This window comes from Pedobacter sp. KBW06, assembly GCF_003852525.1.
Classification (GTDB): domain Bacteria; phylum Bacteroidota; class Bacteroidia; order Sphingobacteriales; family Sphingobacteriaceae; genus Pedobacter.
Genome location: NZ_QAJL01000009.1, coordinates 1 through 57,671, shown reverse-complemented (window position 1 = coordinate 57,671; position 57,671 = coordinate 1). Strand labels below are relative to the sequence as shown.

Below are 57,671 nucleotides of genomic sequence, written 5' to 3'. Positions count from 1 at the left end.
AATTTTGGGAGTCATTGGCGTGATTACTCTGGGTATTGTCATTCTAAGAGGTAAATAGTTGGGGCAGGTTAATAAAAGTATTGGTGGTAAGTTAGTTAAAAAAGTATAATCAAATTTTCAGATATGAAAATGATATTGAATTGATGTAAATGTTAACTGTTGTTAAAATATTGAAGTTGATCTGTTAAAACAATAGATTAGTGGGAAATAAAATAATATGACCCGAATTTTTACTTTCATTTTAGTCTCGTTCAGTATCGCTCTTGCTCAGGCGCAAAGCACACTTCCTGCAAGTCAGAAGCCCGACGAATTTAACCTGGGTTTTGAACTTACGGAGAATGGTAACCTGCCTTATTTCTGGCTGGGACACCAACAAAGGAAAGGGTATAAGATCGTCACAGATACCGCGGAAAAACATAGCGGAAAGCGTTCCTTACTAATCGAAAAAACAGATGCACTGGATCCTTCATCTATGGGGCAATCACTGGGAACAATCCCTGCAAAATATGAGGGTAAGGAAATGGAGATCAAAGCCTTTATGAAGTTTGAATCGGTTTCTGGTTTTGCATCCCTGGGAGTAGCGGTTGATGATGCGGATTATGACAGGATAAAGTATGCCGGACTGGATTCCAGAAAGCTTAAAGGAACTGCAGACTGGAAAGAATATAGTGTTAAAATCCCTTTGCCAAAAGATGGACAGTATATTAGAATATGGCCTGGACTGGCTGGTACAGGTAAATTATGGGTAGACGATGTCCGGATTCTTATCGATGGAAAGGACATCAGTCAGGCTAAATTAAAGCCTGATTTTAATGCTGTTCCCAAAGCGTATGTTCCATACGGAAATAACCCGGCTGCGGGAGCCTATGTTAAGGTGAATGATGCGAATATTTATTACGAAACTTATGGACAAGGAGCACCGTTGTTGTTGCTGCATGGAAACAGTCAGTCTATCTATGCCCTAAAGAAACAGATCCTGGAGTTTTCTAAATATTATAAAGTTATTGCAGTAGATACCCGTGGCCAGGGTAAAAGTACAGATCTGAGTACTGATCCTCTTAACTACGATTTGTTTGCGGAAGATATGAAAACACTTCTTGACTCGCTGTACATTCCAAAAGCCAGTATCTATGGTTGGAGTGATGGAGGGAATACGGGATTAATCATGGCCTATAAATACCCCTCATATGTGAACAAGCTGGCGGTGATGGGAGCTGTGATGTTTGCAACAGAAGAAGCGATACCAAGAAGTATCCTGACTGAAGTTAAGAAGTCTATCCACGGTCTGGAAGCAAAATCAGATGTTCAGTCAAAAAAACAGGCCAGATTGTTTAGCATGCTCCTGAATGAACCTCATATCACTGTTGAAAATCTAAAGCAGATCAAGGCCCCGGTATTGGTGATGGCGGGAGAAAAGGATATGGTACTGGAAAAACATACCAAATATATTGCAGCAAATATTCCTTCTTCTCAATTGGTCATCTTTAAGGGAGCAACGCACTACGCTCCGGTGGAGATCGTTGCTGAATTTAACAGCCGGCTAAAGGTATTTTTGGAATAAGCTTTATCCCTTAATAATTTCTATTCAAGGTCATCTCATCGAAATGATCAGGGATTTGGAGTCTCATGCAAATAGTTGAAATGGATTACCTGGCAGAAAGAGCAGTTTTTTATGAGCATTTGAATACAAGATGTTTTTTTAGAATTAGTTGCCCCATTATAGGTAAAGAATAAGATGATTTTCTTTTATTTGCTTTCAGATCATATGAAAAGAAAAATTATTTGCCCGATTCTTATATTGCTGGGTTTGCAAAGCTGCCAAAACAGTAATCATCAGGAGAAAAACGCTGTTGCAGTGGAAGTGCCTTCAACTCCTGTACTCAGTTATTATGTGACGAACAATTTCCCTCATGATACCACTTTATTCATCGAAGGATTTTTATTTCATCAGGGAAAACTTTTTGAAAGCACAGGTTCCCCGCTTGATATGACAAGCACGCGTTCCTTAATTGGCATTCAGGATTTGAAAACCGGTAAGCTTGATGTCAAGGTAGAGCTGGACCGATCAAAATACTTTGGAGAGGGCATAGTGATCCTGAAAAATAAGCTTTACCAGCTTACTTATAAAAATCAGCTGGGATTCGTCTATGATGCGACAACCTTTAAAAAGCTCAAAGAATTTAAATATGCCAATGCAGAAGGCTGGGGACTAACAACGGATAGCATTTCCCTGATCATGAGTGATGGTACGGATCAATTAACTTTTCTTGATCCCGAAAAATTGTCGCCGGTGAAGACCATTTCTGTGACAGAAAACGGGCAGCCTTTAGCTAAACTGAATGAACTGGAGTTTATTAAAGGGTTTATCTACGCCAATGTCTGGGGAACCAATGACATCGTTAAAATTGATCCGGCTACGGCTAAAGTGGTAGGTAAACTGGATTTTAATGCTTTGGCAGTTAAGGAGAAAAACAACAATCCAGGCGCATTAGAAATGAATGGAATTGCTTACGACCCTGCTTCTGATAAAATATATATTACCGGGAAGCTATGGGCCAATATTTACCAGATTGAACTGAATAAGTAACCAAATATCATATGAAATTCTATACCCCGCTGTTTGCCGTTCTGATGCTGTTGGTAATTTCAGGACTGAGCGCTTTTAAGTCAACAGATCCTGCTGAAACCAGGGACCTTAAAAAGTTTTACGATCGGTACAAAGTGAATGGTTCTTTTATCCTTTACGATCAGAAGAACAATAAGTATCTCTATTACAATAAGGAACAGTCAAAGATGCCTTTTACACCAGCTTCCACTTTTAAAATTTGTAACTCACTGATTTCATTGGAGACAGGAGCGGTAGCAGGTGAAAATGTGGTGTTTAAATGGGATGGGAAGGCACGGCCAATGCCTGCCTGGAATGCCGATACGGATATGAAGGCTGCCTTCAAAAATTCCACCGTGTGGTTTTATCAGGAGCTGGCGAGAAAGGTCGGTGAGAAAAAAATGAAATTCTGGCTGGAGAAGCTGAATTACGGTAATGCGGATATCTCAGGAGGAATAGATGGCTTTTGGCTCCGTGGCGGATTGAGGGTAACGCCGGAGGGGCAGATTGATTTTTTAAGGAGACTGCAGGGCGATAAACTTCCTGTCTCGCAACGTACTATAGATCTGGTAAAAAAGATAATGATTGTTAAAGATAGTGCCGGTGTAGTGATCAGGGCAAAAACAGGTTCAGGAAAACAGGGGCAGCAAACGATTGGATGGTATGTGGGGTATGTGACGACTAAAGACAATGTGTATTATTTCTCTAACTGCATGCAGACTGAAAACCGTGGTGCCGATTTTGCCGATGCACGTCTGAATATCGTCTATGATATTCTTGATGAACTGAATATTCTGAAGAAATAAATAGAAAAAGCGCTTAATTAAGCGCTTTTTCTATTTGAAGGGAAAAGTTTGAGTTTCTGTTGCGTTCATCAAACTCAAGGGCATATTGCTGCGCCTCTGTGTAATAATAGTCGTATAGATCCTTTACTGTATAGGTGTTTGATGTGGTATATAGCGGATGCTCATGCGGTAATTCTATATTGACCTCTTTCTCCTGATCTTCCTGTTTTAAGGCTTCTGCCATATTTAGAGAGAAGAAGAAACGGCGGCTTGTTTTTGTAGAGTCGGCCCATGGAAGGTATTTCCCGATATATTGCCAGCCTTTATCTTTATCGGTATGAAACAGATAAACGATCAGCGCACCAATAGAAGTGATCAGGGAGCTGTCGTCTTCCACTTCCTGCAATCCTTCTTCCGCCTGATGGAACAATTCTGCTGCCTTTTCCAGTTCATTGTTTCTGATGGCCATGTAGCATAGCTGACAGAAAGTGATCACCGGTACATGGGCACAGGTAAACTGTTTTTGAAGTAGGGGAAGGGCTTTGGTATAAGCCTTGCTAAATTCACCTTCATTGATGAGATAGGTTACTTCTGTATCCATTTCACAAGCGTTGCAATCGCTCAATTCATCCCTGGGTACCGCATTAACGAGGTCAAGAAAGATGGTGCTTTTAGCAGCATCCTGCTGATACAAGGCTTCGTTCAGTTGTTTGGAATAGTAAGAACGAATGCCCAGACCTTTTTCTTCCAGCCTGCGCTTATAATCCTCAAGAACGAGCTCGATTTGTTCCAATGGAACATCAGGATTGGAATACAATTCATTGATAATCCATTTGTATTTCCAAAGCAGGTCTTCTATCTCGTAGTTTTCAGGATCGGCATCATATGCATTTAACATCCAGCTGAAAATGCTTACAAACTCCGTTCTGTCGGATAGCCCCCATTCTTTATCCATTAAATCCGACCGCAGTTCGTAGCCCAACTCTACATCTTCGTTCGCATCTGCAATCTGGATCGCCTGAACCAGTAGTTTTCCTGCATCCTTTGGATGGATGTTTTCCTGGTTTGCACGGTTTAATAATTTCTGTACTTCTAATGTATACCTCATGGTGTAATTAAATATTAATAAAATGCTCCATTCCCATAATGATCAGGCTATGGAGTGCCTCGTTAAATAAATTCATTTCTGTATCACTTACAGGATACTTTCCCAGGAGCAGGGATTGCACGTATAAAATGTGAACAATGGAAGGAAAAACATAAGGGTCTTTAATTCCAATCATACTTTTAACCAGTTTATTGTCTGCATTGAAACACAGCACCGGTTGTACCGCTTTCTTTTTGGGTGCAAAGGCACTCAGCGTGGCTGTGAGCGGATTGCTCGGGGACACCGGTTGTTTTGCATTGATTTCGTCCTGTGGGGCAACATATATTGCAGGGGTATCTTCAGGGCTAAATATCTTCAGGCTACAGCTGCAGTTTAATTTTTTTAATACTTCAGCAGCGCGGATTTCAAAATCAGCCAGTGCAGGGTCCAGGGAAGTGTCAACGGCATGAAAGCTATTCAATAAGCTGCCCGGAGAGATTTGTTCGATCTTGAGACTGCTGTCCAGACGTTGAATTTTTTTCAGCAGCTCCTCTTCAAAAGTGTAAGCGGCATTGATGATCAGGGTTCCCTGAGCACCGGCAATCCGGCGGACCTGTTTGAAATCGTCAATATTTGGGGTGTAGAAAATGGTATGCTCCAATTCTCTGATGTTTCTAAAGCTCCGGATTCCTTTGTTCGTCTCAAATGGAAGGTCATCGATAAACACCTGTAAAAGCTCGTTGTCTTCCGCTGCAATTGCTTTCAGGTGGAGGTAGTGGGTACTGATCAGCTTCTGATAAATGTTATGGTCAATCAGGCCGATAGATTTAAGGTAGTCCTTAATGATGTTTCCGATTTCTTTTTTCGCTCCTTTTAAAGCGTCATTGTAAACCAGTGCCTCTCTGGAAGCGATGGCATCCAATCCATCTGCATTGAGGATACAACGGATAAAAAACGCCCATTTCGGAAGTAAGCGGCAATCATCATCGCTCAGAAACATCCTTTTTAAAAACAATTTATGGGTTTGTTTTCCGCTAAATTGTGTTTTATAAGGCAGGATATAGGCAACGCCTTTAACTTCGCCATCGGAAGTTGAAATTGGAAAGGCATCTAAAAACCCGGTATTAAAGGCTTTCCTGCCAATGGCCAGCAGCGCTTCCTTAGTCGTCGATGATTCCAGCCAAAGTGCACCGGCTTCATTTATCCAATGAACAGTTTCTTCGTAATGGAGGTAGATCGGCATAGGCAATGCCTCTCCGTAATACTCGAGGTTCTTGCGGAACACGTCGGCCTTGAACAGGTATTTAAACTCTTCTTTAGGATAAAGGATCACCTTTGATCCGATGGGGCGTTCCTCTTCGATGGGGCTGATGTGGTAAGTGCCGTCAGATTTTCCGGTCCATCTTACGGCAGTCTCACTAAGCGCTGATCTGGATTCCACAATGATCTCATTGCTCACCACAAAACAGGAAAGCAGGCCAATGCCAAATTTGCCGATATAATCTTTCGCTTCAAAGGCCTCGCGTTTGGAGCTCTCGCCGATAACGGCCAGAAATTTATGAATCTCATTTTCTTTAAGTCCGATGCCATTGTCTTCGAAGATCAGTTCGGCCCGCTTGCTGTCCGGCAGGTGAATTCTGATGCAGCCTTCATGGTGTTCATCCATCGTTCTTAAAGCGGTGATCGCATCGACACCATTCTGAAGAAGCTCTCTTACAAACGTGTTCGGATTGCTATACAAATGTTCGGATAACAGGGAGATCATCCCTTTTAGGTTTACCTGAAACAAGTATTGCTGATTTTCATCCATGTTATTTTCCTTTTTTTCTACCTGTTAATTTCATTGCTCTTTCATGGCCATTGTCTGCCGCTTTTTCAAACCAGTACATGGCGGTATCTTCACTCTCCTCTACACCATCTCCCATAAGGTAGCAATTGCCAAGGTCAAATTGTGCAGTAGCATGTTCCTCCGCAGCAGCTTTATTGAGCCATTCAATGCCTTGTTCCTTGTTCATCGTTACGCCTTTACCGTTCAGCAATAAGGAGCCTGCATAGTATTGTGCGGATGTATTATCACTCTGTGCTGCTTCATTGAACCAACGGAAAGCTTCTTCATGGTTTTCTTTTACACCAATGCCATTCAGGTAACAACGTCCGGTATGGTACATCGCAACAACATAATTGTTGTTTGCAGCCATCTCATAATATTTAAATGCTTCCGAATTATTGACCTCTATGCCAATTCCGTATTCATAACATAGACCCAGGCCCTCATGAACAGTTTCTCCCTCCAGTGCTTTCTGATAATAACCAAAAGCTTTATCAGCCTGATCGATCTGATCGTAATCATACATATAATAATCGCCGATTTCAAGCATGGCATGAGGATATCCTGCTTCAGTAGCTTTTTCAAGCCATTGAAGGGCTTTCTCTGTGTCCTTTTCTATTAAACCGTGCATGTAATAATAGCCTAGTTTGTAGGCACCATAATAATAGCCCAGATCTGCCGCCTGCTGCATGTAGTCGAAAGCTTTCTGTGCATCAAAAGCAACCGCATATTCATGTTCATAACATAAACCCAGCTCTACCATTGCTTTTGCATTGCCGCCTTCAGCTGCCAGCAGGTAATACTCCAGTGCTTTATCGGGGTTTTCTGCTATTCCTGTTCCAAAACGGTAGCAGCGGCCAACTTCAAACTGGCAGTTGGGATAATTCAGCTCCGCAGCTCTCAGGTAATAAGAAAAAGCGGTTTCCGGATCAGGCTTCTGGTTGTGGTAACCATTCTCGAGGTAAGTTCCTGCGGTGTGAATGGCAAAAGGATAGTCCAAATCGGCGGCCTGATTAAACAGGTCAAATGCTTTTTGGTAATTCTCTTCAATGGTACCATCCTCATACATGAAGCCGAGTTCAGTCATGGAATAGGGAGAATTCAGGGCTACTCCTTTTTCAAAGTATTCCTGTGCTTTTTTTTGATCCGGTTCTGTGGAGATGCCATAACGGTAGAAACGGGCGGCATTATTTATTGCGGTAGGAAAATTCAATGCTGCCGCCTGTTCATAGTGAGCCAGGGCTGCGGCCAGGTCTGGAGTATCGGTTACCACAATACCAGTCTCATAAAGATACCCTAGTCTGTTTAAAGCATAAGGCAGTTTCTTTTCTGCCGCTTTTTTTAACAGTTCTGCCGCTTCCTGTTCATTCTTTTCCGCAAGTGCACCTTCGATCAGGATTTCGGCCTTTTCGATCATGGCATCTAAAGATCCGTTTCTGATGGCTTCATCCAGGTAATAAATGCCTTTTTGGGCATCAAGAACTGATGGGGCATATAGGTAAAGCAATGCCAGGCGATAAGCCGAAAAATTACTATGGTATAAATTTCCAAGTTCAAACCAATAAATCGCCTGCCCTACCGCATCAGGATCTTCCTCTCCGGGAAGGGAATGGTAACCTAAGTGGTTGGCTGCTTCTATTGTTCCACGCTCAAACGCTCCTTTCCACAATTCAAAAGCGGCTTCTTTTGCCGCAGGCTCCTCAGATTGAGAAAAAATAATGGTCCCGAGTCTGAACATTGCAAAATCAGCTTCATCGGTGTCAACAAGCTGCTGGTAGAGGGTCTTTGCTGCTTCTATCTGCTCTGTATGGTCTAAATAATTTCCTTCAAACAGCAATACATTTTTCTTCAATAAAGGATCGTTGGTTTCTTTCAGCTCCGTAATTAACGCCGGAATGCCATCCATCTCACCTTTGTTTATGGAAATATAACCCCGGTATAGTTTATTCCATATTGCTTCTGAACTGTTCAGCAGGCGAAGTCCGGTCTCTTCATCTTTTTCTAAAATGACACCGTAATAAAGGAGGTAACCTTTTACTGCTACTGCAAGTTCCACCTTATTTTCAATTGCCTTATCTAAATAGAAAGCTATCTTTTCTGCATCTCTACGTGTGCCTCTTGCTTCGCGGTATTGAAAAGCAATTTGTGAATAAGCAATGGGAAAATGAGTTGCCACCTGTTCAAGGACGCTGATTACGGTGTCCAGATGAAAATTATAATCGGCTTCGTCCAGATAGACACTCGCTTTGAAATCAAGGCCGCCCATAAAAAGCATTTCATAAAGCGTAAACACCTGCTGGCTGTTTGCGGGAAGAAGCCCTGTGGCATGCTCCAGAACAGCAAATGCCTGGTGCCAGACTTCCGGTTTTTTTAGGTCATTTTTTGTATATTTTTGCAGGTTCTGAAGTATCGGGAGATCGCTATGCTGTGCGTTTTGCTGGAAAGTAGTGTAAGTGGTTTTAAGGCTCATTATCTTATATGGTTATTATGAAAACAATATTTATACCGGATCGCTTTTTTTGTTAAACAACGCTGGTTAATTTGAATAAATTATTTCACATTGGAAAATAAAAATTCTTTATTCCTTTTTTTGATTGCAGCTCCTTCACAGAGCAACAATTAGTCCAGTTGAGAGCAATCCTAAAGCCTGTTCAGTGTTTTTAGTAAAAACACCAGGTAATTGTGGAAAATAAATCTTCATGAAGCAACCTAAGCCATTCTGATCGAGTAGGGTAAGCAATTGAATAACAAAAGTCAGGACTGGTAAAAAAAAACGTGAATATGACGGTTGTTGTTGTACTGACTACAGGTGTATTTGTATTGCAGACCGGACATAAGTTCGCTAAAATGTGCCTTCATTTCTATAAAATCGCCTGTTTTACTAATTTTCTTAAAAAAACAATAAGTACTTGTGTATTAGTTACACTATGCTTATATTGTATATCAGATAAGTTACAAATAACCAAAATTATAAACCTTAATCCCCATGCCTATGTAACGTAAGCCTAACTAACCGAAACTATTAACTATCCTAACCAAATATCTTATGTTTAAAATCATCCCAAATCTCAGAAGGAGGTCTCTCCTTTTGCTGGCCTGTCTATTCCTATATTTTGGAGTCAGTGCCCAGGTCAAAATCTCTGGTAAAGTAACCAGCAGTGACGACAAACTACCCATTATCGGTGCTTCAGTAAAAGTCAAGAACACGAAGGTTGGCACGCTAACCGACCCTAACGGCGTTTTTGCCATCATCGCAAAATCCGGCGATGTGCTTTCCATTTCCTTTGTAGGCTATGGAACACGGGAAATTACAGTTGGAACACAGAGCAGCATTGATGTGGTGCTTCAGCCTGATGCCAACAGTTTAAGTGAAATTGTGGTGACCGGTTATACCAGTCAGCGGAAAAAAGACCTCACCGGTTCCGTTGCAGTTGTTAACATCACCCAGCTCAAGTCGCAACCCGCGGCAAGTGCGGTAGAAGCACTTCAGGGAAAAGCCCCGGGGGTGCAGATCGTAAATGATGGTGCTCCGGGATCTACTCCCCAAATCCGGGTCCGGGGGGTAACGACCATCAATAATAATGATCCTTTATATGTGATCGATGGAGTACCCTATGAAGGAAAGCTCAGTTGGTTCAATCAAAACGATATTGAGAGCATGCAGGTGTTAAAAGATGCTTCTTCTGCTTCTATTTACGGGGCCAGAGCCAATAACGGGGTGGTGATCATTACGACAAAAAAGGGGACCCTTGGTGCGCCAAAGGTGACGTTTGATACCTATTATGGTACCCAGCGGCCAAGGAAGGGTACTTTCCCAAAAATGCTAAATCCGCTGCAGTATGCCGAATACCTCTTCTCTGCTTACAGAAATGCAAATGAAGCTCCCGCCACAGGCGATAATTATGGAAACGGACCTACGCCAACACTTCCGGAATACCTCGTGGCAGGAAAGATCGCCGGACAGAAAATTACTGCCGCAGATGCAGATCCTTCAAAATATAATTATAGCCGTGACCCGGCCACATTCTATCAGATTACAAAGGCCAACCAGGAGGGAACCAACTGGTTTGATGAAATTACAAAAAATGCCCCCGTACAAAATTATCAGCTAGCGGCTTCAGGTGGCGGTGAAAATGCCACCTATAGCTTTGCCCTCGGACATTTGAATCAAAAAGGTACGATTGACTACACAGGCTTTAAACGATATAACGTCAGGGCAAACACCACTTTTTCTGCCCTGAATAAAAAACTTCGTTTCGGAGAAAATATACAGTACAGTTATTCCGAAGGCTTTGGTTTTGGGGTTAATCCAAACGTTTCAGGGGAGTACCAGGATGAAGGGAGCGCCATTAGCTGGGCTTACCGCATGAACACGATTATTCCTGTTTATGACATCAAAGGTAATTTTGCAGGTAGCCGGGGAAGTCAGCTGGGAAATTCGGAAAATCCCCTGGCCTTTCTCTTCCGGGCGAAGGATAACCTGAATAAAAGCAATTTCTTCTTTGGGAATGTTTTCAGTGAGCTTGATATTGTTGATGGTCTTACCGCCAGAACAAGCTTTGGAATGCGCTATGAAAATTTTAATGGATTGAGCATGCGTTATCCGAATCTGGAGTTTTCTGAAGGTAACAATTCAAATAACCTGAATGAATATCAGGGATACAATACGGAGTGGACCTGGACAAATACGCTGACCTATGCCAAGGTCTTTGCCGACAAACACCGCTTAAACCTCCTGGCTGGTACCGAGGCGATCCGCTCTAATACACGCCGCTTAGATGCAGGAAGAAATGAGTTCTTTCTTTTGGGCGATCCCGATTACTATTACCTTGGGGGAGGTTCTAAAAATATCAGCAACATGAGTATCGGAACGCTTGGTTCATTGTTCTCCCTGTTTGGCCGTGCTGATTATTCTTATAATGATCGCTATCTGGCCAGTGTAACCGTTCGTCGTGACGGCTCTTCTAACTTCGGACCGGAGAATAAATACGGTTATTTCCCTGCTGCAAGTGTGGCCTGGAGACTTTCCGAAGAAAGCTTTATTAAGGATAATGCCAAATGGATTGATGATGTTAAACTGCGCGTAGGCTATGGTGAAACTGGAAATCAAAGGATCCCAGGCTTTCAATACGCCAACAGGTTCCAGTCTTCCATCATCAATTCTGCCTATAGCTTTGATGGAAATAACAATGTTACGCCCGGAGTATGGCAAAATAACTATGCAAACCCTGCCATTAAATGGGAGTCTTTAAGTTCCATCAATGTGGGGATTGATTTTACCCTTTTCAAATCAACAATTGACGGCTCATTCGACTGGTACAATAAAAAGACGAGTGATATGCTTTACCCGATTCCCTTACCTGCAACAGGAGTAGGGCTGGGTGCCCCGCCTTTTGTGAACGTGGGCGATATGAGCAATAAAGGGGTTGAGCTGACACTGGCTTATCATTATGGAAAGAATGACGATAAACCATTCAAATTTGATGTAGGCGTTAACTTCTCTAAAAATGTGAACAAGATTGTTAAGCTGGCCCCGGGAATTACAAAACAGCCTTATGGTACCTTCCGGACTTTACAAACGAGTATCCTGCAGGAGGGCCAACCTTTCGGTTCCTTCTATGGTTACGACATCCTGGGGATTTACCAGAATGCGGCAGAGATTGCCGGAAGTGCTTCTTATACCGGAGCGCGCGTTGGCGGCTTTAAATTCAGAGATGTTAACGGCGACAATAAAATAGATCCGGGAGATCGCACGATTATCGGAAATCCAAATCCTGATTTTTTATATTCCCTGAATTTCAATGCTTCTTATAAGAATTTTGATATTTCCATGTTTTTCAATGGGGTCCAGGGCATCGATTTGTATGAGGCAACACGGTATTTTACAGATTTTTCTACTTTTAACGGAGCCAAAAGTACCCGGCTTCTGAATGCCTGGAGTCCAACAAATACAGGCAGTAAAATTCCTTCGGCAAATATCCGGGCTTCGGATCTGGAGTATGCATCTTCCAGTTATTATGTTCAGGACGGAAGCTTTTTACGCATGAAAAACTTACAGATTGGTTATTCACTGCCCACAGAAAAGGTCTTCGGACCTAAATGGGGAGTGAGTAAACTGAGGATTTATGCGAGTGCTACCAATATTTTTACACTAACCAACTATACAGGACTGGATCCTGAAGTGAGCCAGGAAACGGAAACGTTTTCTGCCCTTGGTGTAGATCGTGGTATTTACCCAAGTCCGCGTCAGTTTCTATTGGGATTAAGTGTAGGTTTTTAACGATTAAAATAAGAAAAGATGAAAAAGATTAATTATATATTATATAGCATATTGCTGCTTACCGCAATGGGTTGCAGTAAGTCCTTTCTGGAAAAAAATCCCCAGGGAGAATTGATTGGTGGACAGTTGGACACCCAGGAAGGAGTCGATGGATTTCTAACAGGTGCCTATTCTCTTTTGAATGGAAATGTGAACGGTACTTTCGGAAATTATGGCGCGGCACCAAGTCAGTGGCTGTTGGGAGAGGTGACCTCCGATAATGCACATAAAGGAAGTGATAATGGTGATCAGCCAAATATGAATTTACTGGAAAGACATTCGCCAACAAGTACCAATGATAACCTGGAGAACGTTTGGGTCCGCTGTTTCGAAGGAATCCTGCGTTGTAACAATACCTTGAAATTTTTAAGTATAGTGCAGGCCGGAGATAAAAAGTTTCCGGAAGCAAGGGCCATTGAAATTCAGGCAGAAGCAAGGGTTCTAAGGGCGCACTATTATTTCTTTCTGGCCAGGATTTTTAAAAATGTACCGCTGATTACGGAAACAACGACGACCGTAGCAGTAGACAATACGCCTGACATTTACCCGGCCATTGTGAACGACCTGAAGTTTGGAGTAGATAACCTGGGAATGGTAACCTCAAAAGATCCGGTCACAAGGGTCAACAAAGTGGTCGCACAGGCGTATTTAGGAAAGGTTTATTTGTATCAAAAGAAATATCTGGATGCTTTGCCATTGCTGAAAGCTGTAATCGCTGCAAGACCACAGCTCGAAACTTTACCTTACACCGATAATTTCGACATCACTAAAGAGAATGGACCGGAGTCGATCTTTGCTGTCCAGCATTCGGTTGGTGCAGATGGTACAGGGGGCGACAATGGTAATGTTGGCGACATCCTGAACTTTCCTTACGGGAATGGCCTGCCCATTACCTGCTGTGGATTTTTCCAGCCCTCTATTGACCTGGCCAATGCCTTTAAGGTAAATCCGGATGGATTACCTTACCTTCTGGAGGGAGACTACAGAGCTCAGCCCTATAAGTCTGATTTCGGTCTTAGCGATGCAGAGAAAAAAGCATATGAGCTGGATAAAACCCTGAGGATCGATCCCCGCATGGACTATACCATGGGAAGAAGGGGTGTTCCTTTCCATGACTGGGGAGTGATGCAAGGCGATTCCTGGATCCGTGAACCTTCTAATGGAGGACCTTTTGTCGCTTATAAGAATGTAATAGATGCTTCGCAGGTTTCCAGTGGAACAGGTCCCGGAAATACAAATGTGACAGGCTTGAATGTAAATATCATCCGTTTGGCGGATGTTTACCTGATGGCTGCTGAATGTGAAGTCGAAGCAGGAAGTATACCAAATGCCTTAGTTCTGGTGAACCAGGTGCGTGCCAGAGCTGCAAAGTTACCGGCAAAACAGGTAGGAGGAGTAAACGTAGCGGTCTATCAGGTGAGCCCATACCTTTCATTCCCGGGTCAGGATTATGCGCGGAATGCCGTGCGCATGGAACGCAGGCTGGAGCTCGCTCTGGAAGGACATCGTTTCTATGACCTGGTGCGCTGGGGAATTGCGAAACGAACACTGGATAGTTACTTCCAGTTTGAAGGAGATTATTTTCCTTACCTGAAGCCAGTGGTGATGGAAGACCGGGACGAATATTTCCCGATTCCGCAAAATCAGATTGATCGTAGCCAGGGAATACTAAAGCAAAACTCCGGATACAATTAAGCGGGTGGTATGATATTGAAAAAGGGTCTTTATGACCCTTTTTTTGTTGCAGCGAAATCTCCGAAAGGGAACCAAATAATGCTAACTTTGGTGTATTAGCAACCATAATAATCTATAATTACGACCGCAATTACATGAAGAAAGTTATTTTATTGTTTTTTGCCCTGTTTCTCAGCATAACAGGGTTTTCTCAAGGCGTACTGTCCTTGTTTAACCGCTCAGACGATTTCTTTAAACTGATGGAAGAGGAGAAGTTTACTGAAGCACAGGCTTTTTTTGACGAAAGTGTCCAGTCTAAAATTACGCCTGAAAATCTGGAGACGATTTGGAAATCCCTGCATACAAATTATGGAAAGGTATTGAGTACTGATGTCATTCAAAGTAAAGCGGAAGGCGAGTTTTTTGCCGTTTCTGTGGATGTTAAATTCGAAAAAGAAACTCAGGGTTTTTTGCTGGTCTTTAATAAAAGTGAAAAATTGGTTGGGCTTTTCCCAAGACAGAAGTCTAATCAGCAGTCCTATTTGAGACCCGCTTACGCCGATACAAATGCTTACAAAGAAAAAGAGATTTATATTAAGACCGCTGGTCATAGCCTGGTAGGCTTATTAACTATTCCTGCAAAAGGGGCCAACTTCCCGATTGTTGTTTTGCTGCATGGTTCCGGTCCAAGTGATATGGATGAAACTGTAGGGCCAAATAAACCCTTCAAAGATCTTGCTGCAGGTTTGGCAACAAAAGGTATCGCGAGCATTCGCTATGTGAAAAGAACGCTTGCCTATTCAGGGGAGTTTACTAAAGCATTTACTGTTAAGGAAGAAGTAGTAGATGATGCCCTGGCGGCAATCGCTTTGGCGAGGACAATTCCCGGAGCAGATAAAAAGAAAATTTACCTGTTTGGACACAGCATGGGAGGCATGCTTGCGCCAAAGCTGGCTACACTGGCTCCGGACCTCAATGGCCTGATCCTGGCAGCAGCTCCGGCAAGAAAACTGACGGATGTGATTGATGATCAAAACAGGTATTCGGTATCGCAGGTAAAGGATACTACAGGTGCAATAAAGAAGCAGCTGGAAGAAGCCTTAAAGGAAACGGCAAAAACCAGAATTACTAAACTTGGTTTGGTTAAACCTGATTCCTTGCTGTTGGGCATACCGGCGGCTTATTGGGTTGACTTAAACCTTTATGATCAGGTGGCAACAGCAAAAAAGCTGATCAAACAAAACATTATGATTGTTCAGGGCGGATTCGATTTCCAGGTATCTCCGCAGGATTATCAAATCTGGAATGCGGCTTTAGGTAAGAAAAAGAACGTAACACTGAAACTATATCCGGACCTGAACCATTTATTGAGCCCTCAAAAAGAAAAGGGAAATATGACGCAGTATGGAATACCAGTCAGTGTCTCAGGAATATTGGTAAATGATATTGCCACCTGGATAAAGGCAAAATAAATGAAGAGCTCTGGTGATCTGATGAGTCATCAGGGCTTTTTTGCAGTAGTGAAATTAATTGGACGCTTTATCCAGGCTTAAAAGAATGCTTTGTTTTAGCGGCTCATTTTTAACCTGGGGAAGGAGGCTTAATTCGTCAAAATTGATCGCTTGACTGCGAAGAACTTTGTCGAGTAATATGCTTTGCTGCTGATAAATGGTGCAGCCATCACAGACATTGGTATGAAGCCGAAGTTGCAGCCTTTCTATCCAGGATAAACCAAACAGGGATTTTTTCTCTATCAGTTCTGTTGCCCTTGTGCAGGACAGTAAGATCAGGTGAATGATTTTTTTCTTCATTTTCGTTATCCGTTAAACCAATTGATCTGTAAACATTTTCTGAGTTGTAATTTTGCCCTGTGGATGATTTGCCAGTAATTAGTCGGCGTAACGCCCAATTCCTGACACACCTGTTCCGGTTTTTTTTCTTCCATAAATTTTAACTGAATTGCAGAAAACCAGTTTAGGGGTAATTTTCCCAGGCAGTCCTGAAGTGTTTTATTGAAATCCGGATTGTCTAAAAGATGACTCCGCTCTTCCTGCCATGGCTGAGGGCTTTCCGCTACATTCCATTCTCCGTGGACATTGAATAGCGTACCGAAGAGTGCATCCGCACTATTTTCGCTTTGTTGTTGCATCGCAATGCCGGGATTCCTATATTTTTGACGGTGATGATCTGCGATTTTATTTCTTAAAATTCCGAATAGCCATGATTTTGGCGTTGATTTTCCTTCAAATTGATCAAATGATTTCAAGGCCACCAAGAAAGTTTCCTGAACAAGGTCTTCCGCAGATTCTTTGCTTGAGGTTTTGTAAAAAGCCCAGGAATATAAACTGTCAAAGTATAAGAGTACCCAGGACCTGATTGTTTTTGCGCTTCCTGAATTTTGAGTTGAAGGCTCCATTGTACAAATCTAGCATAATTATAAAGCCTGGAAGCAACAATTGTTTCCCGTCATCCCGGGATTAAAGCAGGAAGACGGGAAATGTTATTTCTTTCTTTCGGCTAAGATGTGTTTGTGCCATTTCTTCATGACTTTTCTCCCGGCAACCTCTGCTTTTTCTACGTTTTTGTTCCCACCATCGAGGTATTTAAAGACCACTTCTGCAAGTGCGTCCATAAAAGGTTCATGGAGGGGAAGCTCTGCCTGAATCTGGGGGCTGCCCTCCATGATCTCGTTCAGAAAGAATAACGTTGCCCAGCGTTCATTGCCATCCGGCCTGCTGTAGTAAAAAGGGAAGGAGACCCTGTTGATGAATTTCTGAATGATTACTTCAGGGGCAACCTGAAACAAGTCGCACAGCATACTGAAGTCTTGCGGGAGACTGACTTTTAAATTAAGGTCCATAATTTCTGATTTATTTTAAACGGAGTGAATAAGCTTGTGGTAATAATTGTCATATAATTCGTAGTACTTTTCGCGTCTTTTCTCCAGGTTACGAACAATAAATAAGCGGAGGTGCAGTTCCTGGATCCGGTCAATAAATTCGACCTGTAAAGCTTTATGGGAAGGGGGACTAAGGAGGGCATTACATTTGCTAATGGCCTGGTAAAAAAATGCCATGGCATGGTTTTCCAACAGATGATGTAATCCAATCCGTGCATGCGTCTCCGGCAGGGAAACCTGATCCATAAAATGTTGAATGTATACTTCGGGCCGGCAATTGTGTGTTTCGCACATAATGGAAAAGTCAATCCCCAGCTGCAGGGTATTTGCTTCGTCAAGCTGCAGGGTCCGGGAGGTGGTTACTTTAGGTTCCATGAGGTTGAAAATCTTTTTTACAATGGGAATGCACATCTTTCTTCTTTTAATTTCGGGGGTCCGGGGCCTTACACTCATTTGAACAATCTCCCTTACATATTTTATAATGGCATCCCTGTTGGTTTGAAAAGCAGGGCTGATGCCTTCGATCGGTGGATGAGGATGACTTAGCAGGGTATTTGTGGCAAAGCGGTAACAGTCCTTAGATTTATGACTTAGGGAATCGTAAAAGGAAATGTGATCTATAAACAGCTGTAATACTTCAGGAATTGCTAAATGATAGGTGGCACAGGCAATTTTAAATTCCAGGGGAATGGTTAGTTCTGGTTTATCTTTTTTCATGAGTGATGCGTTATGGTTATTCAAATACTTTTTCATACCTGCAACCGTATTCGTTTGATCTTGTTCTTTTAAGTTTTGGGAAACCGCTTTTTTTTGTGAGTTCTAAAAGTGCTGCCTGTACATACCGCGGTTCAATACTTTCATTGCCAATCACACTGCGACAACGCTGATAGATCACCAAAGGAGTTTGAGGGCTGAAAAACAGGCGGCCTTCAAAAAGAACATTTAAGATGGCCTTCACTTCTGCTGCATTTTCCTTCTCTGCAGTCTGATACCTGATGTAGCCGGGGTTCTCTTCCATGAGCTGGAAAATGAGCCGCTCAGACTGGTCCTCTTCTATACGGAACATCTGATGTTCGATCCTGGTCCCTTCAATATGCTTTTTCAGGAGGTAATCCCTTGTGTAATTCTGGCGTTCAAATCCGGGTGTCATCGCTCTTAAAGAAATCTCTTCCATCGCATACCTGAAACAATGCATGTCTTCAAAAGAGAAGCCTATACTTTTAAGCTCTTCCTTTTGTTTGATGAAATCTATGTGATAGCCCATTAAAAAGGATACCTCTGCTGTGGAATAGCCTTTGGCGATTCTCTTAATCATAAAGCTATACAGCATGGCCAGGTGTAAAGCGGACATGCGTGCACTAAAGGTCAGACTGACCGGTTTTTTGTTTTCTTCTTTCATATTTAAGGGTTAAGAATTGAGGGTTGTATGTATTATCTATACAAACGTATAGATAATGCGTCAATTTAACCAATTATAGTATAGATTATCTTTGTCATTTATATATTTATCTGTATTAGTGTTAAAAAAATCTATACATTTTATGACTAAACTGGGATATTATTTAGGACAGCGTTCTGTAAATAAGGCGGAGGTGGCAAGAAGGACAGGGCTAACCAGGGCAAGAATGAATGAGCTTACCCTGACGGAGACTTCGAAGCTCAGGGCGGAAGAACTTTATTTGATTGCGCTGGCAATTAATGTAAAGCCGGCAGAGATGCTGGAAGAAATGTATCATGACCTGACCTTGATCGAAAGAAGTTAAGCGGAATTCAACATGCGGAAAAAATCAGCCCTTATTACAATCATCTACATTGCCCTGGGGGCGGCCTGGCTAAATCTGGGCAGTAACTGGATAGAAAGACTGGATGAGCGTACTCCAGGGGAGGACATGAGCTTTTTGTATGATTATAAGAACATCATTTTTCTGGTTGTTTCCGGCCTGATCCTGTTTTTGCTGATCGAAATGCACCGCCGAAATCTTTCCAGTGTAGAGAGAAGCTATAAGCAGCTTTTTGAAGGCTCTATCGCAGCTATTTATGTCCTGGACCGGAGCAGTTACCGGCTTGTGGAGGTGAACGAGGTGATGGTCAGAAAATATGGATATAGCAGAAGAGAGCTTTTAGAAATGACCGTACTTGACCTGCGGCCAACAGAAGAACGCACTAAACTGGAAGAATACCTGAATTCCGAACATCCGGAAGGGCGGGCATCGGGCGTTTGGCTCCACAAAAAGAAAAACGGAGATGTTTTTCATATGTTGATCTCCCACCACAAAACCGTGTTCCGGGGTAAGCCGGCTTATACCGTAATTGCGGTTGACATAGAAAGACATGTTAAAGCAGAAGAACGCATTAAAGAGCTGTTGGATGTCTATGAGACCGTAACGAGTGTCACAAATGATGTGATCTGGGAATATTCCCCCGGGAAAGATCAGATCGACTGGATGAATGGTTTTACAGAAATTTTTGGATATGCGGCCGAAGCCCGTGAAAATACAATAGAATGGATCCTGAGTAAAATCCATCCCGACGACAGAGCGAGGGTGGAGCAGAGCATGGAAGACTCCCTGGCGGAGCTCAGCAATTCCTGGCGCTGTGAGTATCAGCTGAAGTGTGCTGATGGAACTTATAAGTATGTTTCCAATCAGGCGTTTATTTTATTGGACAAAAACGGACAGGCAGAAAAAATGGTGGGAGCATTAAGGGACATCACCCTGCGGAAGAATTATGAGCAACGTTTGCTGCGTAAAAATCAGATGCTTAAAGATATTGCCTGGAACAATTCACATGAACTTCGAAGGCCGGTAAGTAACATTGTTGGTATTCTTAATTTGCTGAAAGCTGATGCTGAACGCAATCAGACAGATGTCTCCCTTCTGGAAGTGCTGGAACAGTCTGCGATAGAACTGGATGAAATCATCACTAAGATAAATGTTTCAACAAAGAATGTTGACTTGAAAAACTAATCTTGTTTTTTATGTTAATGAGATTATCGTAACAATTACACTCCCTTTTGCAATCTATGGCAAAATTGTTGCTAGTACTCCGTTGAAGTTCCATTTAAAAACAATTAAAAATGATCAAAAGAATACATGTACTTGAAGATGATGAAGATATCCGATATATAATTGGTGTTTTACTTAAAGATGAGGGATATGAATTACAGCTTTCGTCTACTTTTACAGAATTAAAAGAGAAATTGAAAGATTCTGTGCCTGATCTTTTCATTTTAGATGTTATGTTGCCGGATGGTGATGGTGCAGAGATTTGTAAGGATCTGAAATCAGACCTTTTTACCAAACATATTCCAATTATTGTGATGTCTGCAAATGACCAGAATAAAGAAATCAGTATTACTGCGGGAGCCGATGATTACATCAGCAAACCATTCGATATTGATTATATTGTTAAAAGAATTAAAAAGCTGCTGGAAAAATAATCAGCTTTCACGAATGGAAAAAGACCCTTTTTGAGCAGACTTAAATGTATGCCCGGAAAGGGCTTTTTTATTTACAAAAGCTGTAAAAAGGAAACAGGGATAAACCTTGGAGAGGTATCCCTGTTAATTGATGGTTGGCCCACCACAGACCAACCTAAACCAAACAAACTATGACTATAACGGACTTCATTATAAGAAAGTTTTAATGAATTGAAATTAAACATTACTATGACAATTGAGGTCCTGTATTTCGTAATAAAATCTATTTGTCATATCGGGATCTTCTTTTAGCTCATATTGATAATATAGATCGAGGTGCGTAATTAAACAATCTGCTACGGGATGTGGGAGGCCTGTCTCTACTTTATAATAAATCCGATCTCCAATATTCAGAAAAGGGTTGAACTGATTTCTGATGTAGATGATTACAATATCTGAGATTTCATATTCCATGATTAAAGGTATCATGAAAAAATTAATTCTTCTCATTTCTGTTTTGTTATGACGTTAGATTTTTTAGCTTTAAAAACTTAAATATTCGAAAGGGGGGAATTTTGGAAGATGCAATTAAAGGGATCGTACCGCATGTACTGAGCTTTGCGATCAATGAGTTTTGTAAAAATGGTTTTCTTCTTGCTCATGAGAAAGAGCTTTCGGACCTGAAAGGATTGGTAGACGCAGATTCGAATTCTGATACTGATTATGAATTGCTCAGGTCAGTAGATGATGAGGTCGTGAAGCTGTTGCTTGCCTCCGTGGATAAGACTCTTCAGTGCTTAAGCACCTATTTTCTGATCAATAACCTGGATGAAATAGAGGTCCTGGGCAATGAGGAATACAACTTACTCGCCTCCGATAATTATTATTGCTACCTGATGGACTGGGGCAGCCAGACTTACGCTGATCTGCTGGATAACCTGCCAGGCGTTTATCTGTCCATGGCACAGATGCTGTACCACACAAGTTGTCAGCTTGAACTGATGGTGATTGATGTTCCTGATGAAACTTATGAGGAGTTTCATGAACGTTATTATGAGATTCTCGATCAAAAAATAAATAGTGCGGATAAGAATGTCGCACTGCTCTATGACCTGATCGTAGATCTGAACGAAGACCTGCTGGAAATCAGCCGGCTGTCTTAATCCCCTGACCGGAGTTTCATTTTACAGCGATATTATTATATTTGGCGTGTAAAATATCAGAACAAAATGTCAGATCAGAAAAAAGAAATATTCGATGGCGTAGCTCAACGCTTAAAAATTGAAGGATTTAATGTGGTTAATCGTGATGAAACCCGCCCATGGGGAGGATTTTTTGTGATCGATGAAGACCAGGCGCAGCAGTTTGCCAATGTTTATTTTGATGGATTAAATGTTGATGAACTAAAGATCTCAGGTAAACTGAGTCCTAAAATATTAATTGTAGCTCCTAAAACACGTCTTTCGTGGCAATATCACCACCGTCGTGCAGAAATATGGAGAGTGGTAAATGGTACAGTAGGCGTGAGCACCAGCGAAACTGATGAACAAGGTGATGTTCAGCAATTGGCACCAGCACAAACAATCAGGTTAAAACAAGGCGAAAGACACCGTCTGATCGGTCTGGATGATTGGGGAATCGTTTCTGAAATCTGGCAACATACTGATCCTTCAAATCCTTCTGATGAAAGTGATATCGTAAGGGTTCAGGACGACTTTGGCAGATAAAACCAGGTTATCTAAGATATAATCCCGTATTGGTAAAACTTTTACGGGATTTTTTTTGCTATTTTTACAGCCCAAACATCCGTATAAATCTAATAGCCGTACGTATAATAACAAATATGATCATTTTAGTTTTCTTTCTTTTACACTGGTTCCTCTCTCTATTTTCACAAACTTTCTTTTTGCACCGATATGCTTCTCATAAGATGTTCAAAATGAATGGTTTTTGGGAGAAGTTTTTCTATGCCATTACTTTCTTGTCGCAGGGCTCCTCTTTTTTAAATCCAAGGGCCTATGCCATTTTACACCGCATGCACCATGCATTTAGTGATACCGAAAAAGATCCGCACTCTCCGCATTTCGTGAAAGATGTATGGGGAATGATGATCAAAACGAAAAACATCTACCTCAATTACTCAAAATATAATGTAGAACCTGAGGAGCAGTTCAGAGATAAATACCCATCATGGCCATTCATTGACAAGATTGGCGATTCCTGGATCACCAGAATTGTATTCATCTCTTTCTATATCTGGTTTTATGTCACTTTCGCTACCGTATGGTGGATGTTCCTATTGTTACCAATCCATTTCTTAATGGGGCCGCTTCATGGTGCTATCGTGAACTGGTGCGGACATAAATATGGCTATTCCAACCATGATAATGATGACCATAGTAAAAATTCGTTACCATTGGATTTCCTGATGCTGGGCGAATTGTTTCAGAACAACCACCATAAAAAACCCAATAATCCAAACTTCGCTTCGCGATGGTTTGAATTTGATCCAACCTATCCGATCATGAAGGTAATGCATTGGCTTCACATTATCCGGATAAGAAAAGTTTAAAACAAAAAGACGATGGCAACACCCTATCTATTCCTTGTTTGTTTAGTTGCGTGTTGCCTGCTGATGACTGCAGCCTGGTGCTGGGCGGTTAAGATTAAAAACGCAGGGGTGGTTGATGTCTTTTGGGCTTTCAATTTTCCTTTAATAGCGGTACTGCTATTTTTCCTTGCGGATGGACTCGAACTGCGAAAACAGCTGATCTGCGGCATGGTCCTGATTGCAGGATCAAGGTTAGGGATTCACCTGTGGCAGCGTGTGATCGGTTACCTGAAGGAAGAAGAAGGGCGTTATCAGCAGCTTCGGAAAGAATGGGCACCTCAGGAGAACAAAAAGTTTTTCTGGTTTTTTCAATTTCAGGCCTTCTCTAATGTATTCCTGGCCATTCCTTTTTTTGTAATTGCAGTGAATAAAGACCCGGAAATTAGTCCGCCGGAATACCTGGGGCTTATACTTTGGGCCATCGCCGTTTTCGGCGAAGCAATTGCCGATTGGCAGCTGACTCAGTTTAAAAAAGATCCGGCAAACAAAGGCGAGGTTTGTCAGTCCGGATTATGGAACTATTCCCGCCATCCCAACTATTTTTTTCAGCTCCTGATGTGGACAGCTTATTTTGTGTTTGCACTCGGTTCTCCAATGGGCTGGATTGCCATAATCAGTCCGCTTATCATTGGTTATTTGTTGTTTAAAGTTACCGGGATTCCTGCAACCGAAGAGCAGGCATTGAGATCCAAAGGCGATAAATACCGTAACTATCAGAAAACGACCAGTGTATTTATTCCCTGGTTTAAAAATAGAAGTTCTTAGAAAAAAAACAATCTAAACTTTCCTGAATAACGTATAGTTAAACTATTGGGCGTTACAATTGTTTGTAAATGAAACCGATCCTGTTTGAGGATTTTCAGGTCTGATCACCTGTCGGAACAAAACAGCACTAAATGTAATGCCCCTGAGAATACCAGAGACCTTAATCAACAAATTAATGTGGTACGATAGTTTAACAGAACAGGATAAATTACCCGACTTTTTATTAAGAACGGGCATCAGGAGACTGATCAGACAGCGGTTGAGAGAAGAAAATACCGGCAATGCAGAATCGCAGCAACAACGCTTAAACGAGCTGATCAGCGAATTAAAAACCAATCCCATTGCCATTCATACCGCGGAGGCAAACGAGCAGCATTATGAGGTTCCTACTGAGTTTTATCAGTATTGCCTGGGCAAACATTTAAAATATTCCAGCGGATATTGGAATCCCTGGGTAAAGGATCTCGATACTTCAGAGAAAGATATGCTGGAACTGACCTGCCTGCGCGCCAAATTGCAGGATGGACAGGAGGTGCTGGAACTTGGTTGCGGCTGGGGTTCTTTGTCGTTATACATGGCTGAAAAATATCCTGAAAGTAACTTTACGGTGGTGTCGAACTCTGCTACGCAAAAGGAATTTATAGACCAGACCGCAAAAGACCGTCAGCTTTCCAATCTTGAGGTAATTACCGCAGACATCAACAGTTTTGACACCCTTCGGCGTTTTGACCGGGTAGTGTCAGTAGAGATGTTTGAGCATATGAGGAATTATCAGTTGCTGCTGCATAAAATCTCTTCCTTTATGAAGGAAGACGGGAGACTCTTCGTTCATATTTTTACCCATCAGCAGATCGCCTATAAGTTTGAAGTCAAAGATGAATCTGATTGGATGAGCAAATATTTTTTTACGGGTGGCCTAATGCCTTCAAACCACCTCTTGTTTTATTTTAATGATGACCTGGTTGCAGAAGAACATTGGGTGGTCAACGGAACGCATTATGCTAAAACGTCGGAAGCATGGCTGCAACGTATGGATGCCCACAAAGCAGAAATTATCCCTTTGTTTGTCCGCACTTATGGCCAGGAGCAGGCTTTGAAGTGGTGGGTCTACTGGCGACTGTTTTACATGGCATGTGCAGAATTGTTTGGTTATAAAAATGGTAACGAATGGATGGTTTGCCACTACCTGTTTAAAAAAAATACTTAATGGAGAAAGTTGCAATTATAGGAACCGGAATAGCAGGAATGGCCTGTGGTCATTTCCTTCATGAACAATATGACCTTACCTTTTATGAAGAACAGGACTATATCGGGGGGCACACCAATACGGTGACGGTACAGGAGGACGGAAAACCGGTCTATATCGATACCGGATTTATGGTGTTCAATTATGAAACCTATCCTCTGCTGAGCCAGTTGTTTAAAGAGATCAATGCGCCGGTAAAAAAGACAGATATGTCTTTTAGTGTGCAGTACATGCCGGATAGACTGGAATATTGCGGATCCGGATTGAACCACCTGTTTGCACAGCGAAGAAACCTGTTCAAACCCTCTTTTATAAAGATGCTGATGGAGATCAACCGCTTTAATAAGGAAAGTGTGGACATCCTTGACCAAAAGAAGTATGAAGATTATACGCTTGCCCGCTACATCACTGAGTTTGGCTATAGTCAGGATATGCTGCATAAATACCTGATCCCGATGAGTTCGGCAGTATGGTCGAGTCCTATGGATCAGATTCTTGATTTTCCTGTGGTCGCATTGATCCGGTTTTTTAAGAACCATGGGTTCCTGGGTTTGGATACGCAGCACCAATGGTTTACGCTGCAGAATGGGAGTCAATCGTATCGGGAGTTATTGATTAAGCCCTTTAAAGATCGGATTCTGGTGAATAAGAAGGTGGGTAAAGTGGAGCGTCTGGAGGAAGGAAAAGTAAAAGTTCTGGCAACGGACGGGACAAAAGGGCTATATGACCGGGTGATCATGGCCTGTCATGCAGATCAGGCTTACCGGATAGTGAAGCATAAAAGTCCGGATGAAGAACGGCTGCTTTCGAAGTTTAAATACCATCAGAATAAAGCAGTCTTACATACAGACAGCGGCCAGATGCCGAATAAGAGACTGGCCTGGAGCAGCTGGAATTATCGGGTCGAACAGCAGGGATCACAGTTGCAGGCGAGTACCATCTACTGGATGAACAAGCTGCAGCAGGTATCTGAAAAACAAAACTATTTTGTTTCAATTAATCCCCCGGCCTCACTGGACAAAAAGAAGGTCATTATGGAAATAGATTATGAACATCCTCTGTTTGACGTTGCGGCAATGCAGGCGCAGGAGGAACTACACCTGTTAAATCAGAATGGACCGCTTTATTATTGCGGAAGTTATTTTAAATATGGTTTTCATGAAGATGCTTACGCGAGTGCAGTCGGCCTTTGTGAATCCTGGCAAAAGAAAAAATGATGGAATCTTCCTTATATATCTGCAAGGTAATGCACCATCGGCTGGCGCCTAAAAAGCACCGGTTTTGGTATAGGGTGTATTTGTTTTACCTGGATATTGATGTGCTTCCTGCACTTTCCAAAAAGTTATACTGGTTGAGTTTTAACCGGTTTAATCTTTTTAATTTCCGGAATAAAGACCACATGCAGTTGCCGAAGGATCAGCCGGACGAAACGAAGAGCCTCAGGCAGCATTTAAGTCAATATCTTTCTGAAAATGATCTTGAACTCGGAAATGGCAGGGTAATGCTGCTCACTAACCTCGCAGTATTGGGCTATAATTTTAATCCTGTCTCCTTTTACTTCTGTGAGGATGAGGCAGGAAAACCCTTGTGTACAGTGGTGGAAATCAGCAATACTTTCCGGGAAATGAAACTTTTTCTGCTGAAGAGCGATACATTGGAAGGTAATACTTTCCGGCAGCGTGCAGAGAAATATTTTTATGTCTCGCCATTCATCGATCTGGATACCCTCTTTGACTTCAACCTGAGCATTCCGGATGAAGAACTGGATATTCGTATCGATGATTATGATAAAGAAGGCAAGCGCTTCTTCCTGAGTACACTCCGGGGCAAGCGGAAAGTGTTAAACAACATAAATCTGCTCAAATACTTCTTCAGCATCCCCCTGATCCCCCTGAGGGTAATGGGACTTATCCATTGGCAGGCCTTCCTGTTGTGGAAGAAAAAGTTTGCCTTTCACCAAAAATCTGCAAACCAGAGTTTGCAAAAGGACGTATATAAACCATATAAGAATAATTGAAACCTATATGCCATCGCTTTCTGTTGTAAAAAATAAATCCGGATTCTATGAGAAAATGGTGCTGAATGCCCTTTCTAAAATGAGAAAAGGATGCCTGACCATCTCCCTTCCCAGCGGGGAGGAAGTTGAGATTGGTGATGCTGAGGAGGGAATTAGCGCAAATATTCAGATTAAGTATGACGAGTTTTTCAGAAGCCTGTTTTGGTATGGCGATATCGGTTTTGGAGAGGCTTACTCAGATGGGTTATGGGAAACAGATAATATTACCAATGTCATTAAATGGGTGTTGCTCAACATAGACAATGCACCATCTGTATCGGGGAGCGGACGTAAAAAAATCGCGTTAAATCTTTTGAAATGGCTCAACAGGCTTTACCACAATAGCCGTGCAAACAGCATTTCCGGATCGCAAAAAAACATCTCCGCACATTATGACCTGAACAACGATTTCTTTGCAGCCTTTCTCGACCCCTCTATGACTTATTCCAGCGGTTATTTTTATAAAGAAGGGCTGAGCCTCGCTGAAGCTCAGGATGCCAAGTATCAGCGCCTTTGTGATCAGCTCCGGTTGCAGTCTACGGATCATGTATTGGAAATTGGTAGCGGATGGGGCGCAAATGCCATTTTTATGGCAAAGAACTACGGTTGTAAGGTCACCTCAATCACGATCTCTAAAGAGCAGCAGCAGTTCGCAATGCAGCGGGTGATGGAAGAGGGACTTTCTGAGCAGGTGGAGGTGATTATTATGGACTACAGGGACCTCAAAGGAACGTTTGATAAGATTGTGTCGATCGAGATGCTGGAGGCGGTAGGACATCATTATTATGAGGAATACTTTCGTAAGTGTCACGAGGTGCTGAAGAAAGATGGAATCTTTGCTTTGCAAGTCATCACTAGCCCGGATTCAAGGTATGATAGCCTGCGTAAAGGCGTCGACTGGATTCAGAAACATATCTTTCCAGGCTCTTTACTCCCTTCGGTTGCTAAGATTAATCAGTCTGTTAACCGGACAGGTGATTTGACAATGGTAGAGCTTAAAGACTTAGGCCTGGATTATGCCCGTACACTACAGATCTGGTTTGAACAGTTTAACCACAATATCGAGGTGGTAAAAGCATTGGGATTTGATGAGCAATTTATACGGAAATGGAATTATTACTTTAGTTATTGTGAGGCTGCTTTTGCCATGAGGAATATTAATGTGATGCAAATGGTGTATGTGAGGCCAAACAATACCCAGAGGAAGTAGTTCTTATCGGAAAAAAGAAAAAACTGCATCACTCTTCGATGGCTGAAATCTTTTGCCTGAAGGGGCAAAATCTTTCTATGCCTTCTCTGAGGAAGCAGTTCTTATCCGGAGCAAAACCCAACGTTAATAGTAAGGCTGTTTTTTCCGGGTTTTATTTTCTTTTTTATTCAACAGGGGTAAGGTATTGTGTAAATGAGTAACCTTGTTCTCCCTGATCAGTTTTGATCAGCCACCATTGGTCGTTTTCTTTTCCTACCAGGGTAACCACTTCGTGTCTGGCTGCTTTGCCAACGATGTCATCATTGGTGCTTGGACCTTTACGGATGTTAAGGTTAGAACTGTTGGTTGTTACTTTTAGTTTACTGCCTTCTACTACGCCTGCAACGCTGTTGATGTTCATCACGACATCACCTGATGCGTAATTGGGATCAAGGCGTTCATATGTATCCCATAGCTGCTGTTTTACTGCGCCACTTGTGGCACCATCAATGTATAAAACACCATCTTGCTCACGTACGTTTAATTCGTTTACGCCTGCAGCTGTTGCAGCGTCTATCAGTTCTTTATATTTTTCTTGTAAAGCCATTTTTATGTTCCTCCTGAATTATTTAATCACCAATTGATTGTCAACTTTTTTAGGTTTCAATGCATTTAATGCCATCATCAGTTTCTGCAGATTGGCTTTTTGAAGTTCTCCTTTTAAAGTCACTACGCCATCGGCTACAGTTGCCGTAACGGTTGGGAAATCTTTTGTAGCATCTTTTACAGCGATAGCTAATGGACTGTCCGCAGCAATTTCAACGTTGGTAATCGCAATAGTCAGGTTGTTTACAACAGAAGTCACACCAGGGACTGCAGCAGCGGCTTTACCCAGTTCTTCTTTAGTTGCTTCATCAGGAACCTGCCCGGAAAGTGTAGCTACTCCCTTTTCAACAGTCACACCAGAAGCACTTAGTTTTGGATTGGCCTGTATTGCTGTTTCCACCGCAGTTTTAAGGTCTGCATCTTTCGGTTTGTTTTTGCATCCGGTAACTGTAGCTCCCATAAAGGCTACAACCATTACAAGAGCCATCATTTTGCTCATAAAGTTTTTCATTTTTTGATAGATTTTGTTTTTAACTATATACAAGATATAGAAAATACTTAACGTCTGATGTTAAAAAAAGTTTAACAAAAATGTTTTTTTAATGATTTTTTCAGAAATAAATTTTGAAAGAGTACAGGGAATTAGTCTTTTGCGGGAATAAGACTACGGGGTAATGTGATAAAAGCAAGAACGCGGCGGGATCAGGAAATCCAATTTTACTTAAATAGTCCCTGGCATTCGAACCAATGTTTAAAATATAATATGAGTTGTTGAACTGCCGGAAATGAACTTAACTGATCTTTGATGGCTACTTTTAATAAGTTAGCCCTGGTAAATTTTCCTGGGGTAGGGGTTGCTCTTAAATATTCTGCTTTGATAAATCAGCTTCTGATGGGTTACCCCTAATAATCTCTCTCCAATGACCCGGCAATGAATAGACCTTAATAGCCTCACGCTAATAAAACTGCCTTTAATAGATTTACTCCAGCCTTTCAGCTCCCTGTTTAGTTTGTCCCCTCGGGAAATTACCGCATTAAATAAAAAAATCAAGTATGCTAAGAGAAGATCTAGAAAATTTTGCCCTTTTTCAGGGCAAAAGATTTCAATCTTCGATTAGTATACTTGATTTTTAGATTGGAGCAGAATTCCGCCCCCTTTTATGCTTTGGGCTTGCTACCTTTAGAGCTCCACCTGCGGCTTCCGCTACTAGGAGTTCTTTTAGCACCGCTCAGGTTAGGTTCACGTTGACCGCCCCCTTGACCTCCACCTGAAGGCCTTCCATTCCCTCTGCTTCCCTGTCCGCGGGGATTTCCACCCTGACCTTTAGCTTTAGGTTTTTCAGCAGCAGCTGACATCAGGCTCTGCCAGCTCATGGCATAAGGATGATCTTCCGTTACCGGAATTTTCAGTGCAATCAGTTTCTCAATATCTTTAAGGAAATCTTTTTCTTCTGCATCGCAGAAAGAAAGGGCGGTTCCACTTAATCCCGCACGACCAGTACGACCGATCCTGTGTACATAAGTCTCAGGAATGTTCGGCAATTCATAATTGATCACATGGGCAAGCTCATCAACGTCAATTCCGCGGGCAGCGATATCGGTAGCCACAAGGATTCTTGTTGTTTTTGCTTTGAAGTTCGTTAATGCCCTTTGTCTGGCATTTTGCGATTTATTTCCGTGGATGGCTTCAGCTCTGATGCCTACTTTGATCAGGTCTTTTACGATACGGTCAGCACCATGTTTGGTCCTGGTAAACACCAATGCCGTTTCGATCGTTTTATCTTGCAGGATATGGATCAATAAGTTTTTCTTATCGTTCTTTGCTACAAAATACATCTCCTGTTTGATTTTCTCTGCAGTAGAAGATACCGGAGTCACTTCTACTTTTAAAGGACTTGTCAGGATGGTATCTGCAAGTTTCTGAATTTCCTGCGGCATGGTTGCCGAGAAAAATAAAGTTTGTCTTTTTAGCGGAAGCTTTGCGATTACCTTTTTAACATCATGGATGAAACCCATGTCCAGCATTCTGTCTGCTTCATCCAGAACAAAGATTTCAATGTCGCGAAGGTTGATAAAACCCTGGTTCATCAAATCTAATAATCTGCCGGGAGTGGCAACCAGGATGTCTACACCACGGTTAAGGGCATCTGTTTGTGCTTTTTGTCCCACACCACCGAAGATCACCAGGTGACGGATCGGAAGGTTTTTACCATATGCTTTAAAGCTCTCTTCAATCTGTATGGCCAGTTCCCGCGTTGGTGTTAATACCAATGCTTTGATGGCTTTATGAACTTTAGTGTTGGTATGTGGCTTACTCAGAAGCTGAAGCATAGGAATGGCAAAGGCAGCAGTTTTACCTGTACCGGTTTGTGCACATCCTAATAAGTCTCTGCCTTGAAGTATGGTTGGGATAGATTGTTCTTGTATGGGGGTCGGTTGCGTATAACCTTCTGTTTGCAGCGCTTTTAAAATGGGCTCAATCAGGTTTAATTCTTCGAATAACAATGTGTTTGTATTTTAATGTATAATAATGAAACGAAAGAATATCGTTTCCCGTCAAAGGTACATATAACTTTTGGCTTTTATGTGTTCCATGAATTTATACTTAAATGTCTGTTAATTAGTGGGTTTGTTTTCTTTAAAGCGGCTAAAAAACAATAAAGCGAGGACACATAAGACAAAGCCTACCACTCCGTTTAAGCGGAGTCCGTAATCATGACCCGGGTCTTTACCATAGACCGTCAGCATGGCGAAAATGGCAATACCCATCGTTTGCCCTAACTTTACAAAGAGGTATTTTACCGCGAAGAACATGCCTTCATGGTTTTCACCAGTTTCCAGGGTATCCTGTTGGGCTATATCGGCAAGGATGGCATTGGGTAAAATTCCAAGGGAGGCTAGGGGGAAGGATGCACAGACCACCAGAATGTACATTTGCATCGTAGGGGAAAAGGGGAGTTTCCCCAGGAAAAAAATGGTGACAAATATCAGGCTGAGCACGCCAAAGGCAACCAGAACGAGGGGCTTCTTTCCGAATCTTTTTGAACCATAATTGATAAAAGGATAAAATACCAGGGAAAGGAGCACCATGATTCCCATGAACTTTCCACCATCGGAATCCGGCAGGCCCAGCAGTACGGTCACAAAGAAGAGTAAGCCGCTGGAAATGATACTCAGAGCGATGTAATAACTGAAGTCGGAAATCAGGTAATACTTGAAGTTGGCATTCCTAAACGTATTTTTAATGGCCGGAAGTAAAGCGATATGTGTAGGTTTTCCTTCTGTGAATTCCTTTTCATCGATCGATATAATCGGCAGGATCATCACCAGGCCAGAGAAAATGCTCAGACCCCAGATGGTATACTGCAAAGCCTGAGCGCGGTCGGTAACCTGGAAAAGATCCTGGATCAAATCTGCATAATTATTACATAAGGCACCGATGATCATTCCAAATACGAAGCCCACCTGTTGATAAGTGGATAACCGTACTTTCTGGTCCGGGCTATGGGTAAGTTCGGCCAGTAAAGCATTGTAGGGAATGATATAAGTGGTTACAGAGATGAAGAATCCGGCCAGTACAAAAGTAAGCCACCAGGCATTGGTTACACTTTCTCCTTTTACCAGCGGGTAGAAGACCAGGGCGCAGAAGATGACTGCAGGAATGATCGCATATTTCATAATAGGGATCCTTCTGCCTTTTGGATTTTGACTGCCATCGCTCAGCGAGGCAATGAAAGGGTCGTAGATCGCGTCAAATAACCTTCCTGAGGCGGCAATCAGAGACAAAATGTTAAAAGCCCCGAAGACCAGGAGCTGAGGCACTAAAGGATGTAAACCTGAATTGTTGGGTGGGAGATAGAAATAGGGTAGCATGACGATAATGATATTGGTCATGATGCTCCAGCCCATCATCCCGGCAGCGTAGGCGATTTCTTTTTTTAGGGGCAATTGTTTTATCGGCATAATGAATAAAGGGCTTCGGTAGCTATAGAGGAGTGATTAGTTCTGTTCATTTTGTTGTGTTGTATTCCCATTAAAAAAGCGGTTGACGAAATAGATGAGGATAAATCCTGCAAAGATCAACAACCCATTTCTGCCTGCTTCCGGGTCATTCAGATAAATGCTGATGCCTACGAAGGAGTAAGCCGAAATAAAAATTAGTGGCAGTAACGGATAGAATTTCATGCTGTATATCGTCTTTTTATCCAGGTGTGCCGTCCGTTTGCGCAGAAAAAAGATCGTTGCTGCGGAGGTTGCCATTCCGATACAGTCTAAAAAGATGGTGTAGTTCAGGATTTTATCGAAGGTTTGGGCGTAAAACAGAGTGAAGACAGAGATGATGGCAAATACGCTGAGGCTCACAAACATCACTTCATTCTTTTTAGTTCTTTTTTTGAAGATTTTCGGGAGTGCCCCTTCTTCTCCCATGGCATACATTGCTCTTGGGTTGCTCAGCAGGTTAACATTGACATAGCCGAGTACTGAAAAATAGATCAGACAGGAAAGTACGGTAAATCCTGCAGGACCAAAAATCTTTCCGGCAAGAATGGCAGCAATGCTTTCCGCAGTCTTTAGCTGCTCGAAGCCGATGACTTTTACATAGGCATAATTGATTGACATATATAAAACAATGATGATGGCCAGGCCGGTCATAATTGCCCTTGGGATAACTTTATTGGCTTCTTTGGTTTCCCCGCCAAAATTGATGGCTTGCTGGTAACCTCCAAAAGTAAAGGAGACGGCAATCAGACAGATGCCCAAAGCTTTTCCGTAGTCCGTCCAGCTGGGTGGAATCCCTGTTGTTGTCTTAAACGCGGGGAGGCTGCTGCTGATGTTCTCCGCTCCCGGACCCATGAAAACAGCGCAGATCAGGACGAGTACCATCCCAATCTTGATGATAGACAGTACATTCTGGGTCTTGGCACTAACCTTTAAGCCCATCAGGTTTAATACATAAAACAGGGCGATGGTGATCGCTGCAATAACAATCCTGTAAAATTCGGTCTGCAATTCCAGAGGGAGGATGATTTTACTGAAATATTCTGCACCTATAATGGAAACGCCCGCAACGGAAGCTGCATTGGAAACGACAATGATACAATTGATGGCAAAGGCAATGGAGGGGTGGTAAAATGCGGAAAAGATTTTGTAGTAGCCGCCCGTTACCGGAAACCTGGAGCCGATTTCAGCATAGGTCAGCGCACCGCAAAGTGCAACCAATCCGCCTATAATCCAGGCAGAATAGAACAGTTCAGCGACCTGTGCGCCAGCGGCCACATTTACCGGCGTCCTGAATATTCCCATTCCTATGACCAGGCTCACCACAATCATAGATAAGTCGAAGAGGGAGAGCTGTTTCTTAGGCGGCATAGGATGTCGGTTTTATTCTTTGAAGATACAGGAAAATGTGTATTTGTTGAAACTTTGTGGTTGATTCCCCGGCATATTAGCTTAAATTTGTAAATCTACTCACACATACATCATGGCTGAACCGAATTATAACGAAGATAGTATACGCTCGCTCGATTGGAAGGAACACATCAGACTGCGTCCCGGTATGTATATCGGTAAACTTGGCGATGGTTCTGCGCAGGACGATGGGATTTATGTATTGCTTAAAGAGATCATGGACAACTCTATTGATGAGTTTGTAATGGGCTCCGGACGTACCATAGAAATCACTGTTTCCGATCAAAAAGTAAATGTGCGGGATTATGGTCGTGGAATTCCTTTGGGGAAAGTGATAGACTGTGTTTCCAAAATCAATACGGGGGGTAAATATGACAGCAATGCCTTTCAGAAATCTGTAGGTTTGAATGGGGTCGGTACAAAAGCAGTAAATGCCTTGTCCACCAGTTTTTCTGTTCAATCTTACCGCGATAATAAAACTAAAAAGGTGGAATTCTCGAAAGGGGAAATTGTGATCGACAATCCGATCATTGATACTACCCAGCGAAATGGTACTGCCATTACGTTTTATCCGGATGAGAGTATTTTCAGAAACTATCACTATATCTCTGACTTTGTGGAGAGCATGATCTGGAACTATGTGTTCCTGAATGCAGGGCTGACCATCAATTTTAACGGAGATAAATATTTCTCTGAGCGTGGATTGTATGATCTGCTGCATAAACATGCAGGTGCAGAAACCATTCGTTATCCGATCATTCACCTGAGAGGAAACGATATTGAGGTTGCCATGACCCATGGACAACAGTATGGTGAGGATTACCATTCTTTTGTAAACGGACAGCATACCACTCAGGGCGGTACGCACCAGGCCGCATTCAGAGAAGCGGTGGTAAAAACGATCAGAGAGTTTTATAAGAAAGAATACGATGCTGCAGACATCAGGGCATCCATCATTGCGGCGATCTCTGTCCGTGTTCAGGAGCCGGTGTTTGAGTCGCAGACGAAGACAAAACTGGGTTCACAGAATATGGGACCAGACGGGCCTTCTGTAAGGACTTTCATCAATGATTTCGTAAAGAAAGAACTGGATGATTACCTGCACAAACATACGGATGTTGCGGATGCTTTATTGAAAAGAATCCTTCAGTCGGAGCGGGAGCGTAAAGACATTGCCGGAATTAAAAAACTGGCCAACGACAGGGCTAAAAAAGCATCCCTGCACAATAAAAAATTAAGAGACTGTAAGGTGCATTTCAACAGCACCCATGAAAAAAGATACGACACTACCTTATTCATTACCGAGGGAGATTCTGCCTCGGGATCCATCACCAAATCAAGAGATGTGGATTGCCAGGCGGTATTCAGTTTAAAAGGAAAACCTTTGAACTGTTATGAGCTGACTAAAAAAGTAGTGTATGAGAATGAGGAGTTCAACCTTTTACAACACGCCTTAAATATTGAAGATGGCTTAGATGGATTGCATTATAACAACATTGTAATTGCTACCGATGCCGATGTCGATGGAATGCACATCAGGTTGCTGATGATGACTTTCTTCCTTCAGTTTTTTCCTGACCTGGTTCGTTCAGGACACGTATATATCCTTCAGACTCCATTATTCCGCGTTCGTAATAAAAAGGAAACGATTTATTGCTATAGTGATGACGAGCGTAAAGCTGCAATCGCCAAACTGGGTAACAAACCGGAAATCACCCGTTTTAAGGGGTTGGGAGAGATCTCACCTGATGAGTTTGGTTTGTTTATTGGTAAAGACATCCGCTTAGATCCTGTGATCCTGAAAGATCAGACGATTAAGAGTTTGCTGGAATACTACATGGGTAAGAATACACCTGACAGACAAAAACACATCATCAGAAACCTAAGGGTAGAGAAAGACACCATAGAGGAACTGGTATCCGCAGACGAAAGTGCAGCTACAGCTGCGGTTAGTCATGATATCGTAGATGAAGAAAATATAGATGATGAATCCATAGTTGCGGAATCGGCTTAATCCTTTTCCACATCTATGGTATTTTCCGGATGTTGTGGTGGAAGGGTTTCTGCTTCACTCTCTACCACAACAGTTCTGGTCAGCACTGCATATTTACTCGGTGCAATTCCATGATCATACTTCTCGGCATAAGCCTGCGTAAACTCCGCACCAAAGTACAGGATAATCGCAGTATAGTAAATCCACAGCAGGATCACAATAATTGATCCGGCGGCGCCAAAGGGAGAACCCGGGTTTCCTTTCTCAATATAAATTCCAATCACATATTTACCCAGGCCAAACAGGAGTGCTGTAAACAGCGCGCCGACGATGGCAGGTTTCCATCTGATCCGGACATCCGGCAAGACCTTAAATATAATCGCAAAGATGCAGGTCACTACCGCAAGCGTAAGGGCATTGGTAACCACCAGCATCATGATCTCTGATACTTCTTCAATCTGGATATACTGTGCGATCTTATTGCCTAGTCCAACCACAATGCTATTCACCACCAGAGAAACGAGTAAGAGGAAGCCCAGAGAAGCAATGAGTGAAAAGGACAATAATCGGTTGGTCAGGAATTTTTTCCAGCCTTTTTTGGGAACAGCTTTTACTTTCCAGATCAGGTTAATACTATCCTGGATTTCAATAAATATCGCAGTCGCACCAATCACCAGTGTGGCAATCCCGATGATCAGTCCGAAGGTACTTTTACCCGAATAATTGGCATTGTTGACAAAGCTCCGCAATTGATTGGCGGCGTCATTGCCGACCAGCTCGCTGATCTCACCAAATAATTTGGTATTGGGATCCATGTTATCGCCTAAAAATAAGCTGGCGGCAGAAATGATAATGATGATTAGCGGAGTAAGGGAAAATATCGTGTAATAAGCCAATGCAGCGCTGAGTTTCATCACTCTGTCCTCAATGAAACCCTTTCCGGCTGCAATAAAGAGATTCCCCGTAGCTTTAAGAAAGCTGATTATTTTTTTTATAAAGTTCATATGTTCGCTTAAAAAGGATATCCTATCCCAAGATTAAAGATTAAGTTCTCTTTTCTCCAGGCTTTATCGCCGAAATTAAGGTCGTTAATGACCCATCTTTTCCCTTCAGGAAGGTATGGTTTCCGGATGGGAAAAGCGACGTCCAGGCGCAGGACAAAGAAGGAGGCATCTACCCTTAATCCCGCTCCTGTACCTACTGCGATTTCATCCATGAAACTATTGAATTTGAATTTTGCCCCCGGTCTTGTTGCATCATCTTTTCTTAACCAGATATTTCCGGCATCAGCGAATAAGGCGCCATAAAAAATACTGAAGAGCTTGAACCGGAGCTCTGTATTTAACATGATCTTGATGTCGCCACCCTGATCTCTGAAGCCCAGGGTATCCGGAACTTTGTAGCTTCCCGGACCAAGGATCCTGGCTCCAAATGCCCTGATGTCACTACTACCTCCGGCAAAGAACTGACGTACAAAAGGAAGGGAAGTACTGTTTCCATAAGTATAGCCATAACCCAGGTTAAACCTGCTTGCCCAGGTTACATTTTTATTCACCTTGTAATAATTTCTTATATCGCCTTCCAAACGGATAAACTGAGAGAGGGCGGTCCCGAATAAGGTTTTCTTTCCAAGATCATTTTTGGAAGTGACTAAACCAGCTAAATTTCCCGCCGTTTCCAGATCTCCTGAAAAGTAAATGTTGTTTCTGCGGCTGTTGTCTACCTGATCATTGTAGGTGAAATTATAGTTTAAGCCAATGATGTACTGAGGCTCTAACGAAGTCCTTAAAGCAGGATTTCTGGTCAATACAGTGTCGTTCTTTATATTTGATTGTACATAGTTAATCGATATTGGATTAAAGGTATGTTCTTTAAAAACACTTTCTTTCCAGTTGTACCCAAATTCTGCTTTGATGGCATTCAGGCTATAATCAATCCTGCTCAGGATCTGATATGAAGCCATAATGTTCGTTCTTGGAATAAAGGCATTCGTACTGTTGAATTTGAAAAAAGGAATCAGGAAGCGGGGAAAGCTCAGCTTTGCCTGGCCGGTTAGAGAATAAGAATTCCCTTGTTTCGATTGGCCCCCTTTGATTTGCGTTTCAAAACCACCACTGGCACTGACTTCCAGTTGCTCTGCCCCACGGAAGACATTCCTTGTCGTCTGTGTGATCTTTACCTCTGACCCAACAAAGTTATTCGACTTACTGGTTCCTGTGACCTGGAAGGATAAGGAGTTTTTCTTTAATGGGGTTAAGTAGAAGTCCACATTCAGTTGATTGTTTTTAAAGCTGTCTACCGGAATAAAATCGGCCTTTACGAACTTGAAAGTACCGATGTTGACCATCCTGTTTAAAGACTGGTTATGGTCTCTTCTGTTGTACGTTTCTCCTTTATTGAAGAATACCAGTCGGTCGAATACCCCGAGTTTAAACGTATTCTTAGGATCCAGGATTTTAAAATCCTTGTACAATATTGGTTTGCTCGCTTTAATGCTCGAATCGCCCCTTAAATTGTAATTCGGATAAATCGTAATATTATTGATCGTGTATGGTTTTTTTGAAACATCAGGCGTGCTTTCTTTAACTTTTACAAAGAGATTGACCATGTTTTTTCCAATCGTGCTGTCTGCCTGTATCAATAGAAAATCCGGACTAAAGTAAAAATAACCAGCTTCTTTAAGGTCGTTGTCAATTCTGATCCGTTCATTTTTGATGGTTTCGAAATCATAAAAATCGCCTGCTTTCAAGAGGGATTTAGAAGAATTATTATTGATGTTGGCCGCGATTCCTGTGCTGTCTTTGGGAAAGCTGACTTTATTTATTTTATACCTCGTACCCGTCTGAGCAGTATAAATGGCCTTCACCTTTTTGTTCTTAATAACGGTATCACCAGTCACTTCTGCCTGTAAATAACCTATAGTGCTAAGGTAACTTCTCAGTACATCATTGTTATATTTCAATTTCACCTGACTTCCCAATACCGGTGGCTGGCCCCATTTGTTGCGTAACCAGTGGCGGAACCCTTTTTCTTTCGTAGGCTCACCCGCTAAGTTATAAAAGAACAGCTTGTACTTAAAACCCAGAACGGAACTATTGGGAAGCGGTCTGGTCTTGCTTTCCAAAACCCCTTTGATTCCTTTTTCGTCCTTGATTTTTCCGGTAGAATCCGGATTGATTTTCACCGAAGCACCTACATACAGATTTTCTCCTTCAGGCAAGTGTTTGGTCGTACTGCAGGCAGCGACCATCAAACACGAAATCATAAATAATATAGGTTTAATTCGCTTTCTCATCTTTGGGCTTCTGTTCTGTTTTTTTCTTTTTGTTGTCTCTATCTTTGAATTTTCTGAAGATCTCTCTGAACCTGTTGTAATCTACCACCAGGGCAAAACCAAGACCTGTTTCTATGATCTGGCCTTCGATGATTCCTTCCGTTTGATTTCTTCTGTATGCTCTTAAGCGGTAACGTCCGTCTTTTGATAACAAGTACTCTATGTTGACATTTCCGGCAATGTTATTACTGCTTTGGTTGGCTTGCTTTGGCCCTTCCAATCCGAAAGAGCTACCCACAGTTACCGTTAACCTGTCGTCCAATAGTTTTTTAGACAAACCGATTTCCAGGTCGGTTTTGTTTGCCATTTTTCCGGTAGAATAATCTTCCGAAGAATTCAGTCCGAAGTTGATGTCTACCCCTTTGATCAGGTCTGAGGCCAGGTTGTTCATTTGTTGGGCAAGCAGTCTTGTGGCACTGGAGCGCGCAAACGATTCCGCAATGTTATTGCCTCCGGTGGCCAGACTCTGGAATGGATTGTCTGCAATAAAACGACCTAAGGCGAGCAATGCAAAGACCTGTTTGTTCAATTCGCTTTCATTTGCATTTACCTGCTGTAATTTTGTTTCTACGGCTCCACCAATGGCATTTTTCTCATTTTCCGGTAGTGCAATCCGGAACGCAATGATGGGTTTCATCAGTTCTCCGGTAATGTCAAGGTATACCTGGAACGGGAATTTTTGGTTGGCCTGATTTTTTTGCAATTGCTGATCCTGCACCTGGTCGGCGATAAGGTCTATGGCAGGTGCGTTCACCTCACGGACTGCGGTGATGTTCACATTTGCTGAAGTTGGTTCTCCTGTCCAGATAATGCTGCTTCCCTGCTGGATCTTGAAGTCCATTTTTTTAGGACCAACGCTCAGGTTATAGGCACCATCAGACAACAGGTATCTTCCTGTTAAACTCATTTTTCCACTCGGATCCATGGTCGCGTTCAGACTGCCTTCTCCTCTTACTTTTAGCTGATCTCCGGTAGTCGCATCGACCACAACGGTAAATTCGGCTTCTTTATCCAGATCGATGTCTGCACTCAGGTTAAACCCTTTAAAAGCAGATTTAGGAATACTATCGGTATGAATTGCTTTCTTACCATTAAATGGTGGGGCATCTTCATCAATAAATTCGACGATTCCTTCCTGGTCTACGATGGTGGGATCGGAGTCTACCATTGCAAAGAAGAACTTTGTGCCTTTGTTTACCTGGAGGTTCATATTGATGTCCGGCTGGTTCATGTCGCCCCTGATTTTAAAGGAACGGGTGGAGACGAAGACCTTTCCATAGATCATTTCATTGTCTTTGGCTGTGGAGTTCATCAACCTGAAATTATTGGCCGAAACATCCAGGCCGAAGCGGAAGTCCTGGTAATTTGTGGTGTATACCATCCCATCTACCTTTAAAGGTTGTCCGATGGAATCGAGAATGGTGAAATCATCAAACTTAACCCCTTCATTTGTGAAGCTGATGGTTTCATTCTGCATCTTGAAATATGAATTTACATAAGTCGCCGTGAATGCAGCCTGTTTGAAATTGACATCCCCTAATATTTTAGGTGCAGTAAGCTCACCTTTTACAGACAACTGTCCCGTAATTGTTCCTGAACCATTTTTAATCTGTCCCATAGAAACACTTTCCAGGCTCTTCAGGTCAATCTTGTCGATGTTCAAAGTAAGGTCCAATGCGCTTTTAGGAGCGGTATAGTAGAACCCATTTACGCGGAGCTCATGGACCCCCGTTAAGGCAATGTTTGTTTCAAAAGCGTTTTCTGTATTGTTGTTTACTGCAATCCTCAAAGTGCCGAGTTGATCCTTCTGGTAACGCAGTTGATCTATCGTCAGGTTGGCTTCAAATTTAGGTGTTCCTGTAAGATCCTTGGCGTCTACAGTTCCATTGATGGAACCGCCAACAAGAGAACTGTCCTGCTCTGCAAATTTGGTCAGGGTTTCTATTCTGAAATCCTTGAACAGCACTTTTAACGGAGAATTGGGCTCATTGCTTACACTGTTGATGCTCAATAACTGCTTATCCCTGCTCAGGTCAAAACTTCTGGCAGAGATGCCCGACTGTCCAAATTGAATATAGTTGTCTGCAGATATGGCCCATTTCTGGTAATCCAATATCAGTTTCTGAGGATCAAAGCTAAAACGGAAATCCTTATTGATCGACTGGAAATTTCCTCCAAGCAGGTATTTGTCTTTTAGCTTACTGTCTCTTAAAAAGATATTGACCCCTAAATTATTGTTGGCTGCAGCGCCACTGATTTCTGTATTGAATAGATTGATGGAAGGGCTTTGCATGCTTTTTACCGTCAACTTGTAATTCAGTTTCTGGTCGTTGTTATCGATGCTCAACTTGGTGCTGTCCACTTTGTAACTTCCATAGACCACTTGCGGAACCCATGCTTTCATCGTTAAGCTGTCTTTCTTCGTGTCCAGTAATCCATAGATCATGGAAGGGGAGAAGGTTGTTAGCTGAGGGACAAAGTTTTGAATGAATTTAGGGTTATAGATCCTCGCAAAGAAGCGGAAGCGCTGATCCGGAATTCTTTTAACCTCTCCAAACTGGTAATATTTATTGATCTGATTGGTCACTGCTGTCGCCAGATTGGTCAGCTGGTACTGTCCGTCAATCCTGGCCCTCATGAGTTCTGATTTTAAGGTCAGTAAGCTCCTTTCGGCACTGGTTTCTGCATGTAGGTTAATGGTGTCCACATTGAAACGTTGTCCGTCTTTAACCACTTGTAGGCCCCTGATGAAGACATCACCGTTCAGGTAGTCCACATCGGCAGTGCTCAGGTTCGCATCTACTGTTCCTGCCAGTTTAAACTCTGTCGGACTGAAATTTAATTTCCTTAAATCTACCTGGCCCAAATCCATTTTGGCTTTTACTGCCGGGTATTTACCGGCAATGTTTACTGCTGCGGTTAAGTTAAAATTGGCATTGCTATCTGCCATATTACTTTTCAGGTCTAGTTTCTGTTGAGCATAGGTACCGTTTAGCTTTAAATTCTTATACGTGTATTTGTTGTAGTAGGCGCTGATTACCTCGGCATTGAACTTTACTGCTGCTTTTTTAGCATCCAGTCCGGTTCCGTTTACCGTTGCTTTGGCCGTTATCCTACCCAGTTGCGCCTGTTGTTTCAATAACCGGCCTACATTGAAGTTGTTCAGGTTGAGGTCTGCAGTATAACTTTCCTTTCCTTTCGGTCCTTTCATACTGGCAAGAAGCTTTGCCGCTCCCATGTCTGTGTTGATGTTAAAGCCTGTTTTGAAATTGGTCAGGGAGCCCGTGAACTTACCGTTTGCCTGAATCGCGTTTGGCAATTCTATATTTGTTGGCAATGACTTTTTAGGGATCAGGACCAACAGGTCCTTTTTCGTTAAGGCGAATTTCTTAATGTTCAGGTCCAGGAACAACTTGTTCATATCCGGGAGTCCTTTGGCAGTTCCACTGATGTCTATATTGGTGCTTTTCAGTCCGGAAATCTGTAGACGGGGGATGGAAAGGTTATTTAAGTAACCATTCACATTCGCATTAACCTTAATTTTTTCATTTCTGTATTCCGGAGGAACAGCATCACTGAAATAGGCTGCATCTTTAAGGCCAATGGTAGAGTTTTTGAACAGCATGTTCATTTTTACACGCTCCGGATGTTTCGTCAGGTCCTCCATGGAGGTGTAATTCAGTTCCGTAGCATTCTCTATAGCGGTGTTCGGTGTCTTTAGCAAGAAGTTTTTTACTTTTATGGCCTTGTCAGAATAAAGGACATCGCCCTGCAGTTTCAATAACTGGAAACCACTTTTCTCTGTTAACATTCCTTCTTTGACTTTCACTTTGATACTGCCATCCGCAGCATAGCCCAATTCTTCGGCAACAAGTCCGAGGTTTTTTATTTTTAAATGGTTAAAATCCATTCCTTTGCCCGGTTTAGCCGACATATTGTCGAACTGTACGTTGTTTTTAGACAGGTTCAATTTACCCAGGAGCAAAGAGATCGGGGCAGAGGCCGATGCGGGATCTGTTTTTGCCGTTGTTTTGGCAGCTGGCGCAGGTTTGAATGCAAAGAGGACATCTGAGTTGTTTAAAGTCGCCTCATCTACCTGATATTTGCTCTTGTTCAGATCGGCGATCAACTTGCTGATCGCAAACTCTTTCAGGTCTACATTTGCCTTCATCTGACTGGCAGCAGCCGTATAGCTGACCTTTGAATTGTTAATTTTCGCCGTTTCTACTTTATAATTGTTGCTGGTCAGGTCTGCAATAAGTTTATTGATCAGCAGTTCGTTCAGGTTTACATTGGCACTCATTTTAGAGAGCTGATCGTCAAAACTGATGTTGATGTTGTTGAAAGCAAAATCCCCGACCTCCACAAAAGGAAGTTTTCCTGATGCTGTTTTGGCCGTATCAATGCTTTTTTCCAGGTGTTCTTTTAACTGGGGTAGCGGCTTGGTCTGGAAGTATTTCAGGTTGGAATTTTTGAGGCTAAGTGTTTTGATTACATAGCGCTGATGATCCAGGTCAAAATCTTTGATGTTTGTTTTGAACTCACCCAGGCTTAGTTTTACGTCATTTCCTGCCACATCATCGCGGTAAACAATTCCGATGTCCTCCAGGCTGATCTTGCTAACGGAGAACTTGAGCGTCGAAGTGGTATCTTTCTGCACCTGATCTTCCGGTTTTTTCTCTTCAGACATAAAAGCGTCTACTAAAAAGGAGAAGTTAAAGGTGGTATCCGGGTTAATACGGGTCACATTGGCCCTGATTTTTTGCAGGGAGATGTTATTGATTTCGACTTTCTTGCTCAGTAATTTGAGCAAGCTGATGTCTACGGCCAGCTTTTGTGCATACAACAAAGTATCTCCTTTTTTATCTTCCAGGTAAAACTTGTTGAGGACTACATCTTTTGGAAAAGCGATATGGATGCTCTCCAGGCGAACCTCTGTATGGGTTTTATTTTTCAGGTAGCCGATGGCCTTATCCTTTACGAAGTTTTGGACGGCAGGAATATTTAGGGAAAGTGCGATAAGGACAACGAGCATAATGATGCTGGCGATAATCCAAAGTACAACTTTAAGACTTTTACGTATATATTTATTCAATTTACTTTAATTGAGAGTTTCTAGCCGTTATTAACCAAAATCATGCCACCGGAGGCCTTTTTAGGGTTATTATAGTATATCTACAATCAATATAATAAAATTGTTTAGAAGAAGGGATTAAAATTTCATGTTCCTGAAATATGGAAAAATTGTATGTTTAGACTATGAATGAGAGAAATTTTAGTATCAGCTACCAGTCATTTAATGGGCTGGAGGAGCTAAGTGAGAACGATAAAGCATTATGCTTAAAGGCAGAAGAGGCGCTAAACACTTCGTATTCGCCCTATTCCAGGTTTAAAGTAGGGACTGCAATTCAGTTAAAGGGAGGTAAAGTGGTGTTGGGAAGTAATCAGGAAAATGTGGCTTACCCTTCGGGATTATGTGCAGAAAGAGTTGCTTTATTTGCGATCGGTTCAGCAGATCCAAATGCGGTGATTGAAAGTATGGCAATTACGGCAAAAACTGATAACTTTGTCATCGAAAAACCGGTCACTTCCTGTGGTGCCTGTTTACAGGTCATGGCGGAAGTCGAACAGAAGCAAAAACAGGAAATAGAAGTCTTGTTCTATTGCCTCAACGGTGAAATTTTAAAAGTTAAGGGAATTAAGAACCTATTGCCATTCGTATTTACCGAATCGCGCCTGGTGGTATAATTCATTCCTGTAAAAAGAGGGTTCTTAACAAAGAACTGTTAGCAACTCGGTTCTTAAAATTTCGTTTTCAACCCTTATATTTACAACATCCAATCCTTTTTTGATGAGCGAAGAAATAGAAAACAACATAAACGAAGAAAGCAAACATACCGTAATTCCTATCAACGGCCTTTACGAAAACTGGTTCCTCGATTATGCTTCTTATGTCATTCTTGATCGGGCAGTACCACACTTAAATGATGGTTTAAAACCTGTTCAGCGACGCATTTTACACTCGCTGAAAGAGATGGATGACGGACGTTTTAATAAAGCCGCAAACGTTATTGGAAATACGATGAAGTATCACCCGCATGGGGATGCTTCTATCGGTGATGCAATGGTGCAGATTGGACAAAAAGACCTGCTGATCGATTGCCAGGGAAACTGGGGTGACCCGATTACCGGTGATAGTGCTGCTGCACCACGTTATATTGAAGCCCGGCTGTCGAAGTTTGCAAATGAAGTGGTCTTCAACGGAGATACGACGGTATGGCAATTGAGTTATGACGGCCGTAACAATGAACCGATCACTTTACCGGTGAAATTTCCTTTGCTCCTCGCACAAGGGGCCGAAGGTATTGCTGTAGGTCTGGCTACGAAAGTCATGCCTCACAATTTTATTGAATTGCTGGAAGCTTCGATCGAAGCTTTAAAAGGGCACCGCCCAAATATATTACCCGATTTCTTTACCGGAGGAATGGCAGACTTCTCTGCGTATAACGAAGGGATGCGCGGAGGTAAAATCAGGGTGAGGGCCAAGATTACAGAGAAAGACAAGAAAACACTGGTGATTACGGAAATTCCTTTCAGTACCACCACGGGATCTGTGATCGACAGCATCCTCTCTGCTAATGATAAGGGAAAGATCAAAATCAAGAAGATAGAAGACAATACCGCAGCACATGTGGAGATTGTGGTTCAGCTGGCTCCGGGAATTTCTCCTGATGTAACCATTGATGCCCTCTATGCTTTTACTTCATGCGAAGTTTCGATCTCCCCAAATACCTGTATCATTAAAGGAGATAAGCCTCATTTTATGAGTGTGAACGATATTCTGATCGAGAATACGCAAAACACCAAGGCTTTATTAAAACAGGAATTAGAAATTAAACTGCATGAACTTCAGGAGAAAATTTTCTTTAGCTCCCTGCTAAAGATCTTTATCCAGGAAGGGATGTATAAAAATGCAGAATACGAGAATTCAGGAAACTTTGATGTGGTTGTCGAAGTGCTGAATAAATTATTCGCGCCATTTATGCCACAGCTCTACCGGGAAATCCTTCCGGAAGATTTTAAAAAGCTGATCGATAAACCAATGAGCAGCATCACCCGCTTTGATGTGAAAAAGGCGGATGAGCAGATGAAATCATTGTCGGATGAGATTAAAATTGTTAAGAATCATTTGCGTCACCTGACGGAGTATGCGATTGCCTGGTTCCAGAAGTTGCTGGATAAATACAGCAAAGGCAGGGAGCGCAAAACAGAAATCCGTTTGTTCGACAGGGTGGAAGCATCGAAAGTTGCTTTGGCCAATGTGAAGTTATATATGAACCGCGAAGATGGTTTCATCGGAACCGGTTTACGTAAAGATGAGTTTATTGCCGATTGTTCTGATCTGGACGAAATCATCGTATTCAGGGAAGATGGTAAATGTATCATCACCAAGGTTGCCGACAAGAATTTTGTGGGTAAAGGAATTCTTCATGCCCAGGTATTTAAGAAAGGTGATGAGCGGACGATTTATAACCTGATTTATAAAGATGGGGCGAGTGGAATTTCTTATGTCAAGCGCTTTGCGGTTGTAGGGGTGACCCGTGATAAGGAATACGACCTGACCAAGGGAAGCAAAGGATCTAAACTTTTATACTTTACCGCAAACCCGAACGGCGAAGCAGAGATCGTAACGATCTTGCTGAAACCACATACGAAGTTAAAGAAACTCCAGTTCGACCTGGATTATGCAGACATTGCAATTAAAGGACGTGGTTCACAAGGAAACATTGTATCGAAATACCCGATAAAAAAGGTATTGCTGAAAAGCAAAGGTGTTTCTACCTTATCCGGATTAAAAATCTGGTATGATGACCTGCTTAGAAGACTGAATGTAGATGGCCGTGGTAAGTATCTCGGTGAATTTGATGGGGATGATAAGATCCTTCAGGTGCATAGAGATGGCTGGTACGAGTTGAGTACTTTCGAACTGAGCAACCATTTTGATGCGGATCTGATTTTAATTCAGAAATTTGATGCAGAAAAGCCCTTTGCGGTGGTTCAATATGAAGGAAAGGCTAAAAATCACTTTATCAAGCGTTTTGTTTTTGAAGCAATTGGTGTAGGGAAAAAGCTCAGCTTAATCTCGGAAGAGAACGGATCAAAATTCCTGCACCTGACGAGCAATCCTGAAGCCATGTTGAAGGTGGATGTGCTGAAAGGTAAAACACAGATTCCTGAGACACTGGAAATCTTACTGGCCGAATTTATTGATGTTAAAGGAATCCGCGCAAACGGAAACAGACTGACCCAACATGATGTTCAAAATATAGAGATCTTCAACCATGAGGAAGAAGAACTGATCGAAGAAGGTAAAGCCGTAGCCGAGGAGGAAGCCACAGACGATGGAGATTCAGAATCTGCGGGTACGCCTTCAGCAAACAGCGAATCTGCTCAGGGAACTGAGGATGCGGAGCCTGTTGAAGAAGAAGAAGATGTTGAGCCTGCCGATGTTCCGGAAATATCGGAAGAGGTACCGGAGGTAACTGAGGAAGATGCTTCGGAAGTAATTGAAGCGGAAATCCCGGAGCTCAGTGAAGAGGATCTTGTTGAGGAAAAAGAGGAGGAAGCAATTCCTGTGAAACCTGCAGCTAAAAAAACGAAGAAGGCCCTGGTTGAAGAGCCCGTTCCTGATGAAGCTGTTGTGGTAAGTCCGGTTGAAGAACCAGTAGCTGCGGAAGTTGCACCAGAGCCGCTTGCGGCAGAACCTGTTGTTCCGGAGGCGATTACTGCAGAACCGGTTGTTCCGGAGCCGGTGGTTAAAAAGAAACCTTTTACGGTGCCTAAAGCAGCAAAACCAGTAGCGGAAAAACCGGTAGCTGAGCCATCTGTTGAGGTGAAACCAGAAGAAAGTTTGCCGGTTGTACCAGCTCCTGTGACGGAAGGCCCTGCCATAGAAAAACCGGAAGCAAACACCGAAACAACACCTGTTGAAGAGAAACCCGCTGCTCCTGTAAAGCCTAAAAAGGCCTGGAATGATGCTAAGACAAAGGAGGATAAGCCGATACGAAAGATCACATTAGAGATCACAAATCCCGAGGATGTTGATATAGACGATAAAGGGCAATTGGGATTATTTTAATTTCCGATATCCATAAAAAAGCCGCCTTAACATAAGGCGGCTTTTTTAGTATAGAGGTTTTTCCTATTGATTGTCTACATTTTGTTTAAGTGCAGTACGGATGGTCGCAGGAATGCTCGCAAAGAAGTTGTAGCCAGTCGATGTTTCAATACTGTTTACCGAAGTTCGGTAAGTTTTCCAGTCGCTGTTAATGGTATTTGTATTTGGCGTATTGATGGCAATCACTCTTGTGGTACTGGTAATTCTGCTGATGTCATTATTTCCATTTGGCAATACCACGATGATTTTCCAGACATTGGATGGAACGGTCACATTACCATTGTTGATGGTATTGGTGATTCCGCCATTTGAGCCTGTACCACCTGTTCCGTAAGAACCTGCGATCACATAAACCTCATTGCCTGCACTTACCAGGCTCCGGGTATAGCTTTCCAGGCCTTCCCAGGTTTGCTGGTTGTTATTTGGTGCCTGAGGAATCATATTGGTCATTAAGAAAGTGGAAGAGTTCGCTGCGGTCGAAGAGGTTCTGTCGCCGGAAGGACAATTGTGTCCTCTGTCAAATCCTGATCCCGAATAACTGCTGTTTTGTACCTGATACCAACCTGAAGGTAAAGCAGAATCGGCCCTGAAATCATTGGTTCTTGGAGTGCTTCCAATATCCGACGACTTGATATGCCAGCTCACCCAGTTTGGTGTGCCTCTGTCGCGGTTATAAGAGATGGTATAATAGGTCTGATCCATCAGGTAATTATTTGGAGAGGTAATGTTTGCCACGGCACCATTTGGGTTGCCCAGCAGTAAATGGCTGTCATCTCCGGCGGTTCCTCCGCCTGGGTTTGTTCCGCCACCAGTACCTGTACTTACACTGATGTTGTCGATGTTAATCCGGTTGGTACCGCCCGAAACTTTACGTACCGACAAACGGAGATTACCGGCGCCGGTGATTTGAAAAGTAGCTGTTTGTAAAGTAGAGCTGCTGGTCGTAACGGTGCTGCCAACTTGTGTGTAGCTTGTGCCACCATTTGTGGAGATCCATAACTGCCAGGTGCTGGAGGCATCTGAGCCGTATTTGGCATGGTCAATTTTAACCGTTGTGCTGTCGCCTGCAGTGATGTTGAAGTTCATCGTCAGGGAACCTGTATTCCGGATTCTGGCCGACTGGCTTCCTGATTTTACATCCGCAGCACTATTGCCGATCAGGGCCTCGTCCAGGGTCCAGGAACCTGAGCCTAATGTCACGGAAGCTGAAGCGTAAGCGCCTTTGCTGCCGGTTTCAAGGCCTTCTGTTAACAATTGAGTGCTTTCTGTGCGTACAGCAGCGATGCCTGAAGTTTGCGGTTGTGCAGTTAGCTCTGGTTGAGCTTCTTTTTTACAGGAGGCCAGGACCAGGCATAGCATGCCCAGTACATAGCAATGTTTCATGAAATTTTTCATAGGGATAAAATGATGGTTTAAGATTCTATAGCATAAGTAGTGAGTGCAATACAGGTGTTGTCTGGTAAGAATGCGGTAATGATGATCGGAACTTTTACCCCGTCTTCAATCCGGGTTACCTGGATTCCGGAGAAATTACCTTTTAAAAAAGTATGAAGCTCCTGGAATTTGTTGGCATTGGCCAGCACAATGTCGTCGTTAGGATCTGCGCTTTTTAGGATTTTCTCAAAGAAGTCATCCGGCTTTACGCTGATTAGGGCTTCAGGAGCCGCGGTATTTAATTCTGCGATCTTTGCATTCAATTGTTCTTTTGGAAGCGCTCCGAGCTTCTCAATGACTAAGGGGGCCTCAGATTCACTCAGGTAGAAGAGTCCCTGAATCTTAGTCGACAGTTCTGGTAAAATTTGGTTTTCCATGGTAGATGGGGTTATTTTTTATTAAAGATAACCGCTAATTTCTAAGAAAGTACCTCCCTAAAAAAGGTAATGATTATTTCATGATTTTTTAACTGGAAACCGGCTCGGATCACCTTTTGAAAATTGTGGAGAGAGGGCGTTAAGAAGTGTTGTGGAGAAATGTGAAGGTCCTGATGGCTTCACATTTCTGAATTTAATGCTGTTTTTTAATCATTCCAAATGTCCTGATGTATGTACCATTCCCCATCTATGTATTTCCATACATACATATAATGCCCTTGTGCAACAGTTTCTCCCTCCCCGGCAAAGAGAAGATAATTGCCGGTTTCATAAGCGAAATTCCCTTCAATACGAATCTCTTTTGTCGAGAAATCGCCTTTATTGATGCCCTGATTGAATACTGCTCCGAAAAAATCACTGATCTTTTCCTTGCCTTGAACTGCAGGTTGTTTAGGTGGGTAAATGAGGGCATCTTCCGTATAAAGTTCAGACAATTGCGCATTGTTTTTCTCATTTACATATTGGTTAAACTGCTGATTTCTGAGGGCTACTTTTTCTTTCATTTCTTTAATTTTATTTGAAATGCTAAATTCGGCGCTATTAATTATAATGTCAATATGGGACAAAATTGTCCTATCCTCTGAGGAGCGGAAGGCGGATTTAATCGGCTTTCGCAGATGAAAGCACCATAAGAATACCTATGAAAAATAAGATTCGCGTAACCGATAATAAAATCTGTCCCCTGGAACATGCTGTAAATACCATCAGCGGGAAATGGAAGATTCCCATTGTCTGGCATTTGCAGCAGGGAAGGAGGCGGCCGAGTGACTTTTTCTATCATATTGCCGACATTAACCGCAGGGTCTTAAGCAGGCAGTTGAAGGAACTGGAAGAAAGCGGGCTCGTGACAAAAATCGTCGTTAAACTGAAGCCATTGGAAGTGGAGTATCACTTAACGGAAACAGGAGATCGTCTGGTTAAGGTATTATGGCAGTTGAACGCCTGGGGAGAGGTATTGCTGGAGAAGGAATAACGGTGCTGTTTTGATTTTTAAATAATTAGCGATAAATTTATTCAGGAACCAGTTAATCCCTGTTGATATAGAAAAATGAGGTACGAACAAATCCCTGCCCCGGCATATCTGAGCAACTATGTCCGCTATATCTGGACATTGGAGAGCGGGGCTATGAGCCACCAATTCAGGATAATTGCAGACGGTAGTCCTGGTTTAATTTTTCAAAACGGGCCGGCCGGATTATTTGAACAGAATAAAAAGGAGATGCCGAATGTCTTGTTATACGGGCAGTCCACAACCCATGCTGAAATCTCAATGGGAAAATCTACCATGATCGGCATTTGTTTTTTTCCTGGGGCATTGAAATCTATTTTTGATTTAAACGCAAATGAGCTAACGGACACCTGCATGGATCTGGATCTTTTTGCTACCCGACATGGTTATTATTTAAGAGAACAATTGCTGAATCTGGAAAGTGTATCCGATCAGATCAATATGCTCTGTACCTATCTTTTTGCCCAGATTCATAAAAATGACCGTAAACCGGACGGACATACGGATTATGTGTTATCGATGATGATCCGGTCTAAAGGAATGGTTTCCCTGAAGGTCCTGCAAAAAGAATTGAATGTGTCGGAGCGGAGCCTGGAAAGGAAGTTCAAACAGCATGTAGGGATATCTCCGAAAATGTTTTCCCGGATTTGCAGCTTTCAGGCTTCTTTGAATCAGCTGAAAAATAATGAATATGAAAAGCTCTCCGACATTGCTTACGAAAACGGCTATTCCGATCAATCTCATTTTATACGGACCTTCAAAGAATTTGCAGGTTTCTCGCCTTATCAATATCAAAAGCAACCGCATAATGTTGCGGATAACTTCCCTGAACTGGTAAAATAATGCCCTTGTCGGTTTTGTTCTATTTTTCCGATTGGAACAGGCTTAATATTGTCTGAAAAAAGACAGATATGAAATTACTTATTTTCGGATCAACAGGTGGTACAGGACGCCATATCCTGGAACAGGCACTTGAACAGGGACATACGGTAACCGCATTTGTGCGTAATCCATCAAAATTATCCCTCCAGCATCCAAATCTGAAAACCTATCAGGGAGATGTGATGAATGCTGAATCGCTGGCTCCGGCTATGGAGGGACAGGATGCGGTTTTATCGGCATTGGGCTCGCCGGCAAATAAAGTTGGGGTATTGCGTTCTCAGGGAACAAAGAACATCATCGAAGCGATGGAAAGCAGAGGTATCCGCCGGTTGATCTGCCAGACTTCCCTGGGCTATGGAGATAGTTTAAAGGTGCTGGAGAAGACCTCATTTGTTTTCAGGTACATTATTGTTCCTTTTGTACTCAGGAAAACATTTAAAGACCATGAGCTGCAGGAAAGCCATATTAAAAGAAGCAAGCTGGACTGGGTGATTGTCCGCCCGGGAAACCTAACCGATACCGCAAAAACCGGGGTATACCGACATGGCTTTGCGGCGACGGATAAAAGTATTCAGGTAGAGGTTTCCCGCGCTGATGTGGCCGACTTTATGTTAAAACAATTAAATGACCGGACTTATATACACCAGACTCCGGGGGTGTCTTATTAAATCAGAATTTCTATATGATCAGGTATCCATCTCTGTTACTCGCCCTGGCCACCATTACCACTGCTTTAATGGCGGGCTTGTTCTACGCTTTTTCTGTATCCATCAACCTTGCTTTTAGACATTTGCCGGATACGCAGTATATCCTGGCCATGCAGGAGATCAATAAAGCAATTGTAAATCCGCTGTTTCTCTTTGGGTTTTTAGGGAGCCCTTTATTTCTGAGCCTTGCTGCTCTGGCTTATCGCAAGCAACCCCGCTCTCCTAAATTTGCATGGATATTCGCTGCATTAGTGGTTTTTATTGTCGGGAGTTTTGGGGTAACTATTGTTGGAAATATCCCTTTGAACAAGCAACTGGAAGGATTTTCTTTACAGGGATCATCTGTTGAACAGGCTAAAGTGATGCGCGGTGTTTTTGCTGAATCCTGGAACAACTGGCATACGGTCAGGACCATTTGTTCGGTGTGCTCATTGGTATTATTGGTGATCGGCTGCCTAAGGAAGGATTAAAAGGCGCATGGTGGTGCTTCATGGGACTTTTGTTCTGCTTGAAATTCCTTTTGTCTTGTATCATTAATAAAATACAAGACAAAAGGAAAGCGCAGTTTTAATTTTGTCTGGACTGTTGCATTGGGTTTGGTCCGGCAGAAGCTCCTCTTGGGGATTGCTGTTGTTTAAACAATTCGAACCTTGATGGTTTTGCTTTTCTCGGCCATGAATTGTTATTTTCATTGATGTCGGCCGTTTCGCGATAGGGATCAAGTTGTACAGCAACCACTTCTTTATCTTTGGCAAAAACTTTAGTCACTTTGTTTTCGTCCTTTCTCCATATATAGGCCGGAATACGGTCTACTTCTTTGGTTCCATCGGCAAAAGTCCATTCAATAATGATTGGCATCACCAAACCTCCTTCATTCGAAAAATCAAGCTCATAGAAGTTTTTCTTACGCTCATATAGTTTCTTCTCGTCGGCAGATAAGGATGCGTAATACTTCTGGAATTGTTCGTCTGCAGTCTTGCTGACCTCAAAACGATTAAATTTATTGTAAAAATCCTGTAGTGTCGTATCCTGTTCTACCGCAAATTTTACGCCTTCGGCGCGGTTTCTTCCCCTGCTGATATTGTCGTTATTTTTCTCAAATGCCTTTTTATCTTCTTTTTTCTCTTCCGCCTGTTTCATGCTGTTCATGCGGTAATAGCGAACGTCGTTCAGGGCAATATCTACCGGATCAGTTCCAAAAAACCAACCTCTCCAAAACCAGTCAAGGTCTACGGCAGAAGCATCTTCCATCGTTCTGAACAGGTCTGCCGGTGTAGGGTGTTTAAATGCCCATCGCTTTGCATATTCTTTAAAGGCATAGTCGAATAACTCCCTGCCCATTACGGTTTCTCTCAGAATATTCAATGCCGTGGCAGGTTTTGCATAGGCATTCGGACCAAAATTGATGATGTTTTCTGAATTGGTCATGATCGGCTCCAGCTGATCTTTAGGCATTTTCATATAATCCACGATTTTATGTGCAGGACCGCGTTGTGAAGGGTAGTTGTTGTCCCATTCCTGCTCTGCCATATACTGGCAGAAGGTATTGAGTCCTTCATCCATCCATGACCATTGTCTTTCATCAGAGTTAACGATCATAGGAAAGAAATTATGTCCTACCTCATGGATGATCACACCGATCATTCCATATTTAATGGCCTCTGTATAGGTTCCATCTTTTTCCGCACGTCCATAGTTAAAACAGATCATCGGATACTCCATCCCGTTTGCAGCCTCCACAGAGATCGCTACCGGATAAGGGTAGGGGATGGTATGTTTTGAATATACTTTTAGGGTATGGGCAATTACTTTGGTCGAATACTTGTTGTATAAGGGATAAGCTTCAGGACCATAATAAGACATGGCCATGATCTTTTTTCCGTTGATGTGGGTTGCCATTGCATCCCATACCAGCCGGCGGGAAGAAACCCAGGCAAAATCCCTCACATTCTCAGCGGTGTAGGTCCAGGTCTTTTTTGCCGTTGATTTTTTCGTCATAGCCGATTTTACCTCCTCAAGATTGACAATCTCTACTGGTGATGTTGCCGTTTGAGCTGCATTCCATCTTTTCAGACTGCCACTATTTAACACTTGTGCATAGTTCTGACATTCGCCGGTTGCGCCAACTACATGGTCTGCCGGAACGGTCATGTTAACTTTATAATTGCCAAATACCAATGCAAATTCTCCCCTGCCTTCGAACTGTTTGTTCTGCCAGCCCTGAACATCAGAATAAACGGCCATTCTTGGGAACCATTGGGTGATGGTAAAGAGATAGTTGTCATCTTCAGCAAAGTATTCATAGCCCCCTCTGCCGCCTACGGTCATCCTGTTCGAAATCTTATAATCCCAGGAGATGTTCAGCTTGTATTTTCCTTTTGGCTGAAGTGTGGCGGGCAGGTCGATTCGCATCATGGTATTGTTGATCGTATAAGGGAGCGCTGTTCCTTTTTCGTCGGTTACCCTGATGATTTTTACACCAAGATCGTTTGCTTCTCCTATAATATTGGAAAGCGACTGATAATTCATCTGGTCGCTCATTTTACTGGTCTCGGTCAGCTTATTGTCGCTCGTTGCTTTGTGTTCATTTTCATCGAGCTGGACCCATAGGTAGCTCAATGGATCTGGCGAGTTGTTGTAATAGGTAATGGCTTCTGAACCGGTAAGACGGAGGTTCTTTTCGTCAAGCGTCGCATTGATTTCATAATCTGCCCTTTGTTGCCAGTATGCCGGACCAGGTGCACCGGAGGCCGACCGGTAAGAATTTGGATCTGAAATGATGGTTCCCAATTGCTCAAATTTATTTCCATGGTTAGAACCAGGGTTATTTAAATGTTGGGCATAGGTGTTTATGGTTAAAAAGAGCGCAGCAAATAGCAGTAAATTTCTTTTCATCGGAGGTAGGAATAGTATGTTGGTTTGGTTGGCTGCTTTTTTTACTCAGCAGATCAATTTAAGAAGGCGGCAGAAAAACGCTCGGCGGCCATAATAAATGATATACCAAATATAGCTGATGAGATGAAGAAATTCCAGTCCCATCGCTTTATTTTTACAATCCAGATAAGCAGAAAGGAAAGCAGGAGAATTCCAACTACAATAATCACCTGACCAACTTCCAGTCCTAAGTTGAAGGCGAGGAGCTCTACAACAATGCTGGTGCTTTTTCCGAGTAAGCTTTTCAGGTAGTTGGAAAAGCCCATTCCATGAATGAGTCCGAAAAATAAGGCAAGGAGATATTTGAAATTCGTACCCCGGTTTTTGGGTTTTTTGTTCAGGATATTGGCAGCGGCCGTAATCAGGATGGTTACAGGAATCAGAAATTCTATAAGTGGGGTATTGATGGTAATTACTTTGAAGACGCTCAATGCCAGCGTAATGCTATGGCCGACAGTGAAAGCGGTAACCAGGATCAGCACCCTCCTCCAGTCGCTGATGGCGTAGGTAACGCACAATACCACTACAAAAAGGATATGATCATATCCCTGCCAGTCTAAAATATGTTGCCAACCTAACTGGAAATAAAGCCAAAAATCTTGCATTGGGGTTTAAAATCGTAATTTTGAATTAATTATGCAAGCTTTTTTTTAATTTAAGGTCCTTTATAAGCAAGTATGTTACAACTTCTACTGATCTCCTTCCTTCATCTCTTTCATCCGTTTTATGTGAGTGTAACGGAAATTACGCAAAATCCGAAAACAAAAACGGTGCAGGTGAGTGTGCGTGTTTTCTTTGATGATTTTGAAAAGGCACTGGACCACAAGTATAAAGCGAAGCTAAACATTTTAAAACCGCTGGACCGGAAGAAGGTTGACCTGCTGATTGCAGATTATCTGCAAAAGCATTTACAGATCAAGGCCAATCAAAAACCTTTGCTGCTAAAGTATATTGGTTATGAGATTGAAGAAGATGCCGCCTGGTGTTATTTCGAAACAGAAAAATTAGGCACGATTAAAAACTTCGATATCCGGAATGATATTCTTTTTGATGAACATGATTCCCAGTCCAACATGGTTCATGTGACTTTGAACGGTCAAAGGAAAAGTACTAAACTGGACAACCCTAAAGCCGAAGCGAGGCTGACGTTTTAATACTTCTGAATACTTAGCCTATAATGGACGATTAGCTACCTTTAACATGTCTTCTGGAAGGTTTGTTCGTTGTATAGCATTACTCCCTGGACAGGGGTTGGCGAGGGGTTGG

Annotated in this window: 46 protein-coding genes and 1 pseudogene (1 of these 47 running past the window's edge); 26 read left to right on the top strand and 21 right to left on the bottom strand. The window is 42.5% G+C overall.

What is annotated here, in order from left to right; all coding sequences use genetic code 11:
• The 4 genes from DBR43_RS32285 to blaOXA form a co-directional block, all read left to right on the top strand.
• On the top strand, positions 1–58 hold the end of the coding sequence (locus DBR43_RS32285) for a hypothetical protein (protein ID WP_124587485.1). 191 nt of this gene lie to the left of the window's left edge; the window shows 58 of its 249 coding nt (coding positions 192–249); its start codon lies beyond the left edge, outside the window; it ends in the stop codon at positions 56–58.
• A 159-nt stretch (positions 59–217) separates the two neighbouring features.
• Positions 218–1,561, top strand: coding sequence for an alpha/beta fold hydrolase (locus tag DBR43_RS32280; protein WP_124587484.1), 1,344 nt, complete (start codon positions 218–220; stop codon positions 1,559–1,561).
• A gap of 204 nt (positions 1,562–1,765) precedes the next feature.
• Complete coding sequence (locus DBR43_RS32275) at positions 1,766–2,587, top strand: glutaminyl-peptide cyclotransferase (RefSeq protein WP_158622653.1); 822 nt, start codon at positions 1,766–1,768, stop codon at positions 2,585–2,587.
• A gap of 11 nt (positions 2,588–2,598) precedes the next feature.
• Positions 2,599–3,411, top strand: a complete 813-nt coding sequence (gene blaOXA / locus DBR43_RS32270) for a class D beta-lactamase (protein WP_124587482.1) — start codon at positions 2,599–2,601, stop codon at positions 3,409–3,411.
• 13 nt (positions 3,412–3,424) lie between these two features.
• Here the strand turns inward: blaOXA and DBR43_RS32265 are convergent, their stop codons facing one another.
• Genes DBR43_RS32265 through DBR43_RS32255 form a run of 3 tightly spaced genes read right to left on the bottom strand, consistent with a single transcriptional unit; the run spans position 3,425 to position 8,775 of the window.
• Entirely contained in the window at positions 3,425–4,498 is a 1,074-nt protein-coding gene (locus DBR43_RS32265; protein WP_124587481.1) for a hypothetical protein, read from the bottom strand.
• A gap of 7 nt (positions 4,499–4,505) precedes the next feature.
• On the bottom strand, positions 4,506–6,287 hold the full coding sequence (locus DBR43_RS32260; protein WP_124587480.1) for an HSP90 family protein: 1,782 nt from the start codon (positions 6,285–6,287) through the stop codon (positions 4,506–4,508).
• A gap of 1 nt (position 6,288) precedes the next feature.
• Positions 6,289–8,775, bottom strand: coding sequence for a tetratricopeptide repeat protein (locus tag DBR43_RS32255; RefSeq protein ID WP_124587479.1), 2,487 nt, complete (start codon positions 8,773–8,775; stop codon positions 6,289–6,291).
• Between the two features lie 576 nt (positions 8,776–9,351).
• Between DBR43_RS32255 and DBR43_RS32250 the strand changes: the two genes are divergently transcribed.
• The 3 genes from DBR43_RS32250 to DBR43_RS32240 all read left to right on the top strand — a co-directional run bounded on the left by DBR43_RS32250 (position 9,352) and on the right by DBR43_RS32240 (position 15,770).
• Positions 9,352–12,585 carry a SusC/RagA family TonB-linked outer membrane protein gene (locus DBR43_RS32250; RefSeq protein ID WP_124587478.1) on the top strand — a complete coding sequence of 1,078 codons (3,234 nt, stop codon included), beginning with the start codon at positions 9,352–9,354 and terminating at the stop codon, positions 12,583–12,585.
• A gap of 18 nt (positions 12,586–12,603) precedes the next feature.
• On the top strand, positions 12,604–14,319 hold the full coding sequence (locus tag DBR43_RS32245; protein ID WP_124587477.1) for a RagB/SusD family nutrient uptake outer membrane protein: 1,716 nt from the start codon (positions 12,604–12,606) through the stop codon (positions 14,317–14,319).
• 134 nt (positions 14,320–14,453) lie between these two features.
• Complete coding sequence (locus DBR43_RS32240; RefSeq protein WP_124587476.1) at positions 14,454–15,770, top strand: DUF3887 domain-containing protein; 1,317 nt, start codon at positions 14,454–14,456, stop codon at positions 15,768–15,770.
• 54 nt (positions 15,771–15,824) lie between these two features.
• Here DBR43_RS32240 and DBR43_RS32235 read toward each other — a convergent pair whose 3' ends face one another.
• The 5 genes from DBR43_RS32235 to DBR43_RS32215 form a co-directional block, all read right to left on the bottom strand.
• Positions 15,825–16,109: a hypothetical protein gene (locus DBR43_RS32235; protein WP_124587475.1), complete on the bottom strand. Its 285-nt coding sequence runs from the start codon at positions 16,107–16,109 to the stop codon at positions 15,825–15,827.
• A 5-nt stretch (positions 16,110–16,114) separates the two neighbouring features.
• Positions 16,115–16,714: a sigma-70 family RNA polymerase sigma factor gene (locus DBR43_RS32230; protein ID WP_124587474.1), complete on the bottom strand. Its 600-nt coding sequence runs from the start codon at positions 16,712–16,714 to the stop codon at positions 16,115–16,117.
• Positions 16,715–16,798: 84 nt separating this feature from the next.
• A complete protein-coding gene (locus DBR43_RS32225; RefSeq protein ID WP_124587473.1) occupies positions 16,799–17,158 on the bottom strand; it encodes a hypothetical protein in 360 nt (119 codons plus the stop codon).
• Between the two features lie 15 nt (positions 17,159–17,173).
• Positions 17,174–17,914, bottom strand: a complete 741-nt coding sequence (locus DBR43_RS32220) for a hypothetical protein (protein ID WP_124587472.1) — start codon at positions 17,912–17,914, stop codon at positions 17,174–17,176.
• Positions 17,915–17,930: 16 nt separating this feature from the next.
• Positions 17,931–18,596, bottom strand: a complete 666-nt coding sequence (locus DBR43_RS32215; protein WP_124587471.1) for a hypothetical protein — start codon at positions 18,594–18,596, stop codon at positions 17,931–17,933.
• A gap of 142 nt (positions 18,597–18,738) precedes the next feature.
• Between DBR43_RS32215 and DBR43_RS32210 the strand changes: the two genes are divergently transcribed.
• The 11 genes from DBR43_RS32210 to DBR43_RS32160 all read left to right on the top strand — a co-directional run bounded on the left by DBR43_RS32210 (position 18,739) and on the right by DBR43_RS32160 (position 28,503).
• On the top strand, positions 18,739–18,960 hold the full coding sequence (locus tag DBR43_RS32210; RefSeq protein WP_124587470.1) for a helix-turn-helix domain-containing protein: 222 nt from the start codon (positions 18,739–18,741) through the stop codon (positions 18,958–18,960).
• A gap of 12 nt (positions 18,961–18,972) precedes the next feature.
• Positions 18,973–20,163 (top strand): PAS domain S-box protein, encoded by a 1,191-nt coding sequence (locus DBR43_RS32205; protein WP_124587469.1) that lies wholly within the window; start codon positions 18,973–18,975, stop codon positions 20,161–20,163.
• Between the two features lie 110 nt (positions 20,164–20,273).
• Positions 20,274–20,636 carry a response regulator transcription factor gene (locus DBR43_RS32200; RefSeq protein WP_124587468.1) on the top strand — a complete coding sequence of 121 codons (363 nt, stop codon included), beginning with the start codon at positions 20,274–20,276 and terminating at the stop codon, positions 20,634–20,636.
• 554 nt (positions 20,637–21,190) lie between these two features.
• Entirely contained in the window at positions 21,191–21,778 is a 588-nt protein-coding gene (locus DBR43_RS32195; protein ID WP_124587467.1) for a hypothetical protein, read from the top strand.
• 66 nt (positions 21,779–21,844) lie between these two features.
• Positions 21,845–22,342, top strand: coding sequence for a phosphoheptose isomerase (locus DBR43_RS32190; RefSeq protein WP_124587466.1), 498 nt, complete (start codon positions 21,845–21,847; stop codon positions 22,340–22,342).
• A 116-nt stretch (positions 22,343–22,458) separates the two neighbouring features.
• On the top strand, positions 22,459–23,187 hold the full coding sequence (locus DBR43_RS32185) for an acyl-CoA desaturase (RefSeq protein ID WP_124587465.1): 729 nt from the start codon (positions 22,459–22,461) through the stop codon (positions 23,185–23,187).
• 12 nt (positions 23,188–23,199) lie between these two features.
• Positions 23,200–23,991, top strand: a complete 792-nt coding sequence (locus tag DBR43_RS32180) for a DUF1295 domain-containing protein (RefSeq protein WP_124587464.1) — start codon at positions 23,200–23,202, stop codon at positions 23,989–23,991.
• A 175-nt stretch (positions 23,992–24,166) separates the two neighbouring features.
• On the top strand, positions 24,167–25,198 hold the full coding sequence (locus DBR43_RS32175) for an SAM-dependent methyltransferase (RefSeq protein ID WP_124587463.1): 1,032 nt from the start codon (positions 24,167–24,169) through the stop codon (positions 25,196–25,198).
• Positions 25,198–26,454 (top strand): NAD(P)/FAD-dependent oxidoreductase, encoded by a 1,257-nt coding sequence (locus tag DBR43_RS32170; RefSeq protein ID WP_124587462.1) that lies wholly within the window; start codon positions 25,198–25,200, stop codon positions 26,452–26,454. The genes DBR43_RS32175 and DBR43_RS32170 overlap by 1 nt, the downstream gene beginning before the upstream one ends.
• Positions 26,451–27,254: a DUF1365 domain-containing protein gene (locus DBR43_RS32165; protein ID WP_124587461.1), complete on the top strand. Its 804-nt coding sequence runs from the start codon at positions 26,451–26,453 to the stop codon at positions 27,252–27,254. Before DBR43_RS32170 ends, DBR43_RS32165 begins: the two co-directional genes overlap by 4 nt.
• A gap of 7 nt (positions 27,255–27,261) precedes the next feature.
• Complete coding sequence (locus DBR43_RS32160) at positions 27,262–28,503, top strand: SAM-dependent methyltransferase (protein WP_124587460.1); 1,242 nt, start codon at positions 27,262–27,264, stop codon at positions 28,501–28,503.
• A 163-nt stretch (positions 28,504–28,666) separates the two neighbouring features.
• Here DBR43_RS32160 and DBR43_RS32155 read toward each other — a convergent pair whose 3' ends face one another.
• The 5 genes from DBR43_RS32155 to DBR43_RS32135 all read right to left on the bottom strand — a co-directional run bounded on the left by DBR43_RS32155 (position 28,667) and on the right by DBR43_RS32135 (position 34,458).
• Entirely contained in the window at positions 28,667–29,089 is a 423-nt protein-coding gene (locus tag DBR43_RS32155) for an SH3 domain-containing protein (protein ID WP_124587459.1), read from the bottom strand.
• 18 nt (positions 29,090–29,107) lie between these two features.
• Positions 29,108–29,599 (bottom strand): BON domain-containing protein, encoded by a 492-nt coding sequence (locus tag DBR43_RS32150; RefSeq protein WP_124587458.1) that lies wholly within the window; start codon positions 29,597–29,599, stop codon positions 29,108–29,110.
• Between the two features lie 647 nt (positions 29,600–30,246).
• On the bottom strand, positions 30,247–31,593 hold the full coding sequence (locus DBR43_RS32145) for a DEAD/DEAH box helicase (RefSeq protein ID WP_124587457.1): 1,347 nt from the start codon (positions 31,591–31,593) through the stop codon (positions 30,247–30,249).
• Positions 31,594–31,704: 111 nt separating this feature from the next.
• Positions 31,705–33,051 (bottom strand): MFS transporter, encoded by a 1,347-nt coding sequence (locus DBR43_RS32140; RefSeq protein WP_124587456.1) that lies wholly within the window; start codon positions 33,049–33,051, stop codon positions 31,705–31,707.
• Between the two features lie 36 nt (positions 33,052–33,087).
• Complete coding sequence (locus DBR43_RS32135) at positions 33,088–34,458, bottom strand: APC family permease (RefSeq protein ID WP_124587455.1); 1,371 nt, start codon at positions 34,456–34,458, stop codon at positions 33,088–33,090.
• Between the two features lie 112 nt (positions 34,459–34,570).
• Between DBR43_RS32135 and DBR43_RS32130 the strand changes: the two genes are divergently transcribed.
• On the top strand, positions 34,571–36,511 hold the full coding sequence (locus DBR43_RS32130) for a DNA topoisomerase IV subunit B (RefSeq protein ID WP_124587454.1): 1,941 nt from the start codon (positions 34,571–34,573) through the stop codon (positions 36,509–36,511).
• On the opposite strand, the gene DBR43_RS32125 is transcribed toward DBR43_RS32130, so the two are convergent.
• Genes DBR43_RS32125 through DBR43_RS32115 form a run of 3 tightly spaced genes read right to left on the bottom strand, consistent with a single transcriptional unit; the run spans position 36,508 to position 44,919 of the window.
• Positions 36,508–37,494 (bottom strand): YihY/virulence factor BrkB family protein, encoded by a 987-nt coding sequence (locus tag DBR43_RS32125; RefSeq protein WP_124587453.1) that lies wholly within the window; start codon positions 37,492–37,494, stop codon positions 36,508–36,510. The genes DBR43_RS32130 and DBR43_RS32125 overlap by 4 nt on opposite strands.
• Before the next feature lie 8 nt (positions 37,495–37,502).
• Entirely contained in the window at positions 37,503–39,755 is a 2,253-nt protein-coding gene (locus DBR43_RS32120) for a BamA/TamA family outer membrane protein (RefSeq protein ID WP_233603304.1), read from the bottom strand.
• A gap of 13 nt (positions 39,756–39,768) precedes the next feature.
• Complete coding sequence (locus DBR43_RS32115) at positions 39,769–44,919, bottom strand: translocation/assembly module TamB domain-containing protein (RefSeq protein WP_124587451.1); 5,151 nt, start codon at positions 44,917–44,919, stop codon at positions 39,769–39,771.
• A gap of 164 nt (positions 44,920–45,083) precedes the next feature.
• On the opposite strand from DBR43_RS32115, the gene DBR43_RS32110 reads away from it, so the two are divergent.
• Together DBR43_RS32110 and DBR43_RS32105 are read left to right on the top strand one after the other, a co-directional pair.
• Positions 45,084–45,572 carry a cytidine deaminase gene (locus tag DBR43_RS32110; protein ID WP_124587450.1) on the top strand — a complete coding sequence of 163 codons (489 nt, stop codon included), beginning with the start codon at positions 45,084–45,086 and terminating at the stop codon, positions 45,570–45,572.
• Positions 45,573–45,675: 103 nt separating this feature from the next.
• Positions 45,676–48,198: pseudogene (locus DBR43_RS32105) on the top strand (DNA gyrase/topoisomerase IV subunit A); the annotation flags it as partial.
• Between the two features lie 828 nt (positions 48,199–49,026).
• Here the strand turns inward: DBR43_RS32105 and DBR43_RS32100 are convergent.
• From DBR43_RS32100 to DBR43_RS32090, 3 genes are all read right to left on the bottom strand, one after another.
• Complete coding sequence (locus DBR43_RS32100) at positions 49,027–50,397, bottom strand: DNA/RNA non-specific endonuclease (protein ID WP_199757186.1); 1,371 nt, start codon at positions 50,395–50,397, stop codon at positions 49,027–49,029.
• A 17-nt stretch (positions 50,398–50,414) separates the two neighbouring features.
• On the bottom strand, positions 50,415–50,813 hold the full coding sequence (locus tag DBR43_RS32095; RefSeq protein WP_124587449.1) for a nuclease A inhibitor family protein: 399 nt from the start codon (positions 50,811–50,813) through the stop codon (positions 50,415–50,417).
• Between the two features lie 206 nt (positions 50,814–51,019).
• Positions 51,020–51,376 carry a YybH family protein gene (locus DBR43_RS32090; protein ID WP_124587448.1) on the bottom strand — a complete coding sequence of 119 codons (357 nt, stop codon included), beginning with the start codon at positions 51,374–51,376 and terminating at the stop codon, positions 51,020–51,022.
• 137 nt (positions 51,377–51,513) lie between these two features.
• Here DBR43_RS32090 and DBR43_RS32085 point away from each other — a divergent pair, with 137 nt between their 5' ends.
• The 4 genes from DBR43_RS32085 (at position 51,514) to DBR43_RS32070 (ending at position 53,941) form a co-directional block, all read left to right on the top strand.
• Complete coding sequence (locus tag DBR43_RS32085; RefSeq protein ID WP_124587447.1) at positions 51,514–51,846, top strand: winged helix-turn-helix transcriptional regulator; 333 nt, start codon at positions 51,514–51,516, stop codon at positions 51,844–51,846.
• A 75-nt stretch (positions 51,847–51,921) separates the two neighbouring features.
• Positions 51,922–52,725 (top strand): helix-turn-helix domain-containing protein, encoded by an 804-nt coding sequence (locus DBR43_RS32080; RefSeq protein WP_124587446.1) that lies wholly within the window; start codon positions 51,922–51,924, stop codon positions 52,723–52,725.
• Positions 52,726–52,793: 68 nt separating this feature from the next.
• Positions 52,794–53,432 (top strand): NAD(P)-dependent oxidoreductase, encoded by a 639-nt coding sequence (locus DBR43_RS32075; protein WP_124587445.1) that lies wholly within the window; start codon positions 52,794–52,796, stop codon positions 53,430–53,432.
• Positions 53,433–53,446: 14 nt separating this feature from the next.
• The gene (locus DBR43_RS32070) at positions 53,447–53,941 is read left to right on the top strand and encodes a DUF1772 domain-containing protein (protein ID WP_124587444.1); all 495 of its coding nucleotides are present in this window, start codon (positions 53,447–53,449) and stop codon (positions 53,939–53,941) included.
• 97 nt (positions 53,942–54,038) lie between these two features.
• Here DBR43_RS32070 and DBR43_RS32065 read toward each other — a convergent pair whose 3' ends face one another.
• Positions 54,039–56,366 carry a M1 family metallopeptidase gene (locus DBR43_RS32065; protein WP_124587443.1) on the bottom strand — a complete coding sequence of 776 codons (2,328 nt, stop codon included), beginning with the start codon at positions 56,364–56,366 and terminating at the stop codon, positions 54,039–54,041.
• A 53-nt stretch (positions 56,367–56,419) separates the two neighbouring features.
• Complete coding sequence (locus DBR43_RS32060) at positions 56,420–57,010, bottom strand: HupE/UreJ family protein (RefSeq protein ID WP_124587442.1); 591 nt, start codon at positions 57,008–57,010, stop codon at positions 56,420–56,422.
• 72 nt (positions 57,011–57,082) lie between these two features.
• Between DBR43_RS32060 and DBR43_RS32055 the strand changes: the two genes are divergently transcribed.
• The gene (locus tag DBR43_RS32055; RefSeq protein WP_124587441.1) at positions 57,083–57,559 is read left to right on the top strand and encodes a DUF6702 family protein; all 477 of its coding nucleotides are present in this window, start codon (positions 57,083–57,085) and stop codon (positions 57,557–57,559) included.
• Positions 57,560–57,671 lie beyond the last annotated feature (112 nt).

Excerpts from the sequence above, each read along its gene's own strand:
- DBR43_RS32135 (WP_124587455.1), bottom strand. The coding sequence starts at position 34,458 with ATGCCGCCTAAGAAACAGCTCTCCCTCTTCGACTTATCTATGATTGTG.
- DBR43_RS32165 (WP_124587461.1), top strand. The coding sequence starts at position 26,451 with ATGATGGAATCTTCCTTATATATCTGCAAGGTAATGCACCATCGGCTG.
- DBR43_RS32255 (WP_124587479.1), bottom strand. The coding sequence starts at position 8,775 with ATGAGCCTTAAAACCACTTACACTACTTTCCAGCAAAACGCACAGCAT.
- DBR43_RS32260 (WP_124587480.1), bottom strand. The coding sequence starts at position 6,287 with ATGGATGAAAATCAGCAATACTTGTTTCAGGTAAACCTAAAAGGGATG.
- DBR43_RS32185 (WP_124587465.1), top strand. The coding sequence starts at position 22,459 with ATGATCATTTTAGTTTTCTTTCTTTTACACTGGTTCCTCTCTCTATTT.
- DBR43_RS32085 (WP_124587447.1), top strand. The coding sequence starts at position 51,514 with ATGAAAAATAAGATTCGCGTAACCGATAATAAAATCTGTCCCCTGGAA.
- DBR43_RS32150 (WP_124587458.1), bottom strand. The coding sequence starts at position 29,599 with ATGAAAAACTTTATGAGCAAAATGATGGCTCTTGTAATGGTTGTAGCC.
- DBR43_RS32230 (WP_124587474.1), bottom strand. The coding sequence starts at position 16,714 with ATGGAGCCTTCAACTCAAAATTCAGGAAGCGCAAAAACAATCAGGTCC.
- DBR43_RS32170 (WP_124587462.1), top strand. The coding sequence starts at position 25,198 with ATGGAGAAAGTTGCAATTATAGGAACCGGAATAGCAGGAATGGCCTGT.
- DBR43_RS32240 (WP_124587476.1), top strand. The coding sequence starts at position 14,454 with ATGAAGAAAGTTATTTTATTGTTTTTTGCCCTGTTTCTCAGCATAACA.
- DBR43_RS32065 (WP_124587443.1), bottom strand. The coding sequence starts at position 56,366 with ATGAAAAGAAATTTACTGCTATTTGCTGCGCTCTTTTTAACCATAAAC.
- DBR43_RS32245 (WP_124587477.1), top strand. The coding sequence starts at position 12,604 with ATGAAAAAGATTAATTATATATTATATAGCATATTGCTGCTTACCGCA.
- DBR43_RS32275 (WP_158622653.1), top strand. The coding sequence starts at position 1,766 with ATGAAAAGAAAAATTATTTGCCCGATTCTTATATTGCTGGGTTTGCAA.
- DBR43_RS32120 (WP_233603304.1), bottom strand. The coding sequence starts at position 39,755 with ATGATTTCGTGTTTGATGGTCGCTGCCTGCAGTACGACCAAACACTTG.
- DBR43_RS32095 (WP_124587449.1), bottom strand. The coding sequence starts at position 50,813 with ATGGAAAACCAAATTTTACCAGAACTGTCGACTAAGATTCAGGGACTC.
- DBR43_RS32100 (WP_199757186.1), bottom strand. The coding sequence starts at position 50,397 with ATGAAAAATTTCATGAAACATTGCTATGTACTGGGCATGCTATGCCTG.
- DBR43_RS32070 (WP_124587444.1), top strand. The coding sequence starts at position 53,447 with ATGATCAGGTATCCATCTCTGTTACTCGCCCTGGCCACCATTACCACT.
- DBR43_RS32090 (WP_124587448.1), bottom strand. The coding sequence starts at position 51,376 with ATGAAAGAAAAAGTAGCCCTCAGAAATCAGCAGTTTAACCAATATGTA.
- DBR43_RS32055 (WP_124587441.1), top strand. The coding sequence starts at position 57,083 with ATGTTACAACTTCTACTGATCTCCTTCCTTCATCTCTTTCATCCGTTT.
- DBR43_RS32190 (WP_124587466.1), top strand. The coding sequence starts at position 21,845 with ATGTCAGATCAGAAAAAAGAAATATTCGATGGCGTAGCTCAACGCTTA.
- DBR43_RS32155 (WP_124587459.1), bottom strand. The coding sequence starts at position 29,089 with ATGGCTTTACAAGAAAAATATAAAGAACTGATAGACGCTGCAACAGCT.
- DBR43_RS32250 (WP_124587478.1), top strand. The coding sequence starts at position 9,352 with ATGTTTAAAATCATCCCAAATCTCAGAAGGAGGTCTCTCCTTTTGCTG.
- DBR43_RS32180 (WP_124587464.1), top strand. The coding sequence starts at position 23,200 with ATGGCAACACCCTATCTATTCCTTGTTTGTTTAGTTGCGTGTTGCCTG.
- DBR43_RS32140 (WP_124587456.1), bottom strand. The coding sequence starts at position 33,051 with ATGCCGATAAAACAATTGCCCCTAAAAAAAGAAATCGCCTACGCTGCC.
- DBR43_RS32175 (WP_124587463.1), top strand. The coding sequence starts at position 24,167 with ATGTGGTACGATAGTTTAACAGAACAGGATAAATTACCCGACTTTTTA.
- DBR43_RS32110 (WP_124587450.1), top strand. The coding sequence starts at position 45,084 with ATGAATGAGAGAAATTTTAGTATCAGCTACCAGTCATTTAATGGGCTG.
- DBR43_RS32205 (WP_124587469.1), top strand. The coding sequence starts at position 18,973 with ATGCGGAAAAAATCAGCCCTTATTACAATCATCTACATTGCCCTGGGG.
- DBR43_RS32235 (WP_124587475.1), bottom strand. The coding sequence starts at position 16,109 with ATGAAGAAAAAAATCATTCACCTGATCTTACTGTCCTGCACAAGGGCA.
- DBR43_RS32265 (WP_124587481.1), bottom strand. The coding sequence starts at position 4,498 with ATGAGGTATACATTAGAAGTACAGAAATTATTAAACCGTGCAAACCAG.
- DBR43_RS32160 (WP_124587460.1), top strand. The coding sequence starts at position 27,262 with ATGCCATCGCTTTCTGTTGTAAAAAATAAATCCGGATTCTATGAGAAA.
- DBR43_RS32210 (WP_124587470.1), top strand. The coding sequence starts at position 18,739 with ATGACTAAACTGGGATATTATTTAGGACAGCGTTCTGTAAATAAGGCG.
- DBR43_RS32215 (WP_124587471.1), bottom strand. The coding sequence starts at position 18,596 with ATGAAAGAAGAAAACAAAAAACCGGTCAGTCTGACCTTTAGTGCACGC.
- DBR43_RS32220 (WP_124587472.1), bottom strand. The coding sequence starts at position 17,914 with ATGAAAAAAGATAAACCAGAACTAACCATTCCCCTGGAATTTAAAATT.
- DBR43_RS32200 (WP_124587468.1), top strand. The coding sequence starts at position 20,274 with ATGATCAAAAGAATACATGTACTTGAAGATGATGAAGATATCCGATAT.
- DBR43_RS32075 (WP_124587445.1), top strand. The coding sequence starts at position 52,794 with ATGAAATTACTTATTTTCGGATCAACAGGTGGTACAGGACGCCATATC.
- DBR43_RS32225 (WP_124587473.1), bottom strand. The coding sequence starts at position 17,158 with ATGGACCTTAATTTAAAAGTCAGTCTCCCGCAAGACTTCAGTATGCTG.
- DBR43_RS32125 (WP_124587453.1), bottom strand. The coding sequence starts at position 37,494 with ATGAACTTTATAAAAAAAATAATCAGCTTTCTTAAAGCTACGGGGAAT.
- DBR43_RS32130 (WP_124587454.1), top strand. The coding sequence starts at position 34,571 with ATGGCTGAACCGAATTATAACGAAGATAGTATACGCTCGCTCGATTGG.
- blaOXA (WP_124587482.1), top strand. The coding sequence starts at position 2,599 with ATGAAATTCTATACCCCGCTGTTTGCCGTTCTGATGCTGTTGGTAATT.
- DBR43_RS32080 (WP_124587446.1), top strand. The coding sequence starts at position 51,922 with ATGAGGTACGAACAAATCCCTGCCCCGGCATATCTGAGCAACTATGTC.
- DBR43_RS32280 (WP_124587484.1), top strand. The coding sequence starts at position 218 with ATGACCCGAATTTTTACTTTCATTTTAGTCTCGTTCAGTATCGCTCTT.
- DBR43_RS32060 (WP_124587442.1), bottom strand. The coding sequence starts at position 57,010 with ATGCAAGATTTTTGGCTTTATTTCCAGTTAGGTTGGCAACATATTTTA.